General features: G+C 43.0%; 40 protein-coding genes and 1 tRNA gene (2 of these 41 cut by a window edge). 31 read left to right on the plus strand and 10 right to left on the minus strand.

The window, feature by feature from the left end:
• Nucleotides 1-89, plus strand: the 3' end of a protein-coding gene (locus GZN30_RS16590) for a cytochrome c oxidase subunit 3 (RefSeq protein ID WP_075648818.1). Its footprint begins 796 nt before the window's first position; only the last 89 of its 885 coding nucleotides appear in the window; its start codon lies off the left edge, out of view; the stop codon is at nt 87-89.
• 46 nt (nt 90-135) lie between these two features.
• Here GZN30_RS16590 and GZN30_RS16595 read toward each other — a convergent pair whose 3' ends face one another.
• A complete protein-coding gene (locus GZN30_RS16595) occupies nt 136-372 on the minus strand; it encodes a DUF2909 domain-containing protein (protein ID WP_075648819.1) in 237 nt (78 codons plus the stop codon).
• Between GZN30_RS16595 and GZN30_RS16600 the strand changes: the two genes are divergently transcribed.
• From GZN30_RS16600 to GZN30_RS16630, 7 genes are all read left to right on the plus strand, one after another.
• Complete coding sequence (locus GZN30_RS16600; protein WP_075648820.1) at nt 362-1,114, plus strand: SURF1 family protein; 753 nt, start codon at nt 362-364, stop codon at nt 1,112-1,114. The genes GZN30_RS16595 and GZN30_RS16600 overlap by 11 nt on opposite strands.
• Nucleotides 1,111-1,659, plus strand: coding sequence for a hypothetical protein (locus tag GZN30_RS16605; RefSeq protein WP_075648821.1), 549 nt, complete (start codon nt 1,111-1,113; stop codon nt 1,657-1,659). The genes GZN30_RS16600 and GZN30_RS16605 overlap by 4 nt, the downstream gene beginning before the upstream one ends.
• 9 nt (nt 1,660-1,668) lie before the next feature.
• The gene (locus GZN30_RS16610; protein ID WP_075648822.1) at nt 1,669-2,760 is read left to right on the plus strand and encodes a COX15/CtaA family protein; all 1,092 of its coding nucleotides are present in this window, start codon (nt 1,669-1,671) and stop codon (nt 2,758-2,760) included.
• Nucleotides 2,753-3,649 carry a heme o synthase gene (gene cyoE / locus GZN30_RS16615; RefSeq protein ID WP_075648823.1) on the plus strand — a complete coding sequence of 299 codons (897 nt, stop codon included), beginning with the start codon at nt 2,753-2,755 and terminating at the stop codon, nt 3,647-3,649. The genes GZN30_RS16610 and cyoE overlap by 8 nt, the downstream gene beginning before the upstream one ends.
• Before the next feature lie 115 nt (nt 3,650-3,764).
• Nucleotides 3,765-4,169, plus strand: coding sequence for a VanZ family protein (locus GZN30_RS16620; RefSeq protein WP_075648824.1), 405 nt, complete (start codon nt 3,765-3,767; stop codon nt 4,167-4,169).
• 390 nt (nt 4,170-4,559) lie between these two features.
• Nucleotides 4,560-5,615, plus strand: a complete 1,056-nt coding sequence (gene aroG, locus GZN30_RS16625) for a 3-deoxy-7-phosphoheptulonate synthase AroG (RefSeq protein WP_075648825.1) — start codon at nt 4,560-4,562, stop codon at nt 5,613-5,615.
• Nucleotides 5,616-5,883: 268 nt separating this feature from the next.
• The gene (locus tag GZN30_RS16630) at nt 5,884-6,792 is read left to right on the plus strand and encodes an aldo/keto reductase (protein ID WP_075648826.1); all 909 of its coding nucleotides are present in this window, start codon (nt 5,884-5,886) and stop codon (nt 6,790-6,792) included.
• A gap of 50 nt (nt 6,793-6,842) precedes the next feature.
• Here GZN30_RS16630 and GZN30_RS16635 read toward each other — a convergent pair whose 3' ends face one another.
• Nucleotides 6,843-8,432, minus strand: coding sequence for an EAL domain-containing protein (locus tag GZN30_RS16635; RefSeq protein ID WP_075648827.1), 1,590 nt, complete (start codon nt 8,430-8,432; stop codon nt 6,843-6,845).
• 347 nt (nt 8,433-8,779) lie between these two features.
• On the opposite strand from GZN30_RS16635, the gene GZN30_RS16640 reads away from it, so the two are divergent.
• Nucleotides 8,780-22,180 carry a retention module-containing protein gene (locus tag GZN30_RS16640; RefSeq protein ID WP_083627145.1) on the plus strand — a complete coding sequence of 4,467 codons (13,401 nt, stop codon included), beginning with the start codon at nt 8,780-8,782 and terminating at the stop codon, nt 22,178-22,180.
• An 89-nt stretch (nt 22,181-22,269) separates the two neighbouring features.
• The gene (locus GZN30_RS16645; protein WP_075648828.1) at nt 22,270-22,914 is read left to right on the plus strand and encodes a TetR/AcrR family transcriptional regulator; all 645 of its coding nucleotides are present in this window, start codon (nt 22,270-22,272) and stop codon (nt 22,912-22,914) included.
• Here the strand turns inward: GZN30_RS16645 and GZN30_RS16650 are convergent.
• Entirely contained in the window at nt 22,911-23,264 is a 354-nt protein-coding gene (locus tag GZN30_RS16650; RefSeq protein ID WP_075648829.1) for a DUF3024 domain-containing protein, read from the minus strand. The genes GZN30_RS16645 and GZN30_RS16650 overlap by 4 nt on opposite strands.
• 189 nt (nt 23,265-23,453) lie before the next feature.
• Between GZN30_RS16650 and GZN30_RS16655 the strand changes: the two genes are divergently transcribed.
• Nucleotides 23,454-24,269, plus strand: coding sequence for a phosphate ABC transporter substrate-binding protein (locus GZN30_RS16655; RefSeq protein ID WP_075648830.1), 816 nt, complete (start codon nt 23,454-23,456; stop codon nt 24,267-24,269).
• A gap of 110 nt (nt 24,270-24,379) precedes the next feature.
• Here GZN30_RS16655 and GZN30_RS16660 read toward each other — a convergent pair whose 3' ends face one another.
• Nucleotides 24,380-25,057, minus strand: coding sequence for a MaoC family dehydratase (locus GZN30_RS16660; RefSeq protein WP_075648831.1), 678 nt, complete (start codon nt 25,055-25,057; stop codon nt 24,380-24,382).
• Nucleotides 25,058-25,374: 317 nt separating this feature from the next.
• On the opposite strand from GZN30_RS16660, the gene GZN30_RS16665 reads away from it, so the two are divergent.
• The 5 genes from GZN30_RS16665 (at nt 25,375) to GZN30_RS16685 (ending at nt 30,572) form a co-directional block, all read left to right on the plus strand.
• Nucleotides 25,375-25,465 (plus strand) — tRNA-Ser (locus GZN30_RS16665).
• 752 nt (nt 25,466-26,217) lie between these two features.
• Nucleotides 26,218-27,377, plus strand: a protein-coding gene (locus GZN30_RS16670; protein ID WP_139312237.1) for an IS3 family transposase whose coding sequence is annotated in 2 segments (ribosomal slippage) — nt 26,218-26,476 and nt 26,476-27,377 — 1,161 coding nt in all. Because the reading frame shifts where the segments join, the coding sequence is not laid out codon by codon here.
• Between the two features lie 99 nt (nt 27,378-27,476).
• The gene (locus GZN30_RS16675) at nt 27,477-28,157 is read left to right on the plus strand and encodes a hypothetical protein (protein ID WP_075647791.1); all 681 of its coding nucleotides are present in this window, start codon (nt 27,477-27,479) and stop codon (nt 28,155-28,157) included.
• Nucleotides 28,158-28,323: 166 nt separating this feature from the next.
• Nucleotides 28,324-29,670 (plus strand): AAA family ATPase, encoded by a 1,347-nt coding sequence (locus GZN30_RS16680; RefSeq protein ID WP_075647790.1) that lies wholly within the window; start codon nt 28,324-28,326, stop codon nt 29,668-29,670.
• A gap of 11 nt (nt 29,671-29,681) precedes the next feature.
• Nucleotides 29,682-30,572: a DUF4435 domain-containing protein gene (locus GZN30_RS16685; RefSeq protein ID WP_075647789.1), complete on the plus strand. Its 891-nt coding sequence runs from the start codon at nt 29,682-29,684 to the stop codon at nt 30,570-30,572.
• Nucleotides 30,573-30,604: 32 nt separating this feature from the next.
• Here GZN30_RS16685 and GZN30_RS16690 read toward each other — a convergent pair whose 3' ends face one another.
• Nucleotides 30,605-31,561, minus strand: a complete 957-nt coding sequence (locus tag GZN30_RS16690; protein WP_075650306.1) for an IS110 family RNA-guided transposase — start codon at nt 31,559-31,561, stop codon at nt 30,605-30,607.
• A gap of 375 nt (nt 31,562-31,936) precedes the next feature.
• Between GZN30_RS16690 and GZN30_RS16695 the strand changes: the two genes are divergently transcribed.
• From GZN30_RS16695 to GZN30_RS16710, 4 genes are all read left to right on the plus strand, one after another.
• Entirely contained in the window at nt 31,937-32,815 is an 879-nt protein-coding gene (locus GZN30_RS16695) for a DUF6602 domain-containing protein (RefSeq protein ID WP_161987083.1), read from the plus strand.
• A gap of 427 nt (nt 32,816-33,242) precedes the next feature.
• Entirely contained in the window at nt 33,243-34,691 is a 1,449-nt protein-coding gene (gene modF / locus GZN30_RS16700) for a molybdate ABC transporter ATP-binding protein ModF (RefSeq protein WP_075652414.1), read from the plus strand.
• 539 nt (nt 34,692-35,230) lie between these two features.
• A complete protein-coding gene (locus tag GZN30_RS16705; RefSeq protein WP_075652413.1) occupies nt 35,231-35,986 on the plus strand; it encodes an EAL domain-containing protein in 756 nt (251 codons plus the stop codon).
• Nucleotides 35,952-36,668: a helix-turn-helix transcriptional regulator gene (locus GZN30_RS16710; protein ID WP_075652412.1), complete on the plus strand. Its 717-nt coding sequence runs from the start codon at nt 35,952-35,954 to the stop codon at nt 36,666-36,668. Before GZN30_RS16705 ends, GZN30_RS16710 begins: the two co-directional genes overlap by 35 nt.
• Before the next feature lie 96 nt (nt 36,669-36,764).
• Here the strand turns inward: GZN30_RS16710 and GZN30_RS16715 are convergent, their stop codons facing one another.
• Nucleotides 36,765-38,057, minus strand: a complete 1,293-nt coding sequence (locus GZN30_RS16715; protein ID WP_075652411.1) for a helix-turn-helix domain-containing protein — start codon at nt 38,055-38,057, stop codon at nt 36,765-36,767.
• 92 nt (nt 38,058-38,149) lie between these two features.
• Here GZN30_RS16715 and GZN30_RS16720 point away from each other — a divergent pair, with 92 nt between their 5' ends.
• Together GZN30_RS16720 and GZN30_RS16725 are read left to right on the plus strand one after the other, a co-directional pair.
• Nucleotides 38,150-40,477, plus strand: coding sequence for a glycoside hydrolase family 2 protein (locus GZN30_RS16720; protein WP_075652410.1), 2,328 nt, complete (start codon nt 38,150-38,152; stop codon nt 40,475-40,477).
• A 294-nt stretch (nt 40,478-40,771) separates the two neighbouring features.
• On the plus strand, nt 40,772-41,059 hold the full coding sequence (locus GZN30_RS16725; protein ID WP_075652409.1) for a hypothetical protein: 288 nt from the start codon (nt 40,772-40,774) through the stop codon (nt 41,057-41,059).
• Nucleotides 41,060-41,164: 105 nt separating this feature from the next.
• Here the strand turns inward: GZN30_RS16725 and GZN30_RS16730 are convergent, their stop codons facing one another.
• Nucleotides 41,165-41,782 carry a cytochrome b/b6 domain-containing protein gene (locus GZN30_RS16730; RefSeq protein ID WP_075652408.1) on the minus strand — a complete coding sequence of 206 codons (618 nt, stop codon included), beginning with the start codon at nt 41,780-41,782 and terminating at the stop codon, nt 41,165-41,167.
• A 321-nt stretch (nt 41,783-42,103) separates the two neighbouring features.
• Here GZN30_RS16730 and GZN30_RS16735 point away from each other — a divergent pair, with 321 nt between their 5' ends.
• From GZN30_RS16735 to GZN30_RS16750, 4 genes are all read left to right on the plus strand, one after another.
• Nucleotides 42,104-42,862, plus strand: a complete 759-nt coding sequence (locus tag GZN30_RS16735) for a RecX family transcriptional regulator (protein WP_075652407.1) — start codon at nt 42,104-42,106, stop codon at nt 42,860-42,862.
• Between the two features lie 194 nt (nt 42,863-43,056).
• Nucleotides 43,057-44,475 carry an amidohydrolase family protein gene (locus GZN30_RS16740; protein ID WP_075652406.1) on the plus strand — a complete coding sequence of 473 codons (1,419 nt, stop codon included), beginning with the start codon at nt 43,057-43,059 and terminating at the stop codon, nt 44,473-44,475.
• 92 nt (nt 44,476-44,567) lie between these two features.
• Entirely contained in the window at nt 44,568-45,230 is a 663-nt protein-coding gene (locus GZN30_RS16745) for a Crp/Fnr family transcriptional regulator (protein ID WP_075652405.1), read from the plus strand.
• A 239-nt stretch (nt 45,231-45,469) separates the two neighbouring features.
• Nucleotides 45,470-45,733 carry a hypothetical protein gene (locus GZN30_RS16750; protein WP_139312285.1) on the plus strand — a complete coding sequence of 88 codons (264 nt, stop codon included), beginning with the start codon at nt 45,470-45,472 and terminating at the stop codon, nt 45,731-45,733.
• Between the two features lie 613 nt (nt 45,734-46,346).
• Here GZN30_RS16750 and GZN30_RS16755 read toward each other — a convergent pair.
• Entirely contained in the window at nt 46,347-46,859 is a 513-nt protein-coding gene (locus GZN30_RS16755; protein WP_161987085.1) for a peptidylprolyl isomerase, read from the minus strand.
• A 347-nt stretch (nt 46,860-47,206) separates the two neighbouring features.
• Here GZN30_RS16755 and GZN30_RS16760 point away from each other — a divergent pair, with 347 nt between their 5' ends.
• The 5 genes from GZN30_RS16760 to GZN30_RS16780 all read left to right on the plus strand — a co-directional run bounded on the left by GZN30_RS16760 (nt 47,207) and on the right by GZN30_RS16780 (nt 55,886).
• Nucleotides 47,207-49,924, plus strand: a complete 2,718-nt coding sequence (locus tag GZN30_RS16760) for an immunoglobulin-like domain-containing protein (RefSeq protein ID WP_075652403.1) — start codon at nt 47,207-47,209, stop codon at nt 49,922-49,924.
• A gap of 323 nt (nt 49,925-50,247) precedes the next feature.
• Nucleotides 50,248-50,793 carry a phosphatase PAP2 family protein gene (locus GZN30_RS16765; protein WP_075652402.1) on the plus strand — a complete coding sequence of 182 codons (546 nt, stop codon included), beginning with the start codon at nt 50,248-50,250 and terminating at the stop codon, nt 50,791-50,793.
• A 17-nt stretch (nt 50,794-50,810) separates the two neighbouring features.
• Complete coding sequence (locus GZN30_RS16770) at nt 50,811-51,296, plus strand: outer membrane beta-barrel protein (RefSeq protein WP_075652401.1); 486 nt, start codon at nt 50,811-50,813, stop codon at nt 51,294-51,296.
• Nucleotides 51,297-51,476: 180 nt separating this feature from the next.
• The gene (locus tag GZN30_RS16775) at nt 51,477-52,208 is read left to right on the plus strand and encodes an SDR family NAD(P)-dependent oxidoreductase (protein ID WP_075652400.1); all 732 of its coding nucleotides are present in this window, start codon (nt 51,477-51,479) and stop codon (nt 52,206-52,208) included.
• 135 nt (nt 52,209-52,343) lie between these two features.
• The gene (locus GZN30_RS16780; RefSeq protein ID WP_075652399.1) at nt 52,344-55,886 is read left to right on the plus strand and encodes an ATP-binding protein; all 3,543 of its coding nucleotides are present in this window, start codon (nt 52,344-52,346) and stop codon (nt 55,884-55,886) included.
• Here GZN30_RS16780 and manA read toward each other — a convergent pair.
• Both manA and GZN30_RS16790 read right to left on the minus strand, forming a co-directional pair.
• Entirely contained in the window at nt 55,883-57,094 is a 1,212-nt protein-coding gene (gene manA, locus GZN30_RS16785; protein ID WP_139312284.1) for a mannose-6-phosphate isomerase, class I, read from the minus strand. The genes GZN30_RS16780 and manA overlap by 4 nt on opposite strands.
• Before the next feature lie 73 nt (nt 57,095-57,167).
• On the minus strand, nt 57,168-57,671 hold the 3' portion of the coding sequence (locus tag GZN30_RS16790; protein ID WP_075652397.1) for a LuxR C-terminal-related transcriptional regulator. The gene runs 129 nt beyond the window's last position; 504 of the gene's 633 nt are visible here — the last part of the coding sequence; its start codon lies beyond the right edge, outside the window; it ends in the stop codon at nt 57,168-57,170.

Below are 57,671 nucleotides of genomic sequence, written 5' to 3' on the forward strand. Positions count from 1 at the left end.
ACCATTTTGCTTTTCAAGCCGGTAGTTGGTACTGGCATTTTGTCGACGTGGTATGGCTGTGTCTGTTTGTTTTTGTGTATGTACTTTAAGCGGAGTCAGTGGCTCATTGAGCCACAAAATCTCATGTTAAAAAGCTTAAAAAGGACGAGAGTTAGGTTCGATAAAGCCACTGAGTAGTGCAACAAGCATCAACACGACGGCGAGTGCTGAAAGGATGACGCGCTTGCCAAGATAGTGACTCATTGGCGGTTGATCTTGTTGCTCATCTTCAGATTCACTGGGTCCTTTTACCATTTCGATCAGCGCCTTGGCGAGGTTAGCAATGATAAAGAGTAGTAGTAAAACCAGCACTGATTTGAAAATGAAAACCATATCGTCATCCTTTGTTGGGTTGTCGAAACAGCCGATGTTTTGGCTCGCTCTGATATTAACCTTGGTTGCTATTTCTATATTGGTCAACTTGGGGATGTGGCAACTAGAGCGAGCGAAGCAAAAGAGCGAAATGCAAAAAACGCTGCAAAGCAATCAGCAACAGGCGGCGCAGAGTTTGAACGGCTTAGATATTGATAGTTCTACTAATGTGAATGGCGTATCGGTCACGGCAGATCTTGCACCATTGGCCAATTACTATCTATTACTCGATAACCAAACTTATAACGGTGATGTTGGCTATTTAGCGTTACAGCTGATGCGTCAGAGTGATGGTCAACACATCTTGTTGGAACGAGGTTTTATCTCTGCGACGCTATCAAGAAGTGTGTTACCTCAAGTTGAGTGGTTAACGGAAAATTATCAAGGCAAGGGACGGTTGTATACCCGCAGCACCAATCCTCTCAGCGATGCACTAATGGCAGAGAACACGACACCGCTGCGAATCCAAAACTTAAACATTGCGCAGTTGAGTGAGTACTGGCAATTGCCAATTGAAGCCTATGTCTTGCAGCCTCTGAGTTCTAATTGGCCCTATTTGCAGCCTTGGCGACCGATACCAATGAGCGCTGACAAGCATACAGGATATGCAGTGCAATGGTTTGCTATGGCAATGGCGTTAGGTCTGTTAACGCTTATTTGGTTATGGAGAGCCTTGAAAACTACGACTAAGGAGAGTCTATGAGCCCATCAGTTACTCGCAGTCGCGTCACATTACTCGCGTTGATCGCTGTATTCGCTTTACCCGCATTGCTCGCCAAATTAGTGCTCTCTCAGCATTGGTACAACTCCGGAGTCACCAATAAAGGGGAACTAATAGAGCCCGCGCAAACGTTGCAGATGCTGGGTTTAGCTAACCCGCACCAAGGTGAAAAATGGCAGCTTGGGTATTTAGTGCCTGAAAAATGCGATGAGTTATGTCTAAAGCAAATTCATTATCTTCAACAAAGCCATATTGCATTAGGTAAATATCAACAGCGCGTTGCCCCTGTGATGCTGGTCGATCAGCATAGCGACTTACAAGCAATGGCGAATATTGAGCTTGAGATGGTAAACGTGAATGCCGCGTTTACGAATATTGTTCATCGACACGAATATGTGATTGTCGACCCTCTAGGACAACTGGTCATGCGCTATCCCCAAGTGGACAAGGAAGAGCAGTTAATCCCCCAAAGCAAAGACCTGTTGGCCGATTTGCGTAAGTTGCTCAAATTATCTCGAGTAGGGTAAGGGGGCTTGATGATGCTAAAGCGATTACTTCAATTAAGCCTAGTGATGACCTTCTGCGTGATTTTGCTGGGTGCTTATACGCGCCTCGCGGACGCAGGGCTGGGTTGCCCTGATTGGCCTGGATGCTATGGGCAGCTAGATGTACCTACCACACAAGCTGAGCTGGCAAAAGCCAATGCGCTTTATCCTGATCTGGTGGTTGAGAGTGACAAGGCCTGGCTAGAGATGATTCATCGTTATTTTGCCGGAACGTTAGGGCTATTAGTTTTTGCGATTAGTGCATTAGCATTGTCGTCCAAGCCCCTAATTCACAAGCAAACGGGACATAGGCATATAGGGAAGGGATTACCGGTGGCAATTTCACTCGTGGTGGTCTTTCAAGCGTTGCTCGGCATGTGGACCGTGACCATGAAATTGATGCCCATCGTAGTTATGGGGCACTTGTTGGGTGGCTTTACCCTGTTTTGTTTGTTAGCGCTGCTTTACTGGCAAGTCGCCGAGCGCAAAGAAACCAATGATATGCCAACTGGCGATAGTACAACGCGTGTGCTTGCGGTACTTGGCGCTCTGGTACTGACTTTACAAATCGCTCTGGGTGGATGGACATCTTCTAATTACGCGGCTTTGATGTGTACTGAGTTGCCAATATGTCAGGGTAACTGGCAACAGTATTTGGACTTCGAGACAGCGTTTCGTTTAATTCAGCCAGCTCAAGAGAGTTACGAGTTTGGCACGCTGGATTATGGAGCGCGAATGACCATTCATGTCTCGCACCGTATTGGTGCGATGATCACGACGATCGTTTTATTAGCGTTGATCATCAGACTCTGGTTTACGCAGGAAAAGCACCGTCTCGCGGCGTTAAGCCTCGCCGGACTGCTGATTATTCAAATTGGACTAGGCGTCAGTAATGTGTCGTTGGGTTTACCACTTGCCGTTGCGGTCGCGCATAACTTAGCGGCTGCGTTGTTATTGCTCAATACCTTATATATTAACCATCTTTTGTGGCGACATACATCGGTCAGGCATAACTTAACCAATGCGGTGAGCGACAAAAGTACAATAAAGAATAAAGTTGGCAAGGAGGCCTCTTATGAGTAAAACAATCACTGCCGAACTTACTACCGAGCGCTCAATTTGGCGTAGCTATCTCACTTTAACCAAGCCCAAAGTGGTTGCGCTGATGCTGCTCACCGCGTTGGTTGGGATGTGTTTAGCTGTACCCGGAGCATTGCCAGTACAACAAAGTGTTTTGGGTATGGTGGGTATTGGCTTGATGGCAGGCTCTGCTGCGGCTTTTAATCATCTTATTGACCGTCGAATTGATGCGATTATGTTCCGCACCCATCGCCGCCCACTACCTTGCGGTGATCTTGCCCCAAGTCGAGTTGCGCTGTTTGCTCTCTCAATTGGAGTGGCAGGCTTTGCCGTCTTGTTTTTTGCTGTCAATGCATTAACCGCATGGTTAACTTTCGCCAGTCTGCTGGGATATGCGGTGGTGTACACCATGTATCTCAAGAGGGCGACGCCACAGAACATCGTGATTGCAGGGATAGCGGGGGCGATGCCGCCGTTACTCGGCTGGACGGCGGTGACTGGGGAGTTACATGGTCACGCCTGGTTGCTGGTTATGATCATCTTTATTTGGACGCCACCTCATTTCTGGGCTCTGGCAATTCATCGCAAAGAGGACTACGCCAAAGCGGATATTCCGATGTTGCCGGTAACTCATGGTGAGGAATACACCAAAACCTCGATACTGCTTTATACCGTGTTACTGGCAATCATTTGTTTGCTACCAGCATTAGTGGGCATGTCCGGTACGATTTACTGGATTGGTTCAACCATTTTGAGTGCAGGGTTTATTGGTTATGCATGGAAACTTAAATTTAATCCGACTGAGAAGACGGCAATCGAAACCTTTAAGTTTTCCATTTATCATTTGATGCTACTGTTTCTCCTGTTTTTGGGTGATCATTATTGGGGATAGTTCCTTCAGCTTTGCCTAGTGAGAGCAAAATTCGACTTGACCTTTAATTTGTGCGCCAAGTTGCGTATCCTGTTGCGCTGATTAGGGTCGGTTGTTGATTTTGGATATCTGTTTCATGCGTACATCACATCTTGTTGTTCACCGTCGTTTACCATTTCTCTGTTTGCTCGTTGCATTTGGAGCTGGCGCATCAATCGCCAAATCGTTGCAGTTGCAAAATGGCATTGTGAGCCAATTTGAATATATGGCTGGTGGCGACTTGGTGATGCATGCGGTTATGGCTTTATTACTGGGTTGGGCTGCCAATTGGTCAACACCGACTTGTTACTTTCGCTATTATGGTTTTTTCCGCTTGACCCCTTTGCTTGCTTTGATGTTAGTAGCGGTATCAATTGACGAAACATTGCAGGCTTTTATCTCAACTCGACAGTTTTCCTTGTTAGACTTATGCGTGAATATCGGTGGTTTACTTATTGGTGCTTTTTGCCACCGTTTGTATCTTCTCACTCGCGGCATTTGAGGCTAATTTTTGTGAACTGGTCACATTCCTAGCGCACATTTTTCTTTACGGACAAAAATTCTGTTTAGGGCTAGGTTGATTTTATCGCTATCAACTTTTCCCGCCAGAGCATCATGTTGCTTAAGTTGATCGATGCTAATGCTTTGAAATTTAACCTGTTACTCTTGATTCTCTCAAACTTACCAATCTTTAGGTTTGTGTGTATATTTAAATTTACAGTCGGTAATTTGTGTAAAGAATGGCGAAATGTTGCCTTTTAATTAAAAAAATGGTTGCAAGCTTTGTTTTGGGCAGATAAGTTACAAGGGACAGGATAAATACAGACGAGTAGATGTTTGAGCATTCAATGAAAGGCTCAATATACTTGTCGCATAACAGGAAGAAGTAGCGATGTTTCAAACCGATGATGTAAGAATTAATAAAGTAAAAGAGTTATTGCCACCAATTGCCGTTCTAGAGAAGTTTCCGGCGACAGAAACCGCATCTTCTACCACTTTTCGCTCGCGTAAAGCTATTTCAGACATTCTCCAGGGTAAAGACGATCGCGTTTTAGTGATTGTTGGTCCATGTTCGATTCATGATCCGCAAGCTGCACTTGAGTACGGTAAAAAACTTAAAGTATTGCGTGAAGAACTTGGCGAAGAACTTGAAGTTGTGATGCGTGTTTATTTTGAAAAGCCGCGTACAACGGTGGGCTGGAAAGGTCTGATCAACGACCCATACCTAAACGACACGTTTAAAATCAATGATGGTCTGCGTATTGGTCGTAAACTGCTGCTTGATTTAACCGATATGGGCATGCCGACGGCAAGTGAATTCCTGGATATGATCACCCCGCAGTATGTCGCGGATCTAATCAGTTGGGGTGCGATTGGTGCACGCACGACCGAATCTCAAGTACACCGTGAGTTATCTTCGGGTTTATCTTGCCCAGTGGGTTTTAAAAACGGCACTGACGGTAACATCAAAATCGCATCAGATGCGATTCGCTCAGCGAGTGCATCACACCATTTCCTATCAGTAACCAAATTCGGTCACTCTGCGATTATCGAAACCAGCGGTAACCCAGATTGCCACATCATTCTACGTGGCGGTAAAGAGCCGAATTACAGTGCTGAACATGTGGGTGCTATCAAACAAGAGCTGGAAGCATCAGGCTTGCCACAAAAAGTGATGATTGATTTTAGTCACGCGAACAGTTCAAAACAGTACCAACGTCAGATTAATGTTTGTGAAGATGTATCGACTCAGATTGCTGGTGGTGAAGACGCTATTTTTGGCGTGATGATTGAATCTCATATTGTTGAAGGTCGTCAAGACTTGGTGAATGGTGAAGCGCCAACCTATGGTCAATCGATTACTGATGCATGTATTGGTTGGGATGATACTGAAAAAGTGCTCAAGCAATTGGCTGAAGCGGTGAAAGCGCGCCGCGCCCTAAAGTAACATTATAGATTGTTTAAAGGCTCCTAATTTCAGGAGCCTTTTTCATTTTAATTCCCTCTCAAAAGCCTAATTCTTCTAAACTTATCTATATCGCGCAAAAAAACAGCATGGTGAGCTACCACGTTAGTTGTGTTGCGGCTAGTCAATTGGTTGGTAATGTGCGTGACAACTCAAAATGAGAAGTTCATCACGGCGAGGACAGGCTTGCATATTGAGTGAGGAGGGATTCCGGCATAGCCTAAGTTCAGTTTATTTAGGAGGGTAAGACATGGTGTCTAAAGTGACTGTTGGATCGCAAGGTCCGGATTTGTCAGAACTAGTACAGGGCTATTGGCGACTTGCAGAGTGGGGGATGACACCTCAGCAGCGCCTAACATTCTTAAAACAACACATTGATCTGGGTATTACCACCGTTGACCATGCTGATATCTATGGGAATTACGAATGTGAGCAGCTTTTTGGTGAAGCACTAAAGCTTGACCCATCGGTACGCAACCAGATTGAAATCGTGACTAAGTGCGACATCAAGTTATGCAGCGACAAGTTCCCTGAACGCAAGGTTAACCATTACGACACTAGCGCGGCTCATATCTATGAGTCGGTAAATAACTCATTAAGTCGTTTAAACATTGAGCAAATTGATCTGCTGCTTATTCACCGCCCAGACGTTTTGATGGATGCTGACGAAGTTGCAGAAGCTTTTGCCGAACTGCACAAAGTGGGCAAAGTGAAGCACTTTGGTGTGTCGAATTTTACCCCAAGCCAATTTGATTTGCTGCAAGATCGCGTGCACAAGCCATTGGTGACGAACCAAATTGAAATTAATCCACTTAACTTTGAAGTGGCACATGATGGTACGCTTGATCAGCTACAAAAAGCGCGTATTCGCCCAATGGCATGGTCTTGTTTAGGCGGCGGCGCTATCTTTACTGGTGAAACAGCACAAGCCAAGCGTGTGCGAGAAGAGTTGGAGCTGATTCGTGTAGAAGTGGGCGCTAACTCCATTGATGAAGTGATTTACGCTTGGGTACGTCGACTTCCAGCAAAACCGCTACCTATTATCGGCTCGGGTAAGATTGAGCGTGTTGAAAGCGCAATCAATGCTCTAAACATCGAGTTGACTCGTGAGCAATGGTATCGCGTTTGGGTCGCATCTAAAGGTCATGGTGTGCCGTAGAACGCTGCCCAGTGTATATATGAAAGCCAACCCTAGGGTTGGCTTTTCTGTTATGCGGTTAGCTTAACTGGTGAACAATCTTGTTTTTCGCTCAATTCCAATAAAGCATCGGGTTTGACCGGGTAAGAGTAGTAGTACCCTTGGATATAACTCACACCAAGTCTTCTCAGTAATTCAATTTGCTGCTCAGTCTCAACCCCTTCAGCTATCACTTTCATATTCAGTTCTTTAGCAAGCTGGATCATAGAAACTAATACTGGTGTGATATTCGATTCTGAGTGAAGGCTTTTGATGAAGACCTGATCGATCTTCATCACTTGGAACGAGTGGAGACGGATAAAGTTAAGTCCTGAGTAGCCTGTACCAAAGTCGTCAATGGCGAGTTTGAATCCTAATTTTTGAATATTGGTTAGGTTCTTAAGTGCCTTCTTGAGTTGCTGTTGGTCAAAGTCGATGTTCTTTGTCACCTCAAGCAAAATTCGGTCAACGAAAAGCGGGTAGCGGTTAGCAAAACTGGTTAAGCTGTTGAGGAAATGCTCATCGATCAGAGAGATACGACTTACGTTGACACTGACGTATTTTGATTGGTGATAGTTTGGATTGTCATGTAGAAATTGCGCCACCATGGATAGCATTTTTTCTGTCATCAAATCAATCGCACCGAGCTTTTCCGCCAACGGAATGAAAACTTCCGGTGAGATTTGTCCTTGAATCGGATGATGCCAGCGCACCAATGCTTCACTGCCCACAACTAAGTTGGTATTGATATCAACAATTGGCTGTAAGTAGAGTTCGATTTCGTCGTTGTAAATCGCGTTGAGTAGCGTGTATTCGATAGAACGTTTTGCGAGTAAGTGATAGCCAACAATTAGATAAATCAGAGAGCATATCGAAGCGGCTAAAATGACCTGCCAGACATTGGCAAAGTAATGATATTGATAGGTGCCAAATGTTGGTAATAGCTCAAGTTTGAACGGGTAAAGCTCCGAAGTAAACGTCGCAAGTTGTGATTTAGGAAAATTACCTTGATAGGTGTTGGTTAGTTCGTAACCTAATATCGTCAGTCGATATTGATACTCATGAACCTTTACCGATTGCTCTATCAGTTTGGTAAAGCGCTCCGGTGGGATCAGTGCATTTAACCCAACCGATTCAGAGATCGATGTGTAGACAAAAAAAGTATGGAGATGACTGCTTGATTCACCAATTGAAATGGTTATGTTGTTTGTTGCGCCATTGATCCTATCTAACACTGCATCAGATAGGCGAATTTTATTGGGACCTTCATTGCTTGTACAGGTGACGTAGCCGTTACTATATAAGCCTATCTCCTTGATATACTCTGAGTTAAAGGCATGGGCACGCATGTTGAGTTTGTCTTGAGTTGTGCAACCATCGGTCACTTTTTTACTCAAGAGATAGAGCTCACTGGCAACGTTATCAATGTAACCATCTAACACATTGACCATTTGTTGACCGTCATTCTGAGTTGCTTGCTTTGCTTGATAGAAGTTGCTGACAACGGAAAAGATAAACGCGAGCAAAAATATTGCTAAAACAGGTAGCAAATTAGGCAGGTGGCGGAACGTCTCTCTGCTGAATTCATGAACCTTATGAAGATTAATTGGTGATGATTCCATTGAAACCTAATGGTGTTCCTTTTTACTAATCACTATAGATACTAAAAAATCTAACTAGCTAATTGTTGCTCAAATTTCGCAAAAGTCTCATCAATGAAGCGAAACAAGATGCGTACAGTCTTGAAGTTGAGAAGATAATCTAAAGCTAGCTGATATGAAAGTAGTTAAACGATATTTCCCTTTTTTCTTACAAATATCGCTCACAGATCCGGTCTATACTTACTCTTATATAACGCATGTCACTTAATTTTTTGAAATGTAACACTAATGTGTAAAAATTTGTTACTCTTGGCTGACAAAAAAATCAATAAAATTGCGTTGTTGAGTTCAAAAGTTCGGGGGATCGGATGAACGAAGAAGTTTCTATTGAAGGAGCCAAAGTAGTCAAAGTCATCGGAGAGGTGATTGCCATAGATAGCCGCGGTAATGCGCGGGAGCTTAAAGTGGGCGATCAACTGCGTGGCGATGAGGTCATTATCACTGCTCGTAACTCCAGTGTCGATATATCAGAGCAGGTTGAAACCATCAACCTTGGTGAAAACTGTGTTGCCTGTGCCAATCCGCAAGGTAATGTGCAAGGAGCGGTGGTTGACGGCACCATAGACCTCGATCTTAGTCAAAATAGTGAGTTTAGCTTAGAGCAGCTTGAGGCAATACAAGAAGCCATCTTAGCCGGGGAAGACCCAACGGCAATCTTGGAAGCTGCGGCAGCAGGGGGCGTACTAGGCTCAGCAAACGCGGGTTTTATTACGGTAGAGTTTAATAACCCTGAAGTCTTAGCGGAGACGTTTTTTGAAACCAGTGGGTTTCGACGAGAGCAGATAGACGACCCCGAAGAAGATGGCAGAGCGACGGTTTTTGCCGCAGGTGGTGAGTCGATATCCGAATTGCTTGTTGAGGGAGACCTCGATGCCAGCGATGGCTATCCGACTTCAATCACTAATACCGTCTTAATCGAAGCCGGTGACCTACCGCTTGATGCGACAAGCTTTGTTCCCGACCCAATTTCTCTCAGCGCCCTCCTTAACGAACTGAATAGTGATATCACCGCATCAGGACAAGATGTTACCTTCACTTACGACGCTAGCCAGAATGCGATTATTGGTACTGTTGGTGCCGATGAAGTGCTTAAAATCGATATTGATACGACTAACCTTGGTAAGAACTTAGAACTTTCATTAACTACAACCCTTAACCAGCCTATTGATCATGTACCGAGTGTTGGCGGTGGTAATGTTGCTCTCGTTGACGACAAAATTATCGTTTCATTTGATATCACAGGTACAGACAGCGGTGGTAATGCGATTCGCTCACCGATTTCCGCTACAGTCACGATTGTTGATGGTGACGACCCTGATATTGCTCAAGTGCCAAGTGTGACCGTTAATGAAGCCAATTTGACTGACGGTACTGACACTAATATTGCTGAAACCGTGAAAGGCAATATGGTCGACATGGGACTCGGCAGTGACCAAATCGAGCAATACCGTCTCGACATTTCGCAGTTTAACCAGCAAGCGGCACTCAAGTCTCACGGGGAAACCATCACTATCACCGAAGTGGAGAATGGGGACTCGAGTTTTACCTACACTGGTGCCACGGCGTCAGACTCAGTATTCACCATAGAGGTTGAGCCTAGTGGCGACTATACCTTTACTTTACTTGAGCCAATTGACCACGCGCAGGGTAGCGATTCAACCACCATTAGTTTGCCGATTACCGCAACCGATTTTGATGGCGACACGGCACAAGGGTTACTGCCGATCATCATTGTTGATGATAAACCCCAGTTCACTGGATTTACTGGGCAAACTGAGGTTGATGAAGATGACCTAAGCACTTCAACAGTACCAGGTTCTGATCCAGACAAAGAAGCCACTTTAATCAGTGGAAACTTTGTGATTGAACAGGGAGCAGACGGGGTTAAGAATTACCAAATCGATACCACGTCACCGGATATAACCACGCTTAGTTCAGGTGGAGAGGCGCTGAAATGGAGTGATGACTCTCCAGCGCAAAGCGGTACGCAGTTTACTTATACCGCTGAAACTGCCTCTGGCGAACTCGTATTCACATTGATATTTGATACCAGTGACAACAGTTACCGCTTTGATCTCGTTGCGCCGCTAGATCACCCAACGGGTGATGGTGAGAATGAGTTAGAGCTTGGTTTTAATATCAGCGCCACTGATTTTGATAATGATACGACTGCACCACAAACGCTGACGATTACGGTCAAAGACGATGTTCCTACTATCACCAATGTAGAGCCACTGAGTGTTGATGAAAATGATTTGCCACAAGGGACAGACGGCTCAGGCAGTTTGACTGTTGGTGGAGACTTCACCACGACGCAAGGCTCTGATGGTGTGATTCTCTACCGCATTGATCCAACGACCAACCCTGTTGATGGTTTAACTTCCGGCGGAGTGACGATTACGTTAGATGCGCCAGTGATTGACCCTGCAGATAACACTTATACCTATGTCGCGAAAGCGGGCGGTGCGGAAGTATTTGAACTAACGCTAAATGCTGACGGCAGCTATACCTTTGAACTCAAACAGCCTATTGATCATCAAGATGGTCAAGACAGTCAGCTGGTTAATTTTACTATTCAAGCGCAAGACCAAGACGGTGACCTAAGCTCTATCGTGCTGCCTGTTACCATCAACGATGATTTGCCAGTGCTGAATGGTTTTACCGGACCAACCGAGGTTGATGAAGATGACCTCAATAGTAGTGCCCATCAAGGCTCTGATCCGAGCAAAGAACCGACGGCAATTACGGGTAACTTTGACATAGAGGAAGGCGCTGACGGGATCAAGAGTTACCAAATCGATACTACGTCGCCAGATATCACCACTTTGCAATCGGGTGGCGAAGCGCTGAAATGGAGTGATGCGTCACCGGTACAAAATGGGTCGCAATTTACTTACACAGCAGAGACAGTTTCTGGGGACGCGGTTTTTAGCGTCGTGTTTGATACCAGTGACAACAGTTATCGTTTTACTCTGATTCAACCTTTGGACCACCCAACAGCGGATGGCGAAAATGATATTGAAATTAGTTTTGATATCAGTGCGACCGATTTCGACAACGATACGACCGCCCCTAAAACACTCACGATCACGGTTAAAGATGATATTCCAGCGATCACTAATGTTGAGCCGCTAAGTGTTGATGAAAATGACTTACCACAAGGTACTGATGGCACGGGTGACCTGATTGTCGGTGGCGATTTCACCACCACACAGGGTGCCGATGGCGTGGTGCTGTATCGTATAGATCCGACTACCAACCCTGTTGCTGGGTTAGAATCCGGTGGGGTTGCACTTACCCTTGATCCGCCGACCATTGATGGCAACAACAATTACACCTATGTAGCCAAAGCGGGCACGGTTGAGGTGTTTACCTTAACGCTTAACGCAGACGGCAGTTATAGCTTTGAATTAAAGCAGCCGATTGATCATCCAGATGGTGAAGATAGTCAGTTGGTAAACATCACGATTCAAGCACAAGACCAAGATGGTGACCTTAGCTCGATCGTATTGCCAGTCACAATTAATGATGATGCGCCAGTGATAAGTGGTTTTACTGGGCAAACACAAGTTGATGAAGACGACTTAAATAGCACGGCACATCAAGGCTCGGATCCTGATAAGGAATCCACGCTTATTACTGGTAACTTCGTCATTCAAGAGGGCGCGGATGGTGTTAAGAGCTATCAAATTGAGAGTACCTCACCAGATATTTCAACCTTAGAATCCGGTGGTGAAGCACTTAAATGGAGTGATGGCTCTCCGGTGCAAAATGGGTCGCAATTTACTTACACCGCTGAGACTGTATCAGGGGATGTAGTGTTCACTATGGTGTTTGATACCAGTGATAATAGCTACCAATTTGAATTGCTAAAGCCGCTTGATCATCCTGAAGCTGACAACCAAAACGATATTGAAATTGGCTTCAACATCAGCGCGACTGATTTTGATAATGACACCAGCACGGCTCAAACCCTTACCATTACCGTCGTTGATGATATTCCAGAGATCACCGACGTTGTGCCTCTTACTGTCGATGAAAATGATTTGCCGCAAGGTACCGATGGAACCGGCAGTCTTACTGCGAGTGGTAATTTCACCACCACCGAGGGCGCCGATAACGTCGTTTTGTATCGTATTGAGCCAAATACCAACCCGCTAGCGGGTATTGAATCTGGTGGTGTAGCAGTGACGCTCGATGCGCCAAGCATTGATAGTGACAATAACTACACCTATGTTGCTAAGGCTGGTGCGGCAGAAGTGTTTATCCTCACGCTCAAAGCGGATGGCAGTTATACCTTTGAGCTCAAGCAGCCTATTGATCACGCCGCTGGTGATGACAATCAACAGATCAACTTTACTATCCAAGCACAAGATCAAGATGGCGATCTCAGCTCGATTGTATTGCCTGTGACGATTACGGATGACGCACCGCTTATCGATGGCTTTACTGGTCAAACGGAAGTGGACGAAGATGATTTAAATACGGCTAATTTCGACGGTTCTGATCCGACAAAAGAGTCGACGGTCATTACGGGTAACATTGATATAGCACCTGGTGCTGATGGAATTAAGAGCTATCAGATTGATTCAACATCGCCAGATATCACCACGTTAAGTTCTGCTGGGGAAGCGCTGAAATGGAGCGATGGTTCGCCAGTGCAAAATGGCACTCAATTTACCTATACCGCTGAGACGGTATCGGGAAATGCAGTATTTACCTTAGTGTTTGATACCAGCGATAACAGTTACAGTTTTAGCTTGTTGCAGCCGCTCGATCACTCGACAGGCAATGGAGAAAACGATCTTGAGATTGGATTCAATATCTCTGCAACGGATGTGGACAACGATACGAGTTCGCCCGAAACACTGACGATCAAAGTAAAAGATGACATTCCTGAGATAACCAATGTTGAACCGCTCAGTGTGGACGAAAACGATCTACCACAGGGAACAGATGGCTCAGGTGACTTATTGGTGGGGGGCGATTTCACCACGACACAAGGTGCGGATAATGTAGTGCTGTACCGAATCGACCCTAGCACCAATCCTGTGGCGGGTTTAGAGTCGGGCGGTGTGGCAATTACGCTTGACTCCCCGGTCATTGACCCGACAACCAATAGCTATACCTATACGGCAAAAGCTGGCACAGTTGAAGTGTTTAAGCTGACGTTAAATGCTGACGGAAGCTATACCTTTGAGTTAAAACAGCCGATTGATCATGCCGATAGCGAGAACAGTAAGCAGATTCAGTTTACCATTCAAGCGCAAGACTTTGACGGTGATTTAAGCTCGATTATTCTGCCAGTCACCATTAATGATGATGCACCGACAATCGACAGCATTTCTGCTGCTGAAGATGTGGATGAAGATGACATTCCAAGCGTCGGCTCTGATAGCACACCAGAATCAAACTCGACCAATGGTACATTTGCCTTTACCGCAGGTGCCGACGGGATTAAATCGGTGGTGATTGCTAACCAAGATACCGTGTTAGATTCACTTACCTCGGGTGGTGAAGCTCTTAAGTGGAGTGATGGTTCGCCGGTTCAGGTCGGCAACAAGTTCACTTACACCGCAGAAACTGCATCGGGCGAGTCAGTGTTTACCGTCGTATTTGATATTGATACTAAAAGTTATCAGTTTACGCTGCTCAAAGCCCTCGACCATCCGGTCGATTTGGCTGACCCGCAAAACAGCCTTTCCATTGGTTTTGAAGTTAGCGTGGTCGATTTTGATAACGACCAGAGCGCTTCACTGCCGCTTGATATCACCGTCATTGATGACATTCCGCAGATTAACTCGGCAGATCGCCTCGGTGTTAACGAAGATGATCTCAATGCGGGCTCAACGCCTGACGCTGCGGCTCTGACGGCGAGCGGTGATTTTAATACTACCCAAGGTGCCGACTCAGTCATCAAATATAGCCTTGAGTCCACCACCGATCCGGTTGCCGGACTCAAATCGGGAGGCGTCGATGTGACGATTGGCGCGCCAGTCATCGATTCCAGTACTAACCAATATGTCTACACGGCAAAAGCCGGCAGTGTTGATGTGTTCGAACTCACGCTTAACGCTGACGGTAGTTATAGCTTTAAATTGCTCGCGCCAATTGACCATGCTGAGAACTCGGATTTAACGACCCTCAGTTTCACCGTTGTCGCCGAAGATAAAGATGGTGATACCAGCAAGCAAACGGTATTTGTCGATATTAACGATGATAAGCCGTCACTGAGTGGTACGACTGGCGAGACCCGCGTGGATGAAGATGATATTCCAGGCATTGGATCAGACGGTAACAAAGAAAGCACCACCATTGATGGTCAGTTCACCGTGGTTGAAGGCGCGGATACCATCGCTGAATACCAGATCACCAACCTAGATACGGTCTTGGATCAACTCTCATCTGATAACCAAGGACTCGTGTGGGATACAGTCATTGAATCTGGCAACACGGTGACACATACCGCGGTGACTGAGACTGGCGGTGACACGGTGTTTACTCTGGTGTTCGATAACGCCAACAATACGTATTCGTTTACGCTCGTTCAGCCGTTTGATCATGCGCCTGTGCAAGGGCAGAACCTACAGCCGATTGATTTTGATATCAAAGCGGTGGACTTTGATGGTGATGAAACCGGCGAAACCACGTTAACCATCGATGTGGTCGATGATGTACCGCGTATCGCTAACCGCAGCATTGAAGTCACTGAGGGTGAGACGAGCAGTACTAACGTTAATATGTTTGGTCGCCCAGGCGCGGATGGTGCGGAAATTACCCTGGTTGAAGCTAATAGTACCGCGGATTCGCAAATTCGATTCCAACTAGCTGATGGCAGTTACGTGGAAAGCATTGATCCAAATAGCACCACTACGACAGTGACAGTGGTAGAGATGCGTCCTGATGGTAGTGGTGGCTTTAATTACGAGCAACTCGGTTCACTTGAGATCCGCCCTGACGATTCCCAGCGTGGTCGCTTCTTGTTTACGCCTGTTACGAATCTTGCTCATGATGGCGGCGAGCTTACCTTTAGTCTCAATGTCACAGCCACTGATGGTGACCAAGACACATCGGTGAAAACCTATACCGTAACCATCTTTGATAAAGATGCGGAAATAAAAACCGCTGAAGTGACGACGTTCGAAGATTCTGGGCGTTCAGATACACTCACCTTTGATCCGGCGATTAACAACAGCAATGCCGAAGATAACCAAGGTGGTCTTGCGGTAGAACCAAGCAAAATTACCTTAACGGTTGATCTATTTGATATCGATAACGATGAAAAAATCGGTGATGTGGTGATTGGACCGGGCACTTATAACGGTCAGTTCTATTTCTACGATGCCGCAACGTCGACTTACAAAGCGCTCACGGTACAAGCTGATGGTAGTGTATTGCTACCGAGTGGCGATGTGGTTCAAACCATTGGCAGCGATAACGTTGCTACGTTAAATAACCTCTACTTTGTCCCAGACAGAAACTACTCATCCAGCGATGCAGGCTTTGATGTGCCGATTTCTGTTTCGATTTTAAATAGTGGCAGCACCGACCATACCGTGACGTCACAACTGCATATTGAAGTAGAAGCGGTCGCCGATATTGCAACTTGGAATTCGAGCAACACCCAAGACCGTTATTCAATTGTTGAAGATGATGCTAATGCGATACTGAAACTGCAGGCTGAAACCCAAGATGGCAGTAACCCTGAGAGTATTACTTATCGTTTAGAGGTGACCTCGGGTGAGGGGCAGTTTGTACTAGAAAATAGTGCAGGGCAGCCTATTGCGCAGTCTTCTCCGGGAGTGTACATCATTGATGCCGCTGACATTAACGATGTGCAGGTAAACCCTGTGGATCATTTTGCCGGCGCGATTACTTTTGATGTTTATGCGGTGACAACAGAAGGGATCAATCCTTTAACGGGTAAAAATAGCGCAGAATCTGCAGTTCAAGAACTGGTGATTAACGTTGCGCCTAGCGCTGACCAAGGGTCGTTCAGTGTTAGCCGCATCACCATTTTTGAAGACAATGCCGCGACGCAAGATACCGTCGATCCAGAAACCGATCATCTCGACTTTACCTTGGATAAAGTGATCACCTTAGGCACCACGGACGATATCGCCACGGTCGGTGACAACTCTGAAACGCAGTTTGTTGAGTTAACCAACTTTGTTCAAGAAAATGGCGACCCGCTAGTGGGGTACGAAGTGCGCTGGATTGGCACTGGCGATAACCCAATTGTTGAGGTTTCACCAGGGGTTTATCAGATCCCACAAGAAGCATTGCCATTTGTGGAAGTTCAGCCGCCATTGCACAGCAATGAGAATTTTAGCTTTGATGTACAAGGTTTTGTTAAAGATACCGCGACGCTGATAGATCCTGCTGGTAACACGTACCAAGCGGTGGATATCAAGCCAATGGCAGATCCGAAAACCGTCAATGTGACAGTCAAAGGGGTTGCTGATATCCCATATTTGCCTGACGTGCCAGAGGAGCCAGCAACGGGACCGGAATTGGGTAAATGGTACCAATATGACGATGGTTCAGGCATTTTCGGCGCGCAAGTGACTATTGATGAAAGCACGGAGGCGAAAATAAGCTTCGCGGTATTGTCTGGTGAAGAGCAAGATGGCGTGGTTGATAAGTCAGAGTCACTGTCTGCAATCTTGAGTAACATTCCCGACGACGTCGAACTGCTTGATGCGAACGGCGGCACCATCGACTTAGTGTATGTAGGCGAAGGACCAAATGGCTCCCTTTACCAAGCCAATATCACGCAAGATGAATACGACGCGGGCATTACTATCCGCCCTACAAAATACTCGACTGATGACATTATCATTGATGCGAAAGTAGTTGTTACAGAGAATGATGGTCACGTGCGTGAGGTTGACGGCAAGCTGAGAGTTAACATTGAGCCCGTGATTGAAGCTGGTGGCGACAGCAAGACCTATGACGCCTCGGTGATTGGGCGTGAAGACACCTTTATCAAAGTGCCATGGAATGCCATCACTAACCCAAATGATGCGCCCGATAGCCAGCCTACTACCAATGGTAGAGACTACGAATACGTTACTAAAATTGTGATTGAAGGCTTCCCTCCTGGCAGTGAAGTTGAAATCAACGGTCAAGCTTTGGGGGATTTCTCTGGCGCAACTTTTGATGGTTCTACTTTGACGATAACCGGCTTAGATCAATCGAGCGCGGCACCTATTATCACAGTGAAGCCACCGGAAGACTCAAGCACTAACTTCTCGCTTGAGAGTACGATAACACTCCAAGAGATTGATGAAGATGATGCGACACTAATTAAAACTGCCGAAGTCAAAGGTGACCTTACGGTGGAGGTGAACCCGGTCGTTGAACCTGATGGCACATTGCGTATCGAAGATAAAGATGGCAACCCAGTCACTGTGATTCGTGATGATCCGAATCCGAACGATGCAGTCAATGGCGATGGAAAAATTGCCTTTACCATCAATGACCCAAATGGCGATGCCAATGTGGTGGTATTTGAAGATTTAGACCCAAGCTCGGATGAAGTCGTTGACCAAGTCGTGGTGCGCTTTAAAGTGCCGCCAGGTGAAGATTTTGATGATGTGATGGACCAGCTGTATGTCTTCGGTGGTATCAACAATGGTGACGGTTCATGGACCATTATTGACGAAGAAAACTTCACTATTTCAGCTCCGGACGGTTTGAAATACAGCACTTCGGCGACTGAAAATACCATCGGCGTTGAGTTTGTCACGCAAGTCATCGACAAAGGTGATGAAAACGAAGGTAGCGCGCCAAGGGAAGTAAGCACAACAGTAGATTTAGTATTCCCTGAATCCGTCACACCTACATCGAGTGTTGCAGCTGAGATTGATGAGATTACCCTCTCGGAGAATTCGAGCGCAATAGTGATTGGCACCGAAGACAATGCTTTTGATGTAAGCTCGCAGCTGTCAAAAATCTTTCAATTGGAACCCAATACCGCCGATACGGTGCCTGATCAGGTGACGGTTGTGATTGCAGCTGCTGATATTCCGGATGAAGTGAAAGGGCTACAAATTGGCGGTGCTCAGTATGACTTTGCCAATGATTTGTACATTTTCAGAGGTTCGGTTGATGCTAGTGGAGTACTAACGTTCCCATCGGGTCTGACGTTTACCACGCCAGATGATTACGCGGGCGATTTCCTTATCCCTATGACGGTAGTCACCACAGATACTCAATCGGGTGATGAAAACTCGACATTGTATAAAGTACCTGTGGCGGTAAGCCCATTAGTGGATGTGCCAGTGAGTGATGGCGGTACAGCTCAGCCAAGTGATAATGATGTGTCGCCTGCGGTTGGCATCAGCGCGACATCGGTAGAGAAAGGCACAGGGGCGCAAGTTGCTGGTGAAGCGTTAGAAGATAATCTGATCAAATTAGCCATTGATATCGATCTTGCCGATCAACGCAATGCGACTAATGAGGGGCGTGAAGTTCTCACTAAAGTCGAAATTGAGTTAGTTGATAGCGATTTAGGCTATTTTTCGGATGTGAATGGTCAGCCACTCTCAATGACTGAGCCAGGTAAGTTGGTGATTGAATCGACCGATCCTGCGGTTATCGAAGCGGCGCTTCAAGAGATCTACTTTGTGCCGAAAGAGAATTACCCTACTGGCAATAATAACAACACCGTAGATATTAAGGTAACCGGTACAATTACCGATCAAACCGACTTTGACCAAACATCGACAACTGAGACGCCGGATTCACAGGCAGATCTAACCTTTAGCAAAGACGCATCATTCGAAATTACGCCAGTAATCGATCCTATAACTGCACCTGATAGTGACAATGTAGTTGTGGTTGGTGATGAGGATACAGATATCGATTTGAGTGCTGGTGGTTCGGGGCTAACCATTGCGCTAAATGATACCGATGGCTCAGAAGTGTTCTTATCGGTCAAGCTAACGGGCTTACCAGATGACTTTATCGTAAACAGCTCGTCGAGTGATTTTGTGGTTAAGAACAATGGTGGTGGCGAATGGACGATTCAATTGAATAATCCAAACGTGACTAGCATTGATCTGTCGGATATCACGATTAAGCCTGCGGCGAACTTTAGCGGCAAGGCTGATATTGGCATTGTGGTGTATACCGAAGAGAAGTTATTGGGTGTGCCCGTTGAACATACCGGACAGTTCCAAATCGATGTGACGCCAGTTGGGGATGTGGTCGATACTGACCCAGTGGCGAGCGTCTCTGGTAATGAGGGCGAGAATATTGACATCGCCATCAATGCCAGCGTGACGGATAAAGTCGATTTGTTGCCGGGCGAAGCAAGTCAAGACCAACCAGAGACTCTGCTGGTGACGGTCGAAAACGTCCCTGACGGTGGTGAAATTTATTTCCCTGATGGCACGACACTGGCAACCAACCTTGGCGGTGGCGTTTGGCAGCTAGAGGTCAACGCCCAGTCATTAGATAAAATCGTGTTTAATTCCGGAGAACAAAACCAAGGTACGTGGAACCCAGACTCTTTGACCATCAAAGTTCAGTCGGTTGATACTAAGTACAATGGCGATAAGTTCTTAGGTCCGGTAAGCCAGTTTGAAGTCGGCGTGACGGTTGAGGCAGTCAATGATAGACCATACTTTGAGGGTATTGGCGATCTGCAAACCGAGGAAGATACTACTGTTGCGGTGAAAGGCTTCACTATCAACGATATCGATGCCACACTGGACGACCCAAGCGCTAACTACACACTGACGTTAACCGTCGACAGTGGCACACTGACGCAAGATGCCACGGTAGCAACCGCGAATGGTTTAACCGTGACCATCACAGGTGGCAACACGATTGAGATTCAAGGTACGGTTGCGGAGATAAACAAAGCCTTGGGCGAAGATTTGGTGCTGTTTACCCCGGCGTTAAATAGCAACAATCTGATTGATCCTGATGGCGTCAAAGTCACTGCAACTGTGAATGACAACGGCAATCTTGGTTTAGTTGATGGCACGCCAGCGACCGACAATGAGAATCAGGCAGAGTTTGTTATCAATCTCTCTGAGCTTAACGATAAGCCGAACGCGGTAGACGTTAATCTAGGCACAATTGATGAAGACAACTCGATTCAAATTAGCCCTTCACAATTGATTGGTCCAGGGCTCAGTACTGACCCTGATCCGGAAGGACAGACACTGATCATTAAATCGATGAGTGTCCCTGCCGAGCAAGGTACGATTGTTGAAAATAGCGATGGTACTTGGACGTTTAAACCAGCGCTTAACTTCAATGGTAACGTAGAAATTACCTATGAAATTGAAGATAACGGCACAGACAACGGTGTGAATAACTTCCTGACCGATACCGGAACGATTTCGCTCACGGTTGCTGGTGTCAATGATGCCCCTGAAATTGATGTGAATTCAGCCACAGCGAGTATTGATGAAGCCGCGGCGCAGCAGATTTCAGGGATTAGTGTCAGCGATGTCGATTATGTGGATACCTACGCAAGTGACTTGATCAGCGTGAAACTGGAAGCCAGTTACGGTGAGCTCAGTGTTGTGTTACCAACGTCGAGCAATATTACCGTGACGCCTGCTACGGGTGGCACCATCACGCTGCTGGGACCTTTGAGTGAAATCAACGCATTACTTGATACGCCAAACAGTGGTGAAGGGGTAATGCTAGATGCAAGTTTTGCGACGGTAGCGGATATAACTCTAACGGTAACTGCGACCGATTCTGGTAACCCTTCAGGAATACCAATCACCACAACCAAGGATCATACCATTACGGTGAATCCCGTTGCGGATGCGCCAACGTTGTCGATTCAACCTGGCTTTGATTATGTCCGCAATATCTCAGCCAATCTCTCGGTCAGTAATAGCGGTATTGCCATCGTTGGGATTATCGCTGCGTTGACGGATGTGAATGAAATCCTCACCTTGGAGATGTCGCAGCTGCCAGCCGGTGCGATAGTGAATACTTCATCAGGTGAGATCACGCCGGTTAATGGGGTTTACACTATTGATGCTGATGAAATTGATAGCATTGAGATTGTGGGTGCGGGTATTGGTGACCATACCATCCAGTTAGTCGCAGTCTCGAATGATGATGGTGACACCGCGCAATCAACCCCGCTGGAAATTGCATTGAACGTGGTCGCGGATGGTAGCGATATCGATCAATCGACTGCAACGAATGATGTGCAGTTAATCGGTGATAATAGCGGTGTAGAACTGAAATCAGGCGAGGGTGATGACCGCGTTGTTGGCGGTGATGGTAACGATATTCTGTTTGGTGGAGAAGGGAATGACACCATCATCGGTGGCGCGGGCAATGATATTATTGAGGGTGGCTTAGGTTCAGACATTCTCACTGGCGGCACCGGTGAAGATGTGTTCGTCTGGAATGAAATATCCGATGGCGCTGTTGATACGATCACTGACTTTACTCTTCAAGAAGACAAGATCGACTTACGCGATGTGTTACCTGAATTGAAATCACCATCGGTTGATATCAATGAGCTTCTCGATCATATCGAAGTCGGCGTGCAAAACAATGATGTCACCCTGACGATTAAACCCGATGGTGACATTGTAGGTGGAGACGAACAAACCATTGTGGTGGAGAACCTCGCGCAAAGCCTGACGTTAGATATATCGGATCAATCCCAAATGCTATCAACGTTAGTGGATGAGAATGTCTTCTTGCATGATACCTAAATGGTCGTCTGAGCAATAAAAATCAGATAAGCTACAAAGCACCGCTTGCGGTGCTTTTTTGTTAATAATCAAACGGACTGAGTAAGTGCATGAATAAACGTAAAGTAGGCAGACCGAGTAATAAGACTCAGGCGCGCGACAAGTTAATTGCAGCAGCTCGAGATCTTTTTATCGTCATGGCGTATGACAAAGTTTCGATTCGTTTACTAGCCAGCAAAGCGCAAGTGGATAGCTCATTGATTCGCTATTACTTTGGCAATAAAGAAGGCTTGTTTGAAACCATGCTACGAGAAACCTTAGAGCCGATTAACCAGCGTATGGGGAATTTGCAGAAGGAAATCAGTCAGGGTAATTTAGTCAGTATTATGCGCACTTATTATCAAGAGATGAGCAAAAATCCGCAGTTTCCTCGTTTGATTTTGCAAGTGATGAATATGCCCGAATCGATGGTACAGCGCCGCTTATTAGAAAAGGTCATCGCAGATATCGCGAAACCAATTCAAACCGTAATGTTTGATAAATTACTTGAAAAAGGGGTAATACGTAGCGATCTTGATGCGAATTTATGTCGAGTGTCATTTATTTCGCTGATGGTGTTTCCATTTGTTGCTCCACCATCAATGCTAGCCATACATGGCGTACAGCTGAGTGATGACTTTTTAGAGCAGTTATTGGAGCATAATATTAAATTGTTGACGCAGGGGATGTTCCAAACGCCACAGCAAGCCATTTAGTCATCCCAAAACAGCGACTTTGGATCTTTATCGATCTCGCGCATCAGGGCGGTGAGGTCAATACTCTGGGGCAAAAACGGATAGGGGAGCCAAATCTCATCATCCTGTTCATCAGCCATGTACAGACACCACAAACTGGACTCGTCATCCCACAATATTTTGGCTACTTGTGAGGTGTAGTCGCAGTGGGCGGAATCCAATAAGTAGTGCTGTTTAAAGAACACCACGCCATTACTGATCGGCTCGAAACTCGCCTTACCTAATTCAGCTGGAAGGTTTTGATTGCGGCAACGACAGATAGTTTCAGCGCGGCTTTCCACCTGGCGCTGTAGTAAACTTACTAACCCCATGTCATCTCCAGAACAACGGTCACTCTTGTTATAGTATGGCTTAGATTTGATGGCGTCTGCACCCCCTTTCACAAAATTGTCATCAAACCGCCATATGCTAAGGCTGTTTTGTGAACGACTCTATTTCTAACTAAGTATTAGAAGAGCGTTCATAACTTCACTGAACCGCTTTAGTATTTGGAGAAACCTATGTTACGAGTCGCCTTTGCTGCGCTTATCACCCTACCTTTTTGGACACTTTCTGCATCAGCCAGCGAAATTAATGTTTCAGGTTCGACTTCTGTTGCGCGCGTAATGGATGTGCTAGCCGAGCAATATAACCAATCTCACCCGGAGACTTACATAGCAGTGCAGGGCATTGGGTCGACAGCAGGCATCACGTTAGTGAAAAAGGGCGTCGCGGAGCTTGGTATGAGCTCACGTTATCTTACCGAAAGTGAGCTGGATGAGTCACTGACAGTACAAACTATCGCGATGGATGGTTTAGCCGTGATTGTGCATCAATCGAACTCAGTGACAAATATTACTCGCGAGCAACTCTATGATGTGTACAAAGGTAAGATTACCAACTGGAAACAGCTAGGTGGTGCTGATCAAGAGATCGCGGTGGTAACGCGTGAAGCTTCTTCTGGCTCACAATACAGCTTTGAGAGCTTGCTTGGCTTAACCAAAATGGTGAATGGTCAAATGGTTTCAGATGTTAACCCAGATAATTTAGTGGTAAACAGTAACAGCATGGTAAAAACACTGGTTAACCATAACGACCAAGCGATTGGCTTTGTTTCGGTCGGCTCTGTCGATAGCTCGGTTAAAGCGATTAACTTTGAAGGGGTTGAGCCAACCAATAAAAACATCATGACCAGTAGCTATGAATTGGCTCGTCCATTCTTGGTACTGTACAAAACTGAAAAATTAGATGCGCAATCAAAGGATTTCGTTGACTATCTTGATAGTGCACAAGCGAAACAGCTGATCAATGAGTATGGCTATATAGCTACTAAATAACGGGATGTGCGGTTAGCCTAACTTGGACAACAAGCAATAAAAAAGGAGAGCATGATTTGCTCTCCTTTAAAAATGTGTCGCTGAGTTTTCTCAGTGTTTGCTTCGCGGCATTAGAAATGCAGTTGAATAACCGATACGACTACTGCTGCTGGGCGGCGAACGCCTTCAATCTCAACTTTGATTTCACGCTCAATCTCTAAACCTTTCTTAATTGGTGTTACTTTAGAAAGGGTGCTCACTGCGCGAACGTTATTACCCGCTTTGACTGGGTAAGGGAAACGCACTTGGTTAAGACCAAGGTTTACCACCATTTTCGCCGTAGGGAACAGAGTGTTCTCCGGATCAACGCTATCGGTCATTTTTGGTAGCAGAGCCAATGTTAGAAAACCGTGTGCAATTGTGGTTTTAAAAGGTGATTCAGCGGCAGCGCGCTCAGGATCAGTGTGAATCCATTGCATATCTTCAGTCACTTGACCAAATTGGTTGATACGCTCTTGAGAGACGTGTACCCATTCACCAGTGTGAATCACAGTATCAATTTTCTGTTCCAAATCCATATAAAGCGCTTGCGCTTCTGGCTTCATTTCAATTGGTTTTGGTTGAGGCGGCTCATCGTTAACTGCTGGCTGCTGAAGATCACGCAACCTAGTGAATAGGTGGCGGTTGTTCGCCTTATTCAGGAACTCACCCCAGTACTCACGTACAGCAGGGGACATCCATTGCATAAATTCAGATTGATGCTTGGAATTGTGTTCACTACGATGTTTAAACAAGTCTGCGACTTTCATAAAAACCTCAGAAAAATTGGGTAGCCTACGCTAATTGCACTAATTTTGAAGCAACTCACAAATATCTGCAATGACTTTCGGGCGTACAACTGTTCTCTAAAACCATTAAATCTGTTTATATTCATATAGATAACAATAAAACACTATTTTATTAGATTGTGATGGATTAGAGTTTTTACTTAACTACAGCGACTAAATATCAGTCACTTACATAAAGCATAGCAGAATGCGGTGGTTGCTTTGTGACCGCTTGAACAATTAGCGAGAAATTATTGCTTTACAAGCGGATCGGCTGTCACTAATATACGTCCCGCAACGGAGAGATGGCTGAGTGGTTGAAAGCACCGGTCTTGAAAACCGGCATACGTTAATAGCGTATCTAGGGTTCAAATCCCTATCTCTCCGCCACATTCAAAAAAGCCCGCTAACATCTAGCGGGCTTTTTGCTATCTGAAATCCAATAAATATTGGATTCAGAGCTGTAGCAAGAGTCCATTAGAGTGAAGCGAAAAAGCGTTGCCAACCGGAGGCGACTTAAGGCAAGGGAACGAAGGGTGCTCGCTCGCGAGCATAAATCCCTAGTCGTGTGCGACTCCAACTCTCCGCCACATTCAAAACCCTAGTCGAAAGACTGGGGTTTTCTCGTTTTAAGATGCTAAAAACTTGTGAAGGAATTCAAATCCCAGTCGTGTACGACCTCAGACTAGGCGTCCCCCTCACTTAGCAACATTCAGAAAACCTGCGAAGAAATTTGCAGGCTTTCGTCGTTTCTGAGTCTTAAATTATCAAGTCGAAAGATTGAAATAGGCGTGTTGAGTTTAATGGCAGTCATAAGGCGAGACCTGAGCCTAACGAGCGTATACAGTTATAATTGAAACGCCAATTATCGACGTAAATCTATACGTATTAGTAAGCCAAAAGTTCTCGTTTTTGTCCTAGTAAAATCTCGTAAGCCTATGAAATAAATGGGTATCTTCTCCATGGTCGACTTTTCTATGAGGTCTCTATAAATCCCTATTCTCGTTTTGCACCGAAGGTTAATCTCACAGATGCAACCTTGCGCTTGTGCAACTTGTTGATTTTGCGTAAGGATTGTAGTGGTTTAATGATCCCGGATACCAAATTAGGTGGTAAAGTCTCCACCATAAATGAGGTGTTCAATGACAAAACGACAACGACGTACATTTTCTGCTGAATTCAAAATTGATGCTGCAAGCTTGGTTCTTGACCAAGGATATTCAATTCCAGAAGCAGCACGCTCCATGGATGTTGGGGAAACAGCTTTACGACGATGGGTCGATCAACTCAAGATTGAGCGTGGTGGTGCGACTCCGACAACCAAAGCCCTCACGCCTGAACAACAGAAAATCCAGGAATTAGAAGCCAAAATTAGTCGGTTGGAAAGAGAAAAATCTATACTAAAAAAGGCCACCGCTCTCTTAATGTCGGACGAACTCGAACGTTCTCGCTAATTGACCAGTTGAGGGAGTATGAATCGGTCAAGACGCTTTGTGAGCTGTTCAATGTAGCTTCGTCCTGTTACTACGAATTTAAGCAAAGAAAGCCGGATGCTAATCGCATTCGGCTAGCTAGTCGAATTAAAGAACTTTTCAATATGAGTCGAGGTTCTGCTGGCAGTCGTGCTCTTGTATCTATGCTTCGTTCAGAAAACATCGAAATCGGGCGATTTAAGGTACGGAAAATAATGCAAGAAGCCGGTTTAACAAGCAAACAGCCAGGCTCGCATCGATATAAGCATGCAAAATCAGAGAGACTGGATATCCCGAATCTGCTAAACCGTGAATTCTCTGTGGTTGCTCCGAATCGAGTGTGGTGCGGTGATATTACTTACATTTGGTCAGGTTCGAAGTGGAGTTATCTAGCCGTAGTACTTGATCTATTTAGTCGACGCGTCGTGGGTTGGTCTCTATCGGATAAACCTGATGCTGAATTAGCTTCTAAAGCCTTGGATATGGCTTGGGAGCAACGAGGCCGACCTAAGAACGTGATGTTTCATTCAGACCAAGGATGCCAATACAGCAGTCATAAATTTCGTCAAAGACTTTGGCGATATCGCATAACTCAAAGCATGAGTCGTCGAGGTAACTGTTGGGATAATGCTCCAATGGAGAGGCTCTTTAGAAGCCTGAAAACTGAATGGGTACCAGCAACGGGTTATTTGACTCAAGTTCAAGCGAAGAAAGATATCAGCTACTACTTGATGGACTACTACAATCGGCAACGACCTCATCAAGCAAATGATGGGCTGTCACCAGTAAATACCGAAAATCGGCTTAAATCTGTGTCCGGAATTTGTTGACCACTACAGATTTTCCTTAGAATACTGAAAAGTAAGGTGTCGGCTGGGGTATATTAATGAGAATTCAGCCTAATACACTGTTAGTTTTAAGGAGATACGATGGAGTTAATGACAATACTTAAAGGAGCAACTACAGCTCTAAGTATAGTTAATAGTAAGTTAACAAACCGAAAAGCAGACCAAGCAATTATCGATCTGGCTAGCGGGAAAAAAGATGTAAACGAAGTAGGTAAAGATAGTCATGAAATTTTTAGGTTTACGCTCTTGGTGGACTCTTTAAATAAAGCGTCCACTTATGCAAAAGCAAACCTTTTAAAAGACTTATATCTGGCATTCGATGCTGATGTAAAAAATGATGAAACCGATGATTTTTTCTTTGAAACGTTTTCAATTTTAGGTGAATTGTCCGACAGAGAGATCCATATACTATATCTGTTGGAGCGTTACCACCTAGAAAACATTATAGATAAGCGCACAGATCCTCGATATGCCAAGTATTTCGAGGAAATTACAGATGAAGGCTTCGGTATGGGCGGAACCCCGTCAGATTCATTTTACTACTTCGCAGCAGATCATCTAGGTTTAGAGACTAAGTACTTAATTGGTTTGATGAAGCGACTTGAGCGCTCAGGTCTTATTGTGCCAACGGGTATTGATGGTAATGCCAAGTTTCAAGAGTACTCTCACACAGAGCTGTATCGAGAAATTAAAACTAGGCTAATTATCGCAATGGAAAGTACGTACGGACAAACTAAGAAGTTGACTGCGGAAGAGCTATAAAACTAACAAACAATTTAAGAGTGATTCACCACGCTTGGCAGTTTTGGTTTGGGTTAAGTCTAGTGTTTTCGGCGTCCAATTTGAGTGCAGTGGTAGCGTGGTTCACACCTTAATTGAGCGTTAGGTGGTACAATGTTTTTAATAATTTATACTTTAGGAGATAGTTTTGAAAATCACGGAAATAGCAGTAGAGAAACTATTTGGCGTATTCGACCATGTTATTCCTCTCAATCAGAAAGGTCAGATTACGATAGTAATAGGTGAGAACGGTTTAGGGAAAACTGTAATATTAGAAGCGGTTAATGCTTTGTTTGATGGTAAATACAGTTTTTTTGATAGTTTGGATTTTACAAAATTCACATTCAAATTTGATAATGGTGACAATTGGTATTTAACAAAAAAAGGTACTAGTGAATCTAGTTCGCTATTTATATCAAGGGCTAACAAAGATAGTAAGAAAGTTAAAGAACATAAGATATCAAGTGTAAGCCTAAACAAAAGAAAAACAATGTCGTCTATCGCAAGGCGTAGAGAGTTACGAGAACGAGAACTAGAATATCGGTGGATGATGGATCGAGATTCTTCATTTATTGATTTTGACGACTTTGATGAATTAGAAAGGAGGCATCACTATATCCAAATGAAAAAGATGAAACATTCTTTTTGGAATGGTGAAGATGAGGTAAACCCTCCTAAATGGTTTATCGATGGTATAGAAAGCGTTGATGTTAAATTGATCGAAACCCAAAGGGTCATGACAGCGAAAGAATCTGGAAGTGATTCTTATGTTAACACTGTACAGCGTTGTTCTGCCGAACTAAAACGGATGATTTCTTTAGTTGCCAAGCAATCGGCTGATACGACATCAATTCTTGACAGCACATATCCAAATCGACTTATTAAGAAACTTAAACAAGGCACAAATGATACTTTTGAAGACTTAAATTCAGCTTTAATAAAGCTAGATCAAAGACGTAAAATTCTATCATCGATTGGGTTGGTAATTGACTCTGAAGACTCAGATATTTTACAAATAAAAGAGAATCAAAAAGACTTGGTAGGGTTACTAAAGTTATACATTGACGATAGCCATGAAAAACTAGACCCTTTTGATTCATTAGCAAATAAAATCATCCTCCTAAAGGGTATTGTTAATAAAAGGTTTAAACATAAAACACTAGAAATCAGGCAAGGGAAAGGACTAGTGTTTAAGTCGACTGTTATAAAGAATAAAGTCGGGGAGTATGTTGATATACCATCTTCAAAGCTATCATCAGGTGAGCAAAATGAACTGATTTTGTTTTACAAATTGATATTTGAAGCTAAAGAAAATGATTTGTACCTAATCGATGAACCTGAATTGTCCTTACATATTTCATGGCAGAATAAATTTATTCAAGACTTAAAAGATGTGACTGAAATGAATAAAGTTACAATAGTCATTGCAACTCACTCTCCAGATATAATTGATGATAACTGGGATCTGAAAGTTGAGCTCGTGGGGGTTGAGTAATGGAGAGATCAATGACTCCTCAGAGAATAGCTAACGCAATACTACTTGATAAAACCTTCGCTGGTTACCACCTGTTGGTCGAAGGTAAAAAAGATATAACACTGTATCGAAAGTTTATTGATCGGGACTCCTGTAAATTAAAACCTACTTTTGGTAAATATAAGCAGCGTGAAGTTTATGATATCTTGGAAGAGAGAGGGTTTAAAAATAAATTAGGAATTAGGGATGCAGATTTTATTCGAATGCCTAATAACCCTAAGTTTGATGCAAGCTATAATAAGTCGATTTTTCTAACTGATTATCATGACTCAGAAGGGATGATAGTCAATAGCAATGCATTTAATGACTGGATTGTTTCCATTTCTAACGATAATGATATTACTAGCTTTAGTGAAAAAATTGGTGATATTTATGACCTAGCTTATCAGCTTTGTTTCCCGTTGGCATGTTTAAGGTTGGCAAATAAACGCTTCAATTTAGGTTTGAGCTTTAAGCCAGAGAAACCAGAAGGTAATAAATTTAAATTTAAAAAATTAATTTGCGACAAGAAATTTGATTTTCTAGGAGTGGATAATCTGATAAATGTTATTTGGGAATACTCTAAGAATAGAGGTAAGGAAGTTGCCACAAGAGCTGAAATCAAATTAAAGTTAGAACTTGTTATGGAAGAGCTGCAAGTGGACTTGCGGGAAGTAGTTAACGGGCATGATTTATGTGAAGTGTTATTTATAGTGTGTTCAAAAGGTTTGAAGTCGAAAAGCAAGCTGCTAAATGATTCAGATTCCGTCGAAGAGATGCTAGCTTTGAGTTATGGTCATGCTTACTTTCAACGCTCTAATTTATTTGAAAAAATTGATGAATGGCAGAAAAAGCAGGGTGTCTCGATAATTAGAACCCCATAAAACCACCTAACAAGAGACTATGGCGTCAATAGTTAATTTTTGGCGCTATTTTTATCCCACATTACACCGTCTCTTAGCATTGAATTTAGTATCACAACCATCTTTCTCATGCAGGCAACGATAGCCACTTTTTTAGGTTTTCCTACCGCAAGTAATCGTTCATATGTGGCTTTGAAAATGGGGTTACACTGGATAGCCGACATCATCGCCATGTATAAAACGGTTCTCACTTGAGCTCGTCCACCTTGGATCATTCGCTTACCTTTGAGGCGACCGCTTTCTCTTGTTATTGGCGCAACGCCAATGAGAGAAGAGGCTTGTTTATTGGTGATATAACCGAGTTCAGGTACGTTACTGATGATAGAAGCGGCGACTATTTTTCCTACTCCTGGCATGCTTTGTAGTAACTCATTTTTGGCTTGGTACTCAGGGCAGGTATCGATAAGTTTTGTTATCTTTTCTTCTATTTTGGTTATCTGGTTTTTGAGTGCAGTTAAGATGGGTTTTATCGAAGAAGCAAGAGATTGGGGTAGAACTTGTATTCTGTTTTTCTCCATGGTTTGCATCGAGAGTAATTGATTGCGTCTAGTTACTAAGTCACTCATTAAGCGTATGTTTTCGCTTTTTAACTGAGTGAGTTTCGGTTGAATGGCTTCGGCATAGTGAGCAATAAGCGCCGCGTCTAATCGGTCGTTCTTGGCTCTTTGACCTATAGCGCCAGCGAACCTTTTTACATGCAAAGGGTTGGCGATAACATAAGGCAAATTGGCTTTGTCACAGGCTAGAATAAATGGCATTTCTAGTCGACCAGTCGCTTCGATAACGACCCTTTGAGGCCGATGTTTTCTAATGGTTTTTATAGCATCGATGATACCTTTCTCAGTGTTTGGAACCGTGAAGTAAATATCGAGTGGACGGATGTAAATGTCTAATTGTGACTTGCCAGTATCAACGCCGACATTAATGTTTTGAAGTGTGTCTGTATTCATAATAAGCTAACTCTTGCTTGCAAATGCGGGCTCGAGACCCAGAAGACTATTCGAGTGTGGTGCTTGGAGTTCTATCAGGCGTTCGTACTTGTTACCGGTCTCTCATTAGAGGAGCCAACGTTTAATCGAACTACCAGATAGAAGAACTTTAGTTGCAGCTAAAGTCTGGGTCTCGCCTTACCCGATTTGAGTGGTTATTATCCATACAAACAATTTAAGAGTGATTCAGCACGCTTGGCATTTTGGGTTTGAGGATGGTCCAGTGATTACGGTGTTCCAATTGAGTTATGTGGTAGCGTGCTTCACACCTTAATTGGGCGTTAGATTTACAAGGTAGTTATGAGTGTAAGTAGGTTTTATCAGATAGAGCAAGAAGTGCTTTTACTTGAAGCAGAAAAAGTTTCTCTTTTTACCAGTCACAATCCTTCGATCGGAAGTTATCGAGAATCAATATTAAAGGATTTTGTTAGGAAATTTATACCTAAATCACTCCAAGTTAAATCGGGTTTTATTGCAGGTAATAACAATCAGAATAAGATCTCTGATGATCAGAGCAGACAGATAGATATTCTTATTTATGATAACGATAACTATACCGCGTTGTTAGAAACCAATGATTTTTCTGTAGTACGACCTGAAGCTGTTTTAGGTTGTGTAGAAGTTAAGTCCACACTTACATTCTATAAAAAATATAGTCCTAATAAATCAAACTTAACAAACGCGGATTACCCTTTAGGTGGTGGTCGCAATCCTGCGTATCGTTGGGATGGTACATTAATTGATGCTTTGAAAAATATTAAAGCAGCAGCTCAAGTATGCCGTACTAAAGATACAACATATTATAGTGGTGTTCTTGCATATACAGCTAACTTTGATCCTATTAAGTTATATCGGGCACTCGATAATGAAGAGTTGCAAGAACAGCTAGATTTGAAGCACTTAAATGAATTACCAATGAATATATGTGTAGTAGGGAAATTTATTGTCTCATTTTCTCACATGGAAATGTTTAAGGAGAAAGGTAGTCCAGAATATGAAGTTTATCATGACAAATATGAGTCATATTATAATGAAATATCGGTTAGTGGAGATGATTTTCAATACCCACTTCAATTCTTTTCTGTGCATGCTCATAATCAAATAAGTTTTCTCCATTCAGGTAAAGCTGGTGATAATGTAGGTTTATTTTCGGCTATTGGTGCTTCAGTAAAATTTAGAGTCGAACATTTTCGTCTTCTTTCCGATGGCAGGTAAATCTAACAAGAGACTATGGCATCAATAGTTCATTTTTCGACAATTCCGCGTAATATTTTTAGTTAGATAGTCTTTTAGCTGCTGGGCTCAAATCCCTAGTCGTGTGCGACTTCAATTCTTCGCTACATTCAAAACCCTAGCAGAAATGCTGGGGTTTTCTTGTTTATACAGCCAACAATTGCCACAAACCCTAAATCCCTTGTAGATTTCTTCCCCAAGCTAGCCGCACTCGACACTCTCTTAGCCTTTGTAGGAATGTGGGTAGCCCAGACTTCCTTTATTCACTTCTTTATCGTGAAATGCACATTCTCTTTTCAGGTCACATTTTATCCAATGCGTGGGGTTTTCTCGTGCCAAATATTGGCATTTGAAACAGTAAGCTTGGTATAACAAATAAAACGACAATAAATCATGGAAGATAGACACAATGCCGATTCATTTTCATCAGCTTACTGCAAAGGAAAACAGCTCAACACTCACTATCGATGATTGGTACATTGAACAGGGACAACCTTGGGGCATTTTTAGCTCTGAGGGCGATATTGGTTCGATGCTGGGGGACTTGTTGTGTGGTGAAATCAAGCCTGATTCCGGTGAGCTACACATCGAAGGCTGCCATATTGCACAGGTCTCTTTATCTGAGCAGCAGCGCTTGCTAGAGCAGGAGATTGAAAAAGACGATACCGATTTTCTCGATCGTATTGATCAAGGCAGTTCAGTATACCAACTGATCTTTGAAGTTAGCCAAGATGATGCCTTGACTCAAAACCTGATTAAAGAACTCGATCTTTCCCATTTATCTGAAAGTGGGTTTCGAGTGCTTTCAACGGGTGAGACAAGGCGCGTGATGCTGGCACGGGCGCTCGCAGCACAGCCAGACTTAGTGCTACTCGATAATCCGTTTACAGGGTTAGATGTTGAGCACCGAGCATCACTGGCTCGCTATCTCCAGGCGTTATCTCAATCGGTACAGATGCTAATTACCTTTTCGCGTGAATCCGATATGCCGGATTGGATAGAGCAGATTGCCTTATTCAATGGTGGTAAATTGGACAGCGTTATGGATAAGCAAAGCTGGGATAAACACCCAATTATTGCGCAGATCAAATCTCAGTCAGAGAAGCAAAGTGAAGAAATGATGGCATTGATTCGTCAGCATCAACATTCGACTCATTTTGATAATCCGATTTTTGAATTAAAAAACGGTAAAGTGGAATACACCGAGAAAACTATTTTTTCTGATTTGAACTGGCGCATTGATAAAGGGCAGCACTGGCAAGTTAAAGGACCAAACGGATGTGGCAAGAGTACCTTATTGGGGTTGATATTTGGTGATCACCCGCAGTGCTACAGTAACGATATTCATATCTTTGGTAAAAAGCGCGGCAGTGGTGAGACGATATGGGAAATTAAGCAGCATATCGGTATGGTATCGTCGGCTCTGCATCTTCAATATCGGGTTAATTGCAGCGCACTGGATGTCATTCTATCGGGTTTTTATGACTCTATTGGTCTCTATACCCAACCAAGTAAAAGAGAAATCAATATTGCCAAAGAATGGTTAACGATTCTTCACATGGGGCAATATGAGAAAACGTCCTTCAGACAACTGGAATATGGTCAGCAGCGCTTACTACTGATTGCTAGAGCGATAGTGAAGCAGCCAACATTGTTGATTTTGGATGAGCCTTACCAAGGTTTGGACTATCTAGGGCGAGTGTTGGTAAAAAATACCCTAGAGTTGATTGCAAAAGAGAACTTGAGCCAATTGCTTTATGTTTCCCACTACCAAGAAGATGGTTTGAGCAGCATTCAAAACTATCTTGAGTTTCAGTTTGATCAGAATGCTCAATGTTATAAAGGTTACACTGAATAATACTGGTGTACTTGACCTAAAAACCACGTCGAACTAATGAAGTGGTTAGGTACGGTTGTGATAATCCGAAGTATTTATAATTAACAGGACCAGTTTAAATACGCCTTTCTTGAATCAACATGGCAATTTAGCTTTCATTTTAATGAAAGCTCTAGTTGATGGTTAATGTGATAAATTAGCACTTTCTCGATTGAAATTAAGATTTATTACATTGGTGTAGGTAGCCTTGTTAGTTTTGTAACTAATGACCTTTAGTCCTGTTTATTGATTGAATTGTTATTTCATTCCGTATGTTACAATGACAAGTTGTAATCTAAATAATGGTTTACGATCGATGAATTTAATCGTGTCGATTTATTTGGTTTGTGGTTGTGTCAAATTAATACATTTTCGGGTGTCATTAAATTGGCGATGAGCGAAGAAAATATCATTCTTACGTCAACTGCTATAACATAGAATTATATTCATGGTAACGGTTATTTTGTAAGCTATAAAATGATTGCGTATAGGTTCACAGATTTGGCTTGCAGGATCGAGATATGTATAATTTTATAAATAGAACGGATGGGGTGATTGTAACAAGAGAGGATGACTATGCTGTGATTAGCTATGTGTTTCAGCCTATATACTCTCCAAAAACAAAAAGAGCTATTTATTATGAAGTTTTGTCTCGCGTTACGTCACAGTCAGGTGAGATATATAGTAATCAAGATTTTTTTGAAAACGTAGACGATGAATTTATCAAGAAGATTTGTATCAGCCAATTACAAGTAGCTAAGTCATTAAAAATAAAATCAACAATCTCGATGAATATTAATATGTCATGTTTAGCTGACAACCAATTTGTACATGATATTATGCTTTTTAAAGGTGTAAAGATTGCACTAGAGATAAATGAGTTAAATTGTTATACGTCTGCCATTGAAACTATAAATAACATTAAAGCGCTGCAAAGTTGTGGGGTTATGCTTTGGCTTGATGATTATCATTCTAATAATGAACAAGCAAACTTGTCACTAGGAACTATCAACTGGGACTATATAAAAATTGATAAGAGCTTTTTGCATTTCAATAGTATTGAATTAATGCCGGCAAAAGCTTTGACTTATGTTCTATCACCTTTTACTAAAAAAGGTTTAATATTCGAAGGGGTGGAAACTTATGAGCAGTCACAAATCGTTAAAGCTACTGGTTCCTTATCACAAGGATATTTTCATTCTGTTCCAAAACAGTGGTCTGAAATAATCCAGGAAATTAAGAATGAGCATAAAATCAAAAACATTTCGGCTATTTGAAAGTAACGAATTTCAAGCCAGTCTCATGCTTAAACGAAAGCACGTTGTTTCTTTCAATTGTAAGGGGATCATTTCCTATAAAGGATGTGTCATCAATGTTACTGAAGGAGAAGCGATCACTTTACCAAAGAACAAGTTAATCCATTGCTTTTTATATGGGACTGGATGTTCGACTATCACTGTGCATCGATACTATGATGATGTGTCAAAGGTATGGTACTCATCAAGTATGGTAACAGATTATGTTAACGCCTTTACTGAATTGGACCAAGTAGAGTTAGCTAACATCATGTTTATTGAAACTGCTCTTAACCATTATATTAGGTTAGAAATTGCACGTACTTGTAGGTCGAGAGAATACAAAGCTGATCTAGTTGAAAAGATTAAAAGGTTAGTCATTCAAGATCTAAGAAAAGATTGGGGCGTTAAAGATGTGTGTGCACAAGTCTTTTTGTCTGAATCTAGTTTGTATCGAACACTCAGAGCTGAAAAAACGTCCTTTACGGCGCTAATACAAGACATTAGGTTAGTGTATGCAAAAGAGTTATTAGTAAGTTCTCGACTTTCAATTGGTGAAATTTCATATAATAGTGGTTTTAACAGCACTTCTTATTTTGGTAATAAATTCAAAGCAAAATATGGAATGTCTCCTACATATTGTCGAAATTTGAGTAAGTGTTAAATTGATAAGGTTTGAAGATGTCTTAATGAAAACTAATATGGCTTTCATTAAGACATTGCAGAGAGGCTGAAATATGAGTTCTCGTGTTAGCACAATTTACTTGTTAGTCCTGTATTGGCGCTCCATCTCAGGTAGTGTTCTCTCGCAGTAAGTCGCGGGAGTGCAGCCCATGACTTGTTTGAATACTTTTCGGTAATAGGCGGTGGAGCAAAAGCCAAGCTGCTCTGCTAGTGACTCTACGCTGTGTTGCTTAGTGACAAGAAACGGCAGTGACTCTTCAATTCTGAGTTGATTACGATATTGACTGATAGTTTGTTTCGTCTCTTTTTTAAATTGTCGTGCGAGATGTTCTTTTGAAACATTTAACTCCTCGGCAAGCGCTGCTAACCCTTGTGCATCCTGATTGAGGTTTTGCCTTAACAAGATAATGCTATTTTTAATCAGGGCTGAGTAGTGATTAAGGCTATAGCGCTGCACAATTTGGCAATACTCTCGCATTACGGTTGCCTGTAATTGCTCAAACTGAGCTAGGTTATCAATGCGATCGATCAGCTTGATGTTTCTACTTGATACGTAATCAACAATTGAGGCACTGACTCCGCCATGGAAGCAAGCGCGTGCCCCAATCGAATTTAATGTGACAGCTAGATAGCGCCAATCGGTTACCGAGATTTTTACTCGAGAAGGGATACGCAGTTTGCCATTGACCTGTTTCAATAGTGCATCGAGAGAAACTAAATCCCCACTGCTAATAACACTACATAGCTTGTGTTCGATGGCATACCGTTTTTCTACCTCATCTTCGAGTATGTATTTATCTAGCTGTGCATTTATCGGTGAAGCGTATAGAGCTTGAAACTTTGTACCAAGTGAGTTTTGGTTATCAGCGCTAAAACTTTCTACCACGATATCTTGATTGATAAGAATCGCACCAATCGCTTTCCCCAAACATTCGAGGACATCGGTTTGCAAGATAAGTCGTTTTTGTAAATACGCATCCAGTAGATAGCGAGTCTCTATCGGCATGTCAATGCGTGCAAGTTGCGATGTGTAATCATCATGATTGCTATCGTGGCAAAAAGGACCGACCAAAAACGCAGTTTCTTGGTGATGGAATGCGAAATAGAGGTTCTGGAAATTCCCTTGCAGAATTTTTACCTGTTGGTTTTGTGGCTCCTCTAGTGTCATCCGTAACAATTGCTCAATCTCTTGGATGACTAATGCTGGAGCAAAGCCGATCATGCCTTCTTTCATGTTCATATCACGTTGCAGAAAACGCAGTTCTAAGTGGAATAGTTGCTCGATGACTTTCGCGTGGCTTTTAATTTGATCTTGTGTGAACGTCGACATATTTGAAAAATTTTGCGGAATACTGTCAATATAGTACATCAAAATATCAATTTGGTGGATTATTTGGTTCGAAATTCGAAGGTAGTATGGGATTTATAAACATTGTATTGCCTATCTACTCGGAGAATGAGATGACTCAATATATTAATTTGAACACTGATTGGTCTTTTACAAAACAGCCTTTAACTTTGCACCAAGTCCAAGCGGATCAAGGCTCTCTATTAGAGGGTGTGCAGATTCCACATTGCTGGAATGCGATTGACGGTCAAAATGGTGGTGACAACTACCATCGTGGCTTGTGTTGGTATAAAAAAACGCTGCATGTTGAGTCGGTCGAAGAGGGGAAGTGCTATTTTATTGAGGTTGGCGCAGCAAACAGTATTTCTCATACTTACCTAAACGGGGAATTGCTAGGTGAGCATCGCGGTGGTTACTCTAAGTTTCGTTATGATATTACCAAACACTTACAGCCAGGTGATAACGAGCTGATTCTTAGCGTAGATAACTCCCATATCGAAGACGTTTATCCGCTTTGGGCTGACTTTACGTTTTATGGTGGGATTTACCGAGATGTAAACTTGGTTATTGCTGAAGATACTCACTTTAATTTGATGGATATGGGTTCTTGTGGTGTTTATGTTTCACAGCGTCAAGTGACAGAGAAACAGGCACAATTGGAAGTTAAGGCTCTTGTTACTAACCACAGTACAGCAGCGGCAGAGCTCTTGGTGCAATTTGTTGATCGCAAAGAGAACGTAGTTTCAGAAGCTTGCACAGCGGTTGCTGGCGATGAAACTTTAGTGAACTTGACGATTGATAATCCGACTCTTTGGCAAGGAATCGAAAACCCGTATCTGTATGAGTGCCGAGTTTACTTAACGGTCAATGGTGAGCTTAAAGACAGCCTAGTGATCCCAACAGGTTTACGTTATTTTGAGTTTCATAAAGACCAAGGCTTCCTACTCAACGGCAAGCCAACCAAAATTCGTGGAGTTAGCCGCCACCAAGATCGCGAAGCGGTGGGAAATGCGTTGACTCAAAGTCATCAAATTCAGGATATGGAGCTAATCAAAGAAGTGGGTGCGAACTCAATTCGTCTTGCTCACTATCAGCATAGTGATTTCTTCTACGATTTATGTGATGAAGCCGGTATGCTCACTTGGGCAGAGCCTCCTTACATTACTAAAACTTCGTCGACAGACCGTGAAGCGACAAACGCTATCAGCCAAATGCGAGAGCTAATCCGTCAAGCTTACAACCATTCATCGATCATCCTTTGGGGAGTTCAAAATGAAATTGGTATTATGCCGGATGAGCGTCCTCTACTTGATATCGTGGAACAGATGCATGCTGTAGTAAAAGAAGAAGATACCACTCGCTTAACGACGCAAGCACAAGTGATGATGATTCGTGAAGATAACCCGGCGAACTTCGCAACAGATACAGTGGCATTCAACCAATACCATGGCTGGTATATGGGAGAGACGTCAGGGTATGACACGTTTATTCAAGCATTCCGAGCCAAAAATCCAAACAGCAGTTTAGGTTACTCAGAGTATGGCGCTGAAGGTATTATCAAGTGGCATAGCGAAGAGCCGAAAGTTAATGATTACAGTGAAGAGTTCCATGCCAAGTATCATGAAGAAGTGCTTGAGATATTCAATCGCTATGACTTCATGTGGGGAAGTTATGTGTGGAACTTTTTTGATTTTGGGTCAGATTTTCGCGATGAAGGTGGCGTTAAAGGGCGTAACAACAAGGGCTTAGTGACGTTTGATCGCGCGATTAAGAAAGATGCGTTTTATTTCTACAAGTCAGTGTGGAGTGATGAACCAGTTGTTCACATTACCTCTAAACGCTTTAAAGATCGTCATCTCGATACAATTACCGTCAAAGTTTATTGTAACCAAGAAGATTTAACGCTGACTTGCAATGGCAATCCAGTCGCGCTTAAAGAGCGTAAGGGAACGGGCAGTCAGACAATTTACTTGTTTGATGTCAGTTTAGAAGCGGGCTACAACCAGGTAGTTGCGACAGCGTCAGGTATCAGTGATCGCGTTGAATTTCGAAAAGTGGCTGAGGCTAATCAAGACTACATTCTACCTAAGGGTGAATCTGCGGGTATTATGGAGAGCCTATTTAAATCAGATAATGGTGACGAAAACGTTCGCAACTGGTTTAGCGATGGGGTCGAGGATGCTCAATTACCGGCTCTGGAGTTCCCAGAAGGTTACCTATCAATAAAAGATAGAGTGTGTGACATTCTTAAGGAAGAGCAAGGTCGTGAAATAATGGAAGAGCTATTCAAGCCTTTATTAGAAAGCGATAAAGCGGAGATGATTAAGGGGATTGCATTCGAGATGATCATCGAGTTTAAACCAGACTTGTTCCCGCAAAAACTGGTTCAACACTTTAATAGTCGACTGAATAAAGTGAGAAAAAGTATCGAATTAGTGTAAAACGATTGATGTTTAGCCAAGCATCGCTCCGGTGCTTGGTCTGCTTTAAAACCGACCATTGTATACATTGCGCAATGGTCATTATTTTAACCTTAAAGTTTATCTCTACTAGGCGCAAATTGACGCTCTGCCCTTTCATTATTTTAAAAGATGCTACACTGTATCTAGAGAGGTATCGATGAGCTCTCCAACAAATCGATGTTTCTCTCTAGTTAAAGTAAAGAGTTTAACTATATGATATTTAGAATAATAAAGCATTTTTTTGCTTTGATAGATCACCACAAGGAGCGTGCTGTGTTTACAAAAACTTATTTTTTCATCATCGCTGCATCCCTTGCTCTAACCGGTTGCAGTTCTACCTATACTGAGCAAGCTAAAGTGATGTCGAATTACGAGCTTTGCTTTGTCTCTGGGTATGGCAATGAAACACCAACATATGTTGATGCGATGCAAAGTGAAATTGATGACCGCATCAAAGCGAGTGAGCTTGAACAAAATGTTTGTGCTCAAGATCGACAGTATGGTGAGATGACGCGATATGCTGTCGAAAAACAAATCGGTGAGAAAATCGCCTATTTTTGATGTCTTAAACGACCAGTTAGATACGTAATGCTTAAAGCGCCCGTTGGTTCTCTGTACCAATCGGGCGTTTCTTTTTTGGCGGAGCGAGAGTTTACAGTGTTATCCTTAGCCGCTCTGTAAGATCAGTAATGTGACTAAGCTAGAAATGATGAGTACCAATAGGGCTCTTTGGTTTGAAGCAAAAGCGACTGGAGCCAGTTCTTTTTTTTGCAAACTATCTTGCTTACCAGTGATCATTGCCTTTACCAGAGGCTTTGAACGCAGTTTGTAGATAACAATGGCACTCAAGTGTATGACCACAAAAACGATGAGCAGTTGTGGCGATGCACGGTGAATAGCTTTAAATAGCTCTAAAGTACTTTCACTGAGCAAAGATTCAGCATAAGGAAAGCTGTTAAACAGACCAACTAGCGCCATACCAGTTAAACATTGCACAAACAATGTCGCAATTAATGCGATGACCATCCAAGCCCCTGCAGGGTTGTGTCCAGCGTGAGATGACTCTTTACCAAGTAAGTAGCGTACAGTGCGTGTTGGCGAAGACACAAAGTTCTTAAATTTACTCGTATCACTACCAATAAATCCCCAAACTAAACGCCAACAAATTAGTGTAAAGAGTGCTAAACCAAGTTGTAGGTGTGGACCGAAACCGGTAATTAGACAAATAAATAGTGTTGCTTGGATCCAATGGTAAAGTCGTGTTGGTAGATCCCAAATTTTCATAGTGTTTCTCGAATGATCGGTAATTTTTAAAAGTAAAAATGATTAAGTACCACTGCTTGAAAGCGGGCGAGTACTGGTGGGTTGTTTTCGATGGCGCTACTTTAAATTGTTCACGTTATTTGATTAATGATGGATATGAATAATGATTGTTTCCATTTGACTGTTAATCATTCCACATAGACAGATATTTTTAGATTTCATCGAACCACCCAATTGGCTCAAGATTGATGTACACTCTCTGCAACATTCTCCATCAATGAGTCTTCAAGTTTGTACCCAGAAGAAAACCGAGTAAGAAAAGCCAGACGTATTGAAAGCGTGATGAATTCAGCGCTGTGGCATTTAGGTCAAAAAGACTTAACTGAGGCAGAGCTTTTGGCAAAGTTGCGGTTAAAAACTGACAATCAAGAGTGGATTGACGATACCTTAGAAAAGCTGCGTGGCTTTGGCTATCTCAAGTCAGACAAACAGTTCGCTGAGCAATTTGCTGAGCGCTCGTTTGCGAATGAATATGGCAGCGAATACATTCGTGACAAGTTGAAGAAAAAAGGATTGGATGACTCATTGGTCAGTGAGGCGATCGCAAAGGTGAAAGAATCACTGAATATCGACGAACAAGCGATGCTCAACGAACGAGTTAATCATTACTACCAAACCTTTACGATGAGCAAAGAAAAGCTCACAGCAACACTGCAGAAGCGCGGTTTTAGCTATGCTCAAGTTAATCAAGCGATAAAGCAGCATGCTTGTTACCAACAGCTGAAAACTAATTTAGAGCTGAAGGCTGAAAAAGCGGACCTTGAAAAAGAAGTGTTGAAATATGCCCGGAAAGGTAAGGGGCTAACGGTGATTCGCCAAGAGTTACGTCAACGTAAGATTGATATTACTGAGCTTGACGCACTAGTTGAAAAACTGATTCATGCAGACCAACTCGATTTTTACAGTGCGTGTTTAGAACAGTTAAGCAAAAAGTCTTATGACCTGGCTGCTCATAGCGAGCGGAGTAAAGCTTACGCAATGTTAAGCCGCAAAGGATTCAGTTCTGACGAGATTCAGTTTGCCATGAGCGAGTTGGAGTGACGGGACAAGAAAGCCCAGTGTTTTCCAACCCATCATGATTGCCGTTTTTTCAGTGGTCTGATAAGCCAGCTTAACTATATTCATACACTGAGTTCACTATTTTGTGAGTTCAACAATTACCATTCGGACATATGTCCTATCGAGCTGCACGCCCTAAAACTACGATTGGTGGATTTTATTTTTAGGGTGTCAAAATGAATTTATTAAGCAAAAGTCTACTTGCAACCAGCATCCTGCTTGCTACAGCTGCCTACGCCTCTGATGTGAGTGCGACCACTCACGCAACGATCATTATTAATAATGCGCAAATTCTACCAATGGATGGCAAAACTCAAATCATTGAGAATGGAACCATTGTGATTCAAGGCAACCAGATTGTCGCTGTTGGTGATGCAAAGGTAGCGCAAGGCTATAGTGCCGAGCGTGTTATTGACGCCAGTGGCAAGATTGTTATGCCTGGAATGGTCAACGGGCATACCCACATCGGTATGACGGCATTTCGTGGCTTAGGGGAGAGTGGGGTAGAAAATCGCTTGAAGCAAGTGATGTTTCCACTTGAAAAAGAGATGCTAGATCGTCAGTTAATTCGTACCGCATCACGCCAAGCAGCCATGGAAATGGCGCTGTCTGGGACGACGATGATCGCTGACATGTATTACCATCAGGATGAAGTAGCCAAAGCGGTTGCAGAGGTGGGGATTCGTGGCGTAATGGGTGAGACAGTAATTGGCTTTCCTGTTGTCGACGCTAAGCAGCCTTACGGTGGATTGGAATATGCCGAGCAGTTTATCAAAGAGTGGCAAGGTCATGAGTTAATCGTGCCAGCTGTCGCACCTCATGCACCTTATACAGTCTCTGCGGAGTTTTTGGTTAAATCTAAGCAACTTGCCGACAAATATGATGTGCCTCTATTGACCCACTTGGCTGAATTCCGCTGGGAAGAGGCAGGTGTGAGAAAGTTCTCTAAGCAAATGAGCGAAGAGCAATCGGTGATTGAGTATTTAGATTCTCTTGATGTGCTGGGGGACAATCTTGTTGCGGCACACATGAACTATCTCGATGAACACGACATGGATTTAGTCAAGCAGCACAATGTAGGTGTCGTGCATTGTCCTAAGTCGAATCTAAAAGGAGCGAATGGTCAGAGTCCAGCTTGGATGATGCACAGTAAAGGCATTGATCTTGGTATTGGAACTGATGGTCCTATGTCTTCGAATCAAAACGATGTGCTTACCGTGATGAGTTATACGGCAATGAATGCGCGTACACTCCATAAAGATAACTCTAAATTCTCACCGTACGAGCTGCTGGAACTAGCCACTATTGGCGGTGCTCGTGCACTCAACATGCAAGATGAAATTGGCTCATTAGAGGTAGGTAAAAAAGCTGATATCGTGATTTTCGAAACTGACTCACCGAATATGCAGCCTAATTACGATCCGTTCTCCACCATCGCATTTTCAGCCTATCCGCAAAATGTGGAGTACACGATCGTCAATGGTAAGGTCATCGTTGAAGATGGACAATTGATGACCGTTGATATGGCTGAACATAACCAAGAGTGGAAAAAAGTCACCGATAAGGTTGGCAATTTTGCTAAAACACTAAAATAATAAGCCAAATTTAGCTCTCGGTTAGAAGCTAATAAAAATGTGTACGGGTGCATCGTTGGATGTGCCCGTTTTAGTATGGTTGTAAGGACATTATGCAACACTTTGATTCCATCGCTGAACGTGGGCAAGCTTTGCTGCTGGATTTAATAGATCAATCTAACCCCAAAGAAAAACTGTTTGCTAAAGGTGAATATTTGCTGCGCCAGAATCAAGTGGTGGATACCATCTATTTAGTCGATATGAGCATGTGCACCATCGAGTCATCGTGTAACAATGGGCGTGTATTTAGCTTCGGTTTGTTTTTTTGTATTAATCAAATCTTTGGTGAGATGGAAGCGTTTACCGGTAAACCTTGTCAATTCAGCATTAAGGCGTATGACGATCTTGTCGCCAAGGCAATTCCTATCGCTGTATTTGAAAAAATGGTGACAGAGCATAGTGAAGTTGCGGTTTTTTTGGCTAGAAATCTCGCCGTGAATTACCAAAACGCCACGCGCAACCTTATCTACCAACTGTTAAATCCGATCACGGCACGAATTGCTTATGATATTGAGCAGCGAGATCAAAACCTGAAACCCAATCGCGCTTTTACTGTAGCGGTGAATGAATCCGATCGGTTTGGCTGTTCAGATCGAGTCTATCGTCGAGCGGTAAAAGAGCTGATCGATAGTGAGGTGGTTAAAAAAATAGATGGGAAGTTAATTATTCACGATTATCAAAAGTTACACGCGTTATTACATAATGACGATGTATAAGTTATTGGGAATTTGAGGATATTTGCTCACTCTATTTCGTTAAGTGACCATATTCATTGTTTGAACATTACCATCAATATACATTGTTGATGTTCAATGGCATCTTTTATTTTATGCATAAATAAAGGTGACCAAATGTCTTTAGATTTACATGTAATAGAAATTAGTACAGTAATCGTCAATAGCGTATTTTTCTCCACTATCTTGTGGGATTGTTTAAAACCTGCAGCGTATTAACAATGAGAGTATTCTTGCCAGTTTGCGCTGTCATTATGTCTGCCCTTTATGTGTATGACGTAATGAAAGAAAAGCGGTTAACGTTAACCCCACTAGAAGAGTATGCTTGTATGTTGGCGATAAAAGAGCAGCTTGAGCTGAGACAGCTGGAAATCAAGTTTGCGACGATCATGGTAAGCGGTCAAGGCAGTCAATTGGTTGTCAATCGAATTGAGCCTAACTACAGCATTGAAAAGTGTTGGCGGGTATGGCAGTTTTATCAATAGTAGCGGTCAGAGAATAAAGCGCTAAATGTTATTTTTTGATCATAATTGCGAACCTAATTGTTAATATTGATTTATTGGCTAAATATTGAAACTATCTAAGCAGCTTTTACATTGAGTTAGATGCTAATAAATATATACTATCTTCGTTAACCTAGTCTCCAAATGTTAACGTTTCTAGCTTAGCTAGTGATTACGAAATAATAATAATCCTTACTAACCTCCTTTGTGAGTTTATACTGAAGTCCTAGTCAGTACACTTGACCGCTTAATTGCGGTCTTTTTTTAACTAAGGTTATTACGTTTAAGAATACGTTCAAATTATTCAACATTGAGTTAATTCGCTAATTTGTGGCTAGATGATTTTTATCTGTTTGTTTATAGTGAATACGAACATGAAGACCGAACATGGTTCACCCTAGATATAATGCTGGATCCCCCGTGCAGCTTGAAGTTGTGTCGGGTACAGTGTTTGCTTTTTTTCAGAATTCAATCGTTGTTATTCTTCATAGCCAGTTCTAAATGTTGGAACTGGCTTTTTTTTGTCTCAAAGAACGCTTCTTCTCGAACTAAATTTATGCGAAATGAGATGCCGCGCGATCTAGAGTAGAGGTGATTAACGGACGACTACTTTCTCTATCACCACATCATGTGCCGGCATATCTTCATGACCAAAGCGGGTGATAGTGTCCACTTTGGCAATTTTCTCAACCACATCCATGCCCATTGTGACACGACCGAAAACGGCATAACCCCAACCGTAATTGGTTTTTCCTGTGTGATCTAAAAAGTCATTATCTTCTAAGTTAATAAAGAACTGTGCGGTTGCAGAGTGTGGAGCATCGGTTCTTGCCATTGCGATGGAACCTGTGATGTTTTTCAAGCCATTATACGCTTCATTGGCAATCGGTGCGTGAGTGCGCTTTTCTACCATGTTAACTGCAAAGCCGTCGTCACGTAATTCGTAGCCGCCACCTTGAATCATAAATCCATCGATCACTCGGTGGAAAAGAGTGTTCTCATAGAAACCTTCGTTGCAGTAACGTAAGAAATTCTTGCTTGTTTCAGACGCTTTTTGTTGGTCGAGTTCAATAGTGATGTCGCCAAAGTTAGTGGTAAAAATGATCATGCAGTTATGCCGTTAGTAAAATGATCAGGAAGTATAGGTAAAACAATAGCTGCGAACAACTGGCTAGAACGATGGCGGGATATAAAATCGATAATCAATAAACAGCGCTAGAACAGAATTTACCTATCACAATTTTTAACCAAGTGGTTGTCGCGTTGACAGATAATTCTCACATAGTGAGATCTCGAGCCAGAAATTTTCATGAGAGAGCTTTTCACATTCATCAAATCAATATAATCCGAACGCTATGCGCATACCTGTAAGTGATTGTTTTAATAATTATTCTATTTGAGAAAACCATCGTCGCTTTGGGTGAAGTTATTTTGTTTTGTTGTTGAGCTTAATTTATGAAAAAAACTCTAATTGCGGGTTTGGTTATTGCATCAATTTCCGCACCCGCCTATGCCTTCGATAGTCGCCAAGACTATACCTTATCAGGTGAAGTGGGTTCATTTTTAGATACTATGGAACTTGAACCTTATGAGATTAAGGTGGTTGGCTATGAGGCGAATGGTGGTGGTCGTTACTTAGAGAGTGCGTTTGATGCTGAAACGTATACTCAGTGGAAGAGTGACAAAAAAAATACTCAATCATTTACCAATGAAGTTACGGTTTCATTTGAAAAAGCTGAGACTGTCGGGCGAATTATCTATGACCGAAAACGAGATGAAAGTGGACAGGCAGAGAAGTTTAGTATCTACGCGTCTCTTTCTGATGAAGGCGACGATTTTCAGTTAGTCGCAACAGGTAATGCTGTGCCACATGCCCCGCGCTTGGCGGATCTTACCTTTGCTCCAACGCTAGCAAAACGCATTAAAGTGGTGTTCGATAAGACCAATGATGATTATGCAAGTGCGGTAGATTTCTACTTCTATATGCCATCACCATTTTCAACAGTAGAGAGTTGGTTTACCGATGCAACTTTTTCTGAGTTGACGATTGATTCACTGACGTTTGAACAAATTGAGAAAGTGAAACGGCTGATTGACGAGTACCAACATGAAGATGACTATATTGGTATAGATAAGGGTCCATACTACACCTACATTGATGTAGCAAAAGAACTGGTTGCGGATCCTGATAAATACATTAATGACGTGGCGGTGATTGAAGACCAACAGCGCGACGCAAACAATGATATCAATGAAGTACGCTTTTCTTCAGATAGTATTGTGACCGGTTTTGCCGCGATCCCTCATACCGAAATTGAAGTATTTATTGATAGTGGTGATAACCCTCATGGGAAAATCCCGCTGCAGTTTTCTCAAGTCGCAGGCAATGGTCAAACCGGTTCGTTTGAAACGATTGAGATCTATCCTGGTTACCATCGTATTACCGTACCGAATCCATTAAATGGTAACAACATTGGAGAAGGTGTGCGTTTTGGTGGTCCGGTTTATGTGAAATACCCGGCTTCGTACAATGGCTCGCCAATTAAGATTCGTATCAAAGGTGGACAGAAGTACCCAATTTTCCGCTCGGGTGATGACCAACAGCAATTTAAACAGCAGTTGCGTGACTATCATGCAGAATATCAACGTGATCCTAAGATCATCGGTGTGTATGAGTTGCACTTCAAAAACTTGTTCTTTACCGATTTGCTCGAAAACGGCATACGTTCTTTTGTAAATCAAGATATTGATTTAGAGAAATTAAATGACCACTGGGATGACAAGTCGCGTAATGTTTTAGAAATCTTCGGGTTACCTGAAGAGTATATCGACAATGCTATGACTCATATGGCGCTCGATAGCTCGCAGAAATTTATTGCTCATGCGACACACGGTGTAACTTATTACCCAAGAGACATCCATTTTCATCAATTACCATACAATGGTGACTCATCAATCTTTTACCACGAGTGGAGTCATTTGTTAGAGCATTGGGGGTTCACTGAGTCTGAGGTGACGACAAACGTTGCTACTTATGTGCTTAGTCAAAGATACGATGACGTTGATGTGATGACGAAGGAAACCACCGACTACTATCAAGGTTACTTCACATCTCGTTATGAACTGATGTACAAAGAGCTGTTTGAAAACAAGTCATTTGATTCGATGAAGCAAGGCACGATGACAATGATGTACGTTCAACTTGAGATATTGCAACCTGGTTTCTGGGCAGAAATCAATAAGCGTTACCGTAATGGCGATTTGCCGAAGAAAGATCGCGTATCGTTTGTTACGCAAGCGTCTGAAATCCTCGGCTATGATCTGTCATCGCATTTCAAACGCTATGGTTACATCAGTAAAGACGCAGTGATTGAAGATATTCAACACTTAGAGAAGTTGGAGAAACCAACATGGTACCTAACTACTTTTGGTGCGCTGGACTATCAAGGTGAAGGCTTTACCGAGTCGCCAAATGCGAAAGTATCCCATGTAAACCGTAAAGATGTATTTATTAGTTACGATGAAACGCAGCGCGAGCACCTACTGGGCTTTGAAGTATACCGTGATGGCAAGTTAGTTGGTTTTACCCATACTTCTGTGTTTGTTGACCGCGCGATTGCGAGTACAGCGGACCATGAATATAAAGTAAAAGCAGTCGATAAAAAGTTAAATATTGATAGTGGTATTAACACTGCTCCAGAGCTTAAAGCTTATCCAAGCCGAAACGTTCTGATTGGTAGCGAGTTTAACCCGCAAGATCATGTCACAGCATGGGATGAGCAAGATGGTGAGTTAACACAGTACATTACTTATCAAGGCTTTGTTGATACGAGCAAAGAAGGTCGCTACCAAGTGACGTATGAAGTGATGGACCAAGGGGGGTTAACAGCGACTGCGACACAATGGATTTTTACAGTTGATCCTAGCGAAGTTGCTAAACCGGATGCGGTAGTGAAGCTGGAAGCCAAGACGAAAGAAGCAGAGCAATGGCTGTCAAACGGTCAAGGCAGCTGTGAAGCTTGGATGTACACCAATATGCAAGAGATGGTGGCGATGGGTTATGAAGTACTTGATGATCCAAATCATACCCAATCGAACGTGATGTCCACGTACATGATGCTAACTTTAGACTTAGAAGACTACAAAGAGTGTTCGGTGAATAGCTCTTTATAATTGCATAGTTCACGTTAACAGAGAAACGGTGATAAGTTTTTATTGGTCACCGTTTTTTTGTTTCTGGGCTTATGAAGCTATGCAAAGACTTATTCAATTGATGGTAAACAACGCGCTCAAATCATGAGATATAGCATTGATTTGTAAAATGTTTACCGTGATATTGCTTGTGTGAGCTTTGTTTCAATGTTTAAATATGCAATATAAATCGCAATTAATGCGATCATATAGTCAAAAAATGTAATCACATATGTAACTAGGTTGTTATCCGTCGCTTGGTCGTTATTATTGCGACTTTTTTACTAATTGCACGGAATGTGGTTATGAAACATAAGTTTATAGCTCCTCTCTTTGCTGTCAGTGCGTTATGGAGTTCGCACTCATTGGCGCTAGAAGGTCAGGAGTTGGAAACAACAGGAGATATTTTACAGTGGGCGATTCCAGCCACTGCGGGCGTAATTTCTTTGGCAAAATTTGATGGGGAAGGTTTTGGTCAGCTTGTTGAAGGCGCGTTTTTAACAGCGAGTGCGACCCATATATTAAAGGTCGCGATTAACGCTGAGCGACCTAATGGCGGTGACTATAGTATGCCTTCAGGTCACACGTCGGCTGCGATGCAGGGGGCAGCTTACTTACAGTTTCGCTATGGTTGGAAGTATGGTGTACCCGCTTATTTGGCAGCAGGTGTTGTCGGTTACTCAAGAGTGGATCGAAACTATCACTATTGGCGCGATGTGGCGGCAGGTACTCTATTGGCAACGGCAATACAGTATTCAGTGACTAAAGCAGGCTTCAGTGTCACTAATTTTGCTGTCGCCCCCACATTCGATGGTGAGCGAGTAGGGATTCTCGCTAACATAAAATTTTAACTTTGTAGGGAAACATTATGAAAAAGTTACTCACGATCTTATTTCTCTTAAGTGTGTCAGTACCAAGCTTTGCAAAAAGCCCTTTCTATATCGGTGGTTCAGTAAGCCAATCGTCAATTCATGCTGATGACTCACTATCTCATAGCTTAGTGGTTGGTTCGGGGCTAATCACCGGCTTAAGTTTGGAAGGTGGTTTTACGACTCATGGTAAGTTTGAGGTCAGCCAAGCAGAGCTAGAGGCTCAGTCGCTCTATGGTGCGATCAAACCCAATCTAAACTTCGGTCCACTGCAACTCTACGGCAAGATCGGTGCACACTCATGGATCATCGAAAGCTCGAATAAACCAGAATTTGATGATGACAGTTTAGACTTATTCTGGGCGGTTGGCGTGGATTATGCCGTAATGGGTCCACTGGCACTTGGCGTTGAATATACCTCGTACGAAATTGCAGGCACCACTTTGGAATCCGTCGGTGTGACAGCGGTATTGTACTTATTTTAGCCCCTAAAGATTGAAAGCATGGTGAAACAATGAGTGTTCAGCGATGTTGAACTCTCATTGCTGTTCTACAAAACTATGCTCAGCTAAAAGCGAAGGCTATCACTGTGCTTCTAAGTGACTATCCATGCTCCTCAGTTCGTTCTAAAATTATTGCCGGTCTTATCTCTACAAAGAATTAATATGTATCAAGATAAAATAGTGGTTGTGACGGGCGGTAGTCGCGGAATAGGTCAGCACCTAGCAGAGGGCTACTCTAAGCTGGGCGCTCAGGTAGTGGTTTTGGATGTTTTGCTTTCTGAGTATTCAGGGATCGATTTTATCAAGACGGATTTAGCTGACGTAGGCAGTGTAGATAAGGCATTCGAGACCATAGAGCAAAGATATGGCAAGGTTGATGTGCTAATCAACAATGGCGCGATTGCTAACTTCAATAAACCTCTGAATGAATTGAGCTACGACGAGTTTTCGCGCGTTATTGACGTTAATTTGAAAGGGGCGTTTGCTTGCTGTCGTCAGTTCATTCGCCTCAATCAAGAGCAAACTTATGGGCGAATCGTAAACATCGCATCTACTCGCTGGAACCAGAATGAGTCAGGTTGGGATGCTTATGGTGCTTCCAAAGGCGGTTTAGTATCGCTGACTCACTCTATGGCTATTTCGTTAGCGGCAAGCCCAATCACCGTTAATGCTGTGAGCCCTGGTTGGATTCAGGTTGAGGATTATCAGCAGTTGGTTGACTTCGATCATCAGCAACATCCGTCAGGTAGAGTTGGCAAAGCTCGTGATATTGTTAATGCTTGCCTTTTCTTGACTCACCCTGAGAATGATTTTATCAATGGTCATAATCTAGTGGTTGATGGCGGAATGAGTAAGAAAATGATTTATCAGGACAGTTTGCTCAACGAGTCTTAGTTGTAAACGACTTGCTCAATTATTCCATGAGTCATGCAGATTGTCGTGTCGATAAAAATTTTTTAAAAAGCTTTTCTAGAGAACTGCTTATGCGCCAGAGATAATATGCCGCAGTAATTAGCACGGATAGTCATAATGCAGGCAGTTCTCGTCTTTCTTCTTTTTCTCTTATGTTCAACGCCTTTATTTGCACAAGGTACGGAATCTAATCTGCCCGCAGAGGGCAAATCAAAATTGGTGATTGGGCGTCAAATCGATCATTACAAGTATTTGTGGACGCCTAAGCGTGGTGGTGAGGAGAACAGCACTTTTCAAGATCTAGTCGAGAGATTTGCCTCACAGCATGGGTATAGCCCTGAGTATCGCTTTTTCGCTAACCGCGATGAGATGTTTTCTGCACTCTATTTTGGCGATATCGATATGGTTTTGGGTTTTGCCAAAACGGACAATGCTGAAAAGTACTTCAATTACACTAAGCCAATTTTCAATGTACGCAGTGTTACTTGGTATCAAAACTCGGCTAAGCGAAAATTTGCAAAAGAGAGCCTTCGTTGGGGGTGTGTGCGGGGTTCGCTTTACTGCTACATGTATGAACAGCAGGGCTTCAAAAATATCTCTGCGTTCGACTCAAAGCGAGTGATGATGCGCTCGATAGCGCGTGGTGAAATTGATGCGCTTTATACCGATGTGATCACGGCGGAACAATATTTATCGGTGCGCACACCAGGTGAATGGCAAGGCGATATTGACTATTTAGCTGAATTACCTCCATTTCCGGCTGCTATTGCGACAGCCAAAAATAACACTGAGCTCCATCAGTTAGTAGAAAAGTATGTCGAGTTGTCTCGAGCTTCTTTGAAGCGAAATCAGCGAACGTTAGTCGACCCAATCGCCGAAGATATGATGTTGAAGGCTTTGGCGCTTCACTACGGACGAAGCACCATTCGATATAGTTTTGAAGAAAACATGCGTCCGTTTTCTTATATCGAAAATGGTAATCAAGTTGGCTACATTCATGACTTTATGGCGATGTTGACGCGTAAAAGTGGCATACAGTTTGTCTATGTTTCCCCAGAAGATAAGTCACCAATAGAGATGTTGAGGGATGGGGACATTGACCTTTTGCCGGGTTTTGCTCAGGATTCTAATCAAGATTTTATCTTTACTGAGTCATTTGCTTCGGTCAATTGGAAGTGTGTTGAGTCTAATTTCAAATCGGGTCGCGGTGAAGTTGCTATTTTAGATAGAACGGGTCGCTTGGTGGTGGGAGAAGCGCAGAAAGCTTTCGACGTTGTCCCTAAGATTTATCGAGAACTGGATGCTCTTCTGGATGATATGAAGAGCGGTGATGTTGATTACGCCTATATACCGTCCTATGTCGTAGATTATTATGCCTACAACACCGAAGACGAACTATTTAGTGTTTTACACTCTTCTCAAGTGAAAAAGCTCAGTATCGATTTGGTGTTAACGTTTGCTCCAGAAAGCCGCTTACTGCAAGGTATTATGAACCAAGTCGTAGCTCAGGTGAGTGATAATGAAATTGATATGTTGCACTTGAAGCACCATAAAGTCGTTGTGCAGTATGGCTACAACAAAAACAAAATTGCGTTGGTTTTATTATCAGTATTATCGCTATTTTTGTTGATTGTGGTGGCATTCCAAATCAAAGCGAGCCGTCTCTCTAAGTCATTAGTGAAAGCCGATGAGCAAGCACAGCAAGATCAGCGTCGAATGCAATGGTTGAGCGACTTACTGGATCGCCTTCCTAGTATGATTGCGATTTATGACTCCGAAGGTTCGATTGTATTGTCGAATAAAGCATTTAACCAGCATGGCATGGAATGCATGAGCTTTAAGAAGGGTCACTGCTTACTCAAAAATCAAACATACAAAATGGGTAATGATGATCACCTAGTTTGTCAGTGTAAGTTCTCGAAACGATACTTGCGTGTCATAGAGAATGAAATTGGTGGTATGAATGATGATGGTCGTTACAAGATGATGGTTTATGACGACTATACCGCGCTCGAACTGCAAAAAGATGAACTCAAGGAATCGAACCAAAAGGCACTCAAGGCGATTAAGTCGAGAGACTTGTTCCTTGCAACGGTTAGCCATGAGCTTCGCACGCCAATTTCTGCATTAATTGGTCTGATGGAGTTAATGAGTTCAAAAATCGAGAATGAAGATAACGTTGAATTGCTGACCAATGCGCAGTTATCCGCGAATCGCTTACGCTTGCTGGTTAACGATATTCTTGATATTTCCAAGATTGAAGCAAATCAGCTTCATCTTGATACTCGCAATGGCAATATCTACAGTGAGCTCGCTCCTTTGTTGCGCACGTATGAGTCTAACGCAGCAATGAAGCATTTGAATTTTGAACTGGATTGGCAGGCAACACCGTACTTTAAAGCCAAGCTTGATTGGCTCCGAGTGACGCAAATCCTGAACAATTTACTTAACAATGCGGTGAAATTTACTCAGCACGGTTCGATTAAAGTAACTTTGAAGTTATTAGAGGATCAGCTGCTTGTCACGGTAGCCGATACCGGCTGTGGCATGAATGATGAGCAACTTGGTCGTATTTTTACCCCATTTGCCCAAGGTGATGTCTCTATTACTCGCCAGTATGGTGGAACAGGTTTAGGTATGACTATCGTCAAGAGCATTGTTGATTTGATGTCGGGTGATTTGGTGGTTCAGAGTGAGTTAGGTAAAGGAACAACAATTGAGTTGTCGCTTCCTGTCTCTCACACAACGGTGCTCGAAGTGCTAGATTGCCAAGCCTATTCTTACAACGCTGACATTTTATCTTGGTTACAAGCATGGTCGATTGATGTCGATGCAAGTTATCCTTTGGTTCACAATCCTGCTGGGGGGCTGAATGTCTATCCAGATCATATCCTCGATGCCATCAACCAGCACGAGCAGGCGTTCGAAGATACGGAGTGCCATCAATCGACATTCTCCGGCAAAGTGCTTATCGCAGATGATGACCCGATCAACAGGCTACTGTTTAGTAAACAATTTGCTAAGTTAGGCGTTGATATTGTTTTAAAACATGATGGTTTAGAAGCTTATCAATATTTAGAAAACAGCCATGACACTATCGACCTTGTCATCACGGATTGCCATATGCCTAATATGGATGGTTATGAGTTGTGTCATACTATCAAGCAAAGTGAATACCTTGCTCGCTTGCCCGTTGTTGGTTGTACGGCAGAGGACTCAATACTGGTGTTTGAAAAGGCGGAAAGTGTGGGTATGGATCATGTGCTGTACAAGCCATACAGCTTTGCCGAGCTTAGCGAGATGCTGAAACATTATCTCGAAGTTCGAACGCTTGATGTTACGAATGCTGAATCACTATTGATTACCGATTTGACTTGGCTAGATGACCATCAGGGCGATGAAAAGCTCGAAATGATGCGCGTGGTCGTCGACTCATTTAAGCAAGAAAAAGCGCTGATTGAAGATGGGCAAGATCTGCAACAAGTCATTCACCGCTTGAAAGGCTCAGCATCGTTGTTGCAACTTGAAGTGCTGACAAATTTAGCGATGGAATGGGAAGAGCTCACCCAGCAAGGTATCGACACAGGTACTCACTCACTTTTAGATGAGCTCTCGAGGTTGTTGTCAGTATTTGATACTTGGCTTGCACAACACGGTTAGGGGAGTGAGCAATAAGCTCGGGCGAATCTACCACGGCAGCTAACTTGGTAGTGATTGCTTGCCGCGCAAATAAAGACCGCTTGACCTTTGTCGCACACAAGACGCTCACCGCTCGAATGCTCTAATACTATTGGTGCATCGAGCGGCAATAGGATCTCTGCGCTTGATGCATGTAGAGAGACGCTTGTGTTGTTTTGACGCTCTTGCTCTCCATAGATGCTAAAGGAGAAATCATCGACAGGGACCCGATAATGCGCACCTTGATGATCGACTTTGGGTGCGAGTAGTAATGACTCTTGGGTCTGTGGTTCGAAGCGCACACAGGAAATGAGCTCTAAAACGTCAATATGCTTATTGGTCAATCCTGCTCTGAGTACGTTGTCAGAGTTTGCCATGATTTCTAATGCGGTACCTGAGATATAGGCGTGAGGAGTACAAGCGTTAAGGAACATCGCTTCGCCGGGATTAAGAGTGATGGTGTGAAGAAAAAGCGGTGAGAATAAACCAATATCGTTTGGATACTGAGTGGCCAATTGAGTCACAAGGTCAAAGGGCTGATTGTCGCTATGAGTTTGTGCGTAGTGGGTTAGATGCTGTATTACGCGTTGTTTTGCATTCCCTGATAATGCGAGAATGTCGGCAAATAATTGCTTTAAGCCGTCACTATTGAGTTGGACCTCATACTGTTGAACTAATGGGGTAATTTCAGCAATGTTAAGTTCAGTCAGTAAGCTGTGAACCTCTCGGTGACAACGGAAGCCATTCATAGCTTGAAAAGGCGTTAATGCGTACACCAATTCAGGTTTATGATTATTATCTTTGTAGTTTCGTTTTGGATCATCGATTGCAGTAATACCCAGTGATTGCTCTTGGTCGAATCCATTTTCAGCTTGTGATTTATTGGGATGAACTTGAACTGAAAGTGCTTTTTCCGCGCTTAAAACCTTAAATAGATACGGAAGCGAACTAAATCGTTGGACTGTCTTTTTACCTAAGGTGAATAGTGGGTTTTGCTCAATAAAGTCAGACAGTAAGATGTTACTACCATCATTTTTTATTGACGAGCAACCATTCGCATGAGCCCCCATCCAAATTTCAGCTTGTGGTTGTTGAGTGTCATTTGGAATATCAAATAATTGTTTGAATGATGAAGGACTACCCCAGTCATAATTTTGAATCTTACACTCTAGTGGATAAAAATAATTCATGTTTTTCCTTATGGCTTTCATTAATATTATGGTGTCGGGTAGTAGGGTAATTACTGGATTAAGCGCGTTTAATTTAATCTAAGAGGTATTTATTTGCCCATTGCGTGGCTTGTGAACGATTTTTTACATTTATTTTCTTATATATATTGTAAATGTGCGTTTTGGCAGTCATCGGGCTAATGTCTAGTTTTGTCGCTATATCAAGATTTGAAAGTCCGTTCACGATCATTTTTAAGATCTCTTTTTGTCGATGAGTCAGTTCGCCAACGGAAAGTCTTTTTCTTTCGTGGTAGCCTCTAAAGTGGTGGATAAGTTGAGTGCTTAGTTCACGGGATACCCATATTTCACCATTAATCATGCGCTTAATCCCATCAATTAGAAACTCTATTGAGTCATTAGGTTTAAACGTGCCAACAACAGACGGCCATGAAAGAAATGCAGAATACTCTTTCTCCTCATCCACATTGAGTAGGATGATTAAGCACAAGGTGGGATTTTTTTCGAGCTTTTGTTTAAGAGTTTGGAGTTCACTTTCTTCGTTGACTAGATCTATGAGTACTAATGTTGGCTTAGTTTC

Origin of the sequence: Vibrio ponticus (genome assembly GCF_009938225.1) — a bacterium.
GTDB lineage: Bacteria > Pseudomonadota > Gammaproteobacteria > Enterobacterales > Vibrionaceae > Vibrio > Vibrio ponticus.

Coding starts and splice junctions, on each gene's coding strand:
- GZN30_RS16600 (WP_075648820.1), top strand. CDS start 362: ATGAAAACCATATCGTCATCCTTTGTTGGGTTGTCGAAACAGCCGATG.
- GZN30_RS16595 (WP_075648819.1), bottom strand. CDS start 372: ATGGTTTTCATTTTCAAATCAGTGCTGGTTTTACTACTACTCTTTATC.
- GZN30_RS16605 (WP_075648821.1), top strand. CDS start 1,111: ATGAGCCCATCAGTTACTCGCAGTCGCGTCACATTACTCGCGTTGATC.
- GZN30_RS16610 (WP_075648822.1), top strand. CDS start 1,669: ATGATGCTAAAGCGATTACTTCAATTAAGCCTAGTGATGACCTTCTGC.
- cyoE (WP_075648823.1), top strand. CDS start 2,753: ATGAGTAAAACAATCACTGCCGAACTTACTACCGAGCGCTCAATTTGG.
- GZN30_RS16620 (WP_075648824.1), top strand. CDS start 3,765: ATGCGTACATCACATCTTGTTGTTCACCGTCGTTTACCATTTCTCTGT.
- aroG (WP_075648825.1), top strand. CDS start 4,560: ATGTTTCAAACCGATGATGTAAGAATTAATAAAGTAAAAGAGTTATTG.
- GZN30_RS16630 (WP_075648826.1), top strand. CDS start 5,884: ATGGTGTCTAAAGTGACTGTTGGATCGCAAGGTCCGGATTTGTCAGAA.
- GZN30_RS16635 (WP_075648827.1), bottom strand. CDS start 8,432: ATGGAATCATCACCAATTAATCTTCATAAGGTTCATGAATTCAGCAGA.
- GZN30_RS16640 (WP_083627145.1), top strand. CDS start 8,780: ATGAACGAAGAAGTTTCTATTGAAGGAGCCAAAGTAGTCAAAGTCATC.
- GZN30_RS16645 (WP_075648828.1), top strand. CDS start 22,270: ATGAATAAACGTAAAGTAGGCAGACCGAGTAATAAGACTCAGGCGCGC.
- GZN30_RS16650 (WP_075648829.1), bottom strand. CDS start 23,264: ATGGGGTTAGTAAGTTTACTACAGCGCCAGGTGGAAAGCCGCGCTGAA.
- GZN30_RS16655 (WP_075648830.1), top strand. CDS start 23,454: ATGTTACGAGTCGCCTTTGCTGCGCTTATCACCCTACCTTTTTGGACA.
- GZN30_RS16660 (WP_075648831.1), bottom strand. CDS start 25,057: ATGAAAGTCGCAGACTTGTTTAAACATCGTAGTGAACACAATTCCAAG.
- GZN30_RS16675 (WP_075647791.1), top strand. CDS start 27,477: ATGGAGTTAATGACAATACTTAAAGGAGCAACTACAGCTCTAAGTATA.
- GZN30_RS16685 (WP_075647789.1), top strand. CDS start 29,682: ATGACTCCTCAGAGAATAGCTAACGCAATACTACTTGATAAAACCTTC.
- GZN30_RS16690 (WP_075650306.1), bottom strand. CDS start 31,561: ATGAATACAGACACACTTCAAAACATTAATGTCGGCGTTGATACTGGC.
- modF (WP_075652414.1), top strand. CDS start 33,243: ATGCCGATTCATTTTCATCAGCTTACTGCAAAGGAAAACAGCTCAACA.
- GZN30_RS16705 (WP_075652413.1), top strand. CDS start 35,231: ATGTATAATTTTATAAATAGAACGGATGGGGTGATTGTAACAAGAGAG.
- GZN30_RS16710 (WP_075652412.1), top strand. CDS start 35,952: ATGAGCATAAAATCAAAAACATTTCGGCTATTTGAAAGTAACGAATTT.
- GZN30_RS16715 (WP_075652411.1), bottom strand. CDS start 38,057: ATGTACTATATTGACAGTATTCCGCAAAATTTTTCAAATATGTCGACG.
- GZN30_RS16720 (WP_075652410.1), top strand. CDS start 38,150: ATGACTCAATATATTAATTTGAACACTGATTGGTCTTTTACAAAACAG.
- GZN30_RS16730 (WP_075652408.1), bottom strand. CDS start 41,782: ATGAAAATTTGGGATCTACCAACACGACTTTACCATTGGATCCAAGCA.
- GZN30_RS16735 (WP_075652407.1), top strand. CDS start 42,104: ATGAATTCAGCGCTGTGGCATTTAGGTCAAAAAGACTTAACTGAGGCA.
- GZN30_RS16740 (WP_075652406.1), top strand. CDS start 43,057: ATGAATTTATTAAGCAAAAGTCTACTTGCAACCAGCATCCTGCTTGCT.
- GZN30_RS16745 (WP_075652405.1), top strand. CDS start 44,568: ATGCAACACTTTGATTCCATCGCTGAACGTGGGCAAGCTTTGCTGCTG.
- GZN30_RS16750 (WP_139312285.1), top strand. CDS start 45,470: ATGAGAGTATTCTTGCCAGTTTGCGCTGTCATTATGTCTGCCCTTTAT.
- GZN30_RS16755 (WP_161987085.1), bottom strand. CDS start 46,859: ATGATCATTTTTACCACTAACTTTGGCGACATCACTATTGAACTCGAC.
- GZN30_RS16760 (WP_075652403.1), top strand. CDS start 47,207: ATGAAAAAAACTCTAATTGCGGGTTTGGTTATTGCATCAATTTCCGCA.
- GZN30_RS16765 (WP_075652402.1), top strand. CDS start 50,248: ATGAAACATAAGTTTATAGCTCCTCTCTTTGCTGTCAGTGCGTTATGG.
- GZN30_RS16770 (WP_075652401.1), top strand. CDS start 50,811: ATGAAAAAGTTACTCACGATCTTATTTCTCTTAAGTGTGTCAGTACCA.
- GZN30_RS16775 (WP_075652400.1), top strand. CDS start 51,477: ATGTATCAAGATAAAATAGTGGTTGTGACGGGCGGTAGTCGCGGAATA.
- GZN30_RS16780 (WP_075652399.1), top strand. CDS start 52,344: ATGCAGGCAGTTCTCGTCTTTCTTCTTTTTCTCTTATGTTCAACGCCT.
- manA (WP_139312284.1), bottom strand. CDS start 57,094: ATGAATTATTTTTATCCACTAGAGTGTAAGATTCAAAATTATGACTGG.